Source organism: Stenotrophomonas sp. B1-1 (genome assembly GCF_010894375.1).
GTDB lineage: Bacteria > Pseudomonadota > Gammaproteobacteria > Xanthomonadales > Xanthomonadaceae > Stenotrophomonas.
Genome location: NZ_JAAIUZ010000001.1, coordinates 57,096 through 112,006, shown reverse-complemented (window position 1 = coordinate 112,006; position 54,911 = coordinate 57,096). Strand labels below are relative to the sequence as shown.

Genomic DNA, 54,911 nt, shown 5'->3' with positions numbered 1-54,911 from the left:
GCCGCGTGCTGCTGCAGCACGGTACCGAGGCGCCGTTCTGCGGCGTGTTCCTGGACAACAAGCGCGACGGCGTCTATTGCTGCCGCCTGTGCGCGCTGCCGCTGTTCCGTTCCAGCACCAAGTTCGATTCGGGCACCGGCTGGCCCAGCTTCTTCGCGCCCTACGACCCGGCCCATGTGCGCGAAATCCGCGACACCAGCCACGGCATGGTGCGTACCGAGATCACCTGCGCCCGCTGTGGCAGCCACCTGGGCCACGTCTTCCCGGACGGCCCGCCGCCCACCTTCGAGCGCCACTGCCTGAATTCGGTCTCACTTTCTTTCACCGGCCAGGGCGAGCCATGGCCCAATCCGCTGCAGCGCGGCGGCGCCGAGACCGGCACGGCGGACTGAACACCCCCGCCGACCGACTTCACACAATCCGCTCTTCAGAAATCCCGGTGCCGCGCCGACAAGGAGATATCCCCCCTCCTTGCGTCACGCCATGCTCATCATCGTTGGATTCCTGGTCGTCATCATCAGCGTGCTCGGCGGCTACCTCGGCGCCCACGGCCGCCTGGGTGCCCTCTGGCAGCCCTACGAACTGGTCATCATCGGCGGCGCTGCCCTGGGCGCCTTCCTGGTCGGCACGCCGGCCAAGACGGTCAAGCAGACCCTGCACGCCATGGTCGGCGTGTTCAAGGGCCCGCGCTACAAGCAGCAGGACTACATCGATGTCCTCAGCCTGCTCTATGAACTGCTGAACAAGGCCCGCCGCGAAGGCTTCATGGCGCTGGAAGACCACGTCGAACGCCCCGCCGAAAGCGCCCTGTTCGCCAACTACCCCAAGGTGCAGGCCGACCACCACCTGGTCGATTTCATCACCGATTGCCTGCGCCTGATGATCGGCAGCAACATCGAGCCGCACGAGCTGGAACCGCTGCTGGAACTGGAGCTGGAAAAGCACCACGCCGAAGCCATGGCGCCGTCGCAGGTGCTGACCAAGGTGGCCGACGGCCTGCCCGGCTTCGGCATCGTGGCGGCCGTGCTGGGCATCGTCATCACCATGGGCTCGATCGGTGGCGACATCGTTGAAGTGGGCGGCCACGTGGCCGGCGCGCTGGTCGGCACCTTCCTGGGCATCCTGCTGGGCTATGGCTTCGTCGGCCCGATGGCCTCGGCCATGGAAGCCCGCGCCGAACAGGACAGCCGCATCTACGAATCGGTGAAGACCGCGCTGCTGGCCTGCCTGCGTGGCTACAACCCGAAGATCGCGCTGGAATTCGCCCGCAAGACGCTGCCGTCGAACGTGCGCCCGGCGTTCTCCGATTTCGAGCAGCACCTGAAGACGGTCAAGTAAGCCATGGCCGAGACCAAGCCCACCGTCATCGTCCGCAAGGTCAAGAAGGCCGGCCATGGCGCCCACCATGGCGGCTCGTGGAAGGTGGCCTACGCGGACTTCGTGACCGCCATGATGGCCTTCTTCCTGGTGCTGTGGCTGATGGCCAGCACCAGCAAGCCCGAACGCGCGGCCATTTCCGAATACTTCCGCAACCCCAGCCCGCTGGCCGGGCAGAGCCCCACGCCGGCACCGGGCATGGCCGGCCCGGGCGGCGCCAGTACCTCGATGATCAAGCTGGGCGGCGCCACCGATCTGTCCCGCGGCAACAGCAACGACCCCTTCCAGAACCAGAAGCAGGCCCTGCAGCAGCCGGTGGACCAGCAGCAGCGCGACAAGCAGCAGCTGGAAGCGCTGATGAAGGAGCTGCAGGAAGCGATCAGCCGCAGCCAGGCGCTGGAACCGTTCAAGGACCAGCTGCTGCTGGACCTGACCCCGGAAGGCCTGCGCATCCAGATCGTGGACAAGCAGAACCGGCCGATGTTCGACCTGGGCAGCGCGTCGCTGAAGCCGTACACGCAGCAGATCCTGCACGAGCTGGCCGAGTACCTGAACCACGTGCCGAACCGGATCAGCCTGACCGGCCACACCGATATCACCGCCTATTCGGCCGCGCGCGGTTATGGCAACTGGGAACTGAGCGCCGACCGCGCCAACGCCGCGCGTCGTGCGCTGGTCGATGGTGGCCTGGAAGACAGCAAGATCACCCGCGTGGTGGGCCTGTCCTCGTCGGTGCTGTTCGACAAGGTGGACCCGCAGAACCCGATCAACCGCCGCATCAGCATCGTGGTGATGACCCACGCCGCCGAAGAGGCCGCGCTGGCCGGTGCCGGCCCGCAGGTGGGGCTGTCGGCCACCACGGTCGACCCGGACGTGCAGGCTGCACAGGGCGAGGCCAGCCCTCCGGCCGTGACGCCCTGACCGGAGGTTGGGACGGGGAATCGAGGGGTAGAGTCGACTGTCAGTCGACTGCTTCAGGGCTGGCATCCACCATCCCGCGCTTCGCGCGCCAGTCGACTGACAGTCGACTCTACCGGCCCCCGGCCCGGAACGCGTGCGGACCAAGGTCCGCACCTACCAAGGGCAGTACAATGGCGGTCTTTCCTTTTCCAGGTGACCCCACCCATGTCCCAGAACTCCAAGGCCAAGCGCGACAAGCGCAAGAAGCAGCAGGCCAAGCGTCCGTTCCTGCGCCTGAACGCCCAGCAGCAGGTGCAGAACCATGCCGTGCTGACCAACGAAGACGGCCAGCCGGTCGCCGCCATCGGCCTGCAGGGCCGCGAGTGGCTGCTGGCCATCGGCGGCCAGACCATGGGCAACGCGGACAACCCGGTGCCGATGCTGGCCATGCTCAAGCACCTGTCCAACGTGCAGGAAAAGGAAGGCCGCAAGGTCAACCTGGAATATTCCGAGCTGCTGCAGAAGCTGCTGGACACCCTGGCCGCTGAAGCCGGCCAGACCGCCGATGAGTACCTGGACAAGCTGGTGTCCGAGTTCGAAGGCGTGGAAGCCGAAGAAGGCGCAGATGCCAGCGCTGAACCGGTGGTGGCCGAAGAAGTCGCTGCCGACGCCGAGGCCCCGGTGGCCGCTGACGCCGACACCGACGGCAAGCCGCAGGCCTGAGCCGGCCGCGGCGGTGGCGGTCTACGTCGATGACGCGGTGCATGCCTGGCGCGGACAGCGCTGGGCGCACCTGATGGCCGACACCCTGGCCGAGCTGCACGCCATGGCGGCGCAGCTCGGCATTCCACCGCGGGCCTTCCAGAACAAGGCCAGCGGCGCGCACTACGACGTCAACGCCGAACTGCGCGCGCAGGCGATCGCCCTCGGCGCCCGCGCCATTTCCCGGCACAGCGACCGCGCCCTGGTGAAAGCGGTGATCGCCAACGCCCGCGCGCAATACCGGTAGAGTCGACCGTTGGTCGACTGCTCTCCGCCCCGGTCCCGATCAACCCCGCGCTGCGCGTGACAGTCGACCAACGGTCGACGCTACCCCGCCGGGGCGGGCCATCGCTCAGAACGGGTCGCTGCCCAGCCGCACTTCCACGTTCAGCAACGAACACAGCGCCAGCAGCGCATCGTCGTCGCGGGTCAGCGCCATCCAGCCGGTGAAGCTGCCGCTGCCGGCATCCACGCTCCACAGCGTGTAGTTGTGCTCGCGCAGGCGGTCGAAAGCGGTGGACATCAGCTGCACCCCGTCCAGGTCTTCGGCGAAATCCTCGTCGTCCAGGTCGCCGCCCCAGTCCAGCTGCAGGTTGAAGCGCGCCGACAGCTCGTTCACCGCCGACTGCAGCGATTCCAGATCATCGCGCTCCACCTCGAACCCGGACTGCCAGGCAATGGCGGTGAACAGCGCAGGCAGCCAGTCCGCGTCGGCCTCCAGCGGCTCGCCGGCCTCGGCCAGCATCTCGCGCCAGCGGTTGAACTGCTGCAGGGCCAGCTCATCATCGCCGGGGTTGATCAGTACCAGCAGGTTCCAGATGCGGGCCTCGAAGTCGTCCTCGTCGAAATCGTGGGCGTCTTCCTCGAAGTCGAAATAGTCGCTGTTGTCGGGCATGGCGGGCATTCCTGTGGGGCAGGCCGGCATTCTACGGTTTATCCTGTGCCGCTGAAGCCGGCCGTGGTGGCCGTCACTGTGAATGATGCGATGAGCGATACCCCTCCCGACCACCTGGCCATCAACCCGGCCAGCCCCTTCCACGATGCGCAGGCGCTGGAGCGCGGCGTGGGCGTGCGCTTCAACGATGTCGAACGTGACAACGTCGAGGAATACTCGGTCAGCGAAGGCTGGATCCGCGTGCAGGCCGGCAAGGCGCGCGACCGCCGCGGCAACCCGATGACCATCAAGGTCAAGGGCAAGGTCGAGGTGTACTTCCTGGAACAGAAGCCGGAATAACCGCCTTCTTGTAGAGTCGAGCCATGCTCGACTGCTCTCCTGCCGGCAAGAGCAGTCGAGCATGGCTCGACTCTACAACTCAGGGTCAGCCGCGCTGGCGCGATTCCAGCAGGTCCAGGTTGCGGATCAGGCGCCGCGAGATCTCATCGGAAATCACCCCGCGCCGGGTCAACCGGAACAGCTCCTCGCGTTCGGCATTCAGCCCCGCGCTGCGCAGCTGGCGGTAGCCCTGCTCCATCCGCTTGACCTTGTCCGGGTCCACGTCGGGGCCTTCGTTGTCCTTTTCCAGGTGCCGCTGGTACAGCAGGCTGACCCGCGATGCAGCGTCATTGAACAGCTGCACGTTGTCGGTGTTCTGGTTCATCACCAGCTGCTGGCGCATGCGCTCCACCCCGGCCAGTGCGGCCTTGGAAGACAGCTTGCGGGCCAGGTCCTCTTCCTTGCGCTCGCCCGAATCGGCCGGCAGCTGCAGGCCCTTCAGCAGCTGCGGCAGGGCCACGCTGGCGCCCACCAGCGAGAACAGGATGACCGCTGCGGCCAGGAAGATGACCAGGTCACGCGCGGGGAACGGGCTGCCATCGGGCAGGAACAGCGGCAGGGTCAGCACGCCGGCCAGGGTGATGGCACCGCGCACGCCGGCCACCGAGGTGGCCACCACGATGCGCCAGTTCGGTGCCTCGCCATGCTGCAGGCCACGGCGGCGCGCGCGCAGCAGGTTCCAGCGCAGCGACAGCCAGACCCAGAGCAGGCGCAGCGCGATCAACATCGCGTTGATCACCACCACGTACACCAGCAGCCACCAGGCGCTCTGGTGGCCGGTCTCGTTCATGGTGGTGGTCGCGCGCTCGACGATGCCCGGCAACTGCTCGCCCAGCAGCACGAACATGATGCCGTTGAAGCTGAACTGCAGCATGTTCCAGACCCCGGCGCGCTGCACGCGCATGCTGCCGGACACGCGGCCGGTCAGCTCCACGTAGCTCATCGCAATACCGGCGGCCACGGCCGCAAGGATGCCCGAAGCATGGATCTCTTCGGCCAGCAGATAGGCCGCGAACGGAATCAGCAGGTTCACCAGCATGGCCGCGCCGGGCTCTTCACCGAAGCGGCGCCACAGCCAGCGCTGGAAGGTGGACACGCCCAGGGTGACCGCCACGCCCACCGCCAGGCCGGCAACGGCCACCCACAGGAAGGTGAGCGAGGCGGTGGCCAGCGAGAACGATCCGGTCATCACCGCGGCCACCGCGAAGCGGAAGCAGACCAGGCCGGAGGCATCGTTCAACAGCGATTCGCCTTCCAGAATGTGCATCAGCCGCTTGGGAATGGGCGCCTTCGAAGCGATCGCGCCCACCGCCACCGGATCGGTGGGCGAGACGATGGCCGCCAGCGCGAAGCACACCGCCAGCGGCATCACCGGAATCATCCAGTGGATCAGCAGGCCGGCGCCAATGACGGTGAACACCACCAGGCCGAAGGCCAGTTCCAGGATCGCGCCCTTGTCGCGGAACAGGCCTTGTTTGGGAATACGCCAGCCATCGAGGAACAGCAGCGGCGGCAGGAACAGCAGGAAGAACACTTCCGGTTCCAGCGCATGGCCGCGGTTGAACACCCCGGCGATGACCGCGCCCAGGCCGATCTGCACCAGCGGCAGCGGCAGTGAAAAGGGCAGGACGCGAACCAGGTAACCGCTGGCGACAACGGCCACCAGCATCGCCAGGACGACTTCGATGGTGTGCATGCTTCTTCCGGGAAGCGGCGCGTGGGGCCGGAAAAACCGGTGTGCGCCGGAGACAGGAAAAAAACTTAGCACAGCTGGCGGCCGCTGCGGCCGCCCGTATGAATGCGCGTCAGGGCGGCGACAGCAAACGCGCCGCGATCCAGTCCCGGGTGACCTGCTGCATGTCCGCGGACAAGGTATGCCCCACCGGGTAATCACGCAGCCGGTGGGCCACGCCCAGCCCCTGCAGGCGCTGCGAGGCAGCTTCGGCCAGCGCAAACGGCAGCTTGTCATCCTGCCGCCCGTGCACCACCAGGCCGTCCAGCCCGGCGCCGGCCACATCGGCCGGAATCAGCGGCGCGATCTCCGGCAGGATGCGGCCGCACAGGATCGCGAAGGACTTCACCCGCTCCGGCGCGGTCAGCGCCACGCTGGCGCTCATGATGCCGCCCTGGCTGAAGCCGGCCAGCACGGTCTGCCGCGCATCCAGCCCCAGCCGCTGCTGCTGCACGGCCAACCAGTCGCGCAGCAGCACCCGCGACGCTTCGGCCTGGGCTGGATCGATCACCGGCCCCTGCGCGCCGAAGCACACGGTGAACCAGCCGAACGCCTGCGGCCCGAACACCAGCGGTGCGCGCGGCAGCAGCACGTGCAGGCGCGGATCGAGCGTGCTGGCCAGCGCGGCCAGCGACTGCTCGTTGCTGCCCACGCCGTGCAGCAGCACCACCAGGCCCTGCGCCCTGCCCTGCGCCGGCCGCTCCAGCACCGGCGTCAGCACGGCGCTCATGCGGCCTCCCGCACGGGCGCGGCGCCATCGAAGCGGTACAGGTCCATCGCCAGCATGCCCGCATCGATACCCGCATCGATGCGGGTGGCACCGAAATCATCGCCGCCGGCCGCGCCCATGGCGAAGTACAACGGCAGCAGATGCTCGTCGGTGGGATGCGCGCGCTCGGCAAACGGCGCCTGGCGGCGGTAGTCGAACAGCGCATCGCGATCGTTGGCGGCCAGGCGCTGTTCCACCCATTCAATGAACGGGCGCACGTAGGGCGCCTCCTTGCCGTCCTGGTAGTCGCGCCAGTCATGCAGGTTGTGGGTGATGCTGCCCGAGCCGACCAGCAGCACGCCCTGTTCGCGCAGCGGCGCCAACGCACGGCCCAGCGCGAACTGGTGCTGCGGCCCCAGCATCGGCTGGATCGACAGCGGCACCACCGGAATATCGGCCTGCGGGCGCAGCAGCCGCAGCGGCACCCAGGCGCCATGGTCCAGCCCGCGCTGCGCATCCAGCGCCACCGGCAGGCCGGCCGCGGCGATGCGCCCGGCCACTTCTTCGGCCAGCGCGGGGTCGCCCGGCGCCGGGTACTGCAGTTCGAACAGCGCGCGCGGGAAGCCGCCGAAATCGTGGATGGTGGGCGGCTGCGGATGCGCGCCGACCAACGGCTGGCGCGCCAGCCAGTGCGCCGATGCCATCACGATGGCACGCGGAGTGGGCAGGTCGCGGGCCAGTTCGGCCAGCCGCACGCCCACCTGCCCCGGGTGCAGGGCGGTCATCGGCGAGCCGTGGGAGATGTACAGCGAAGGCAGGCGGGACATGAGGTTCTCCAGATACGGGGGGAAGCGGCGATCAGCGCGAACGCAGGGTCCAGCGGCCATCGCCCAGCAGGAACAGCACCACCAGCGCCAGCGCCCAGAACGCCGGGTATTCCCAGCCACCGCCGGCGTTGGCGAAGCCGAAACCGTTGGCGCCGTGCACAGTCACGATCGTGCCCAGCAGCAGCGGCACGCCCAGCAGGCCCACCCAGCGCGCGTACACGCCCAGCAGCAGGGCCGCCGCGATGGCCAGCTCGACCACGATGGTCAGGTAGCCCAGCGCGCCTGGCAGGCCCAGCGATGCAAAGAACGCGGCGGTACCGGCGGGGGTGAACACCAGCAGCTTGGTCAGCGCGTGCACCAGGAACAGGCCGCCCAGGGCCAGGCGCAGCACAGTGGCGGCATACGGGGCCAGCGGCGAAACGGCAGCAGCGGAGGTTTTCATGGGGGCGTACCTCAGGGAGAGTGCGTACAGGTTATTGCGCAGCCGCCAGCCGATAAATACGATGAAACGACCGTATTTATTTCAGAAGGCGCAACAATGGACACTCTGGACGCCATGCGCGTGTTCGTGGCCGTGGTCGAGCGCAACGGGTTCAGTGCCGCCGCCGAGGCGCTGGGGGTATCCACGGCCGGGGTCACCCGGCAGGTGGCCGCGCTGGAAAAGCGCCTGTCCACCCGCCTGCTCCACCGCACCACCCGCCGGGTCAGCCCCACCAGCGCCGGCGCCGCCTACTACGCCCAATGCGTGCGCCTGCTGGCCGAATTCGACGCGCTGGAAGCCAGCGTAGGAGCGCAGGCGCTGGAACCGTCGGGCACGCTGCGCATCAACGCGCCGGTCAGCTGGGGCATCGCCCGGCTGGGGCCGCTGCTGGCCGGCTACCGGCAACGCTACCCGCAGGTGGAACTGGACCTGGCGCTGTCCGACCGTCTGGTGGACATGGTGGAAGAAGGCTACGACGTGGCTCTGCGCATTACCCGCGAACCCAGCCCGACGTTGATCGCCCGGCGCCTGGGCCAGGCCCGCATCACCCTGTGCGCGGCACCGGCGTACCTGGCCGCGCGCGGCACGCCAGCCACGCCGCAGGACCTGGCGGCGCACGACTGCCTGGGTTACAGCTACTGGGCCTCGGGCAACCAGTGGCCGCTGCAGGGGCCCGGCGGCGAAGTACGCGTGGCGGTGAACAGCATCCTGCAGGCCAACAACGGCGACGTGCTGCGCGAAGCCGCCATCGCCGGACTGGGCGTGATCCTGCAGCCCGATTTCCTGCTGGAACAGGCGCTGGCCGATGGCCGCCTGGTGCGCGTGCTGCCCGATTGGGAAGTGCCGCCGATCGGCATCTTCGCGGTGTACACCAGCCGCAGCCATCTGGCACCGAAGGTGCGCAGTTTCATTGATTACCTGGTGGACGCCGGAGTGTGAGCGCATCCGCCGGGCATGGCCCGGCGGGTTTGCACGATCAGGCAACCACTTCGTCCAGCGCCTGGATGATCTTTTCCAGCGGTGCCGGCCGCCCCAGCAGGTAGCCCTGCACCTGGTCACAGCCGTGCGCGGCCAGCCAGTCCAGCTGGCCCGGGGTTTCCACGCCTTCGGCAATGATGGTCAGGCCCATGCTGTGGCCCAGCGACAGCAGCGCGCGGCAGATCGAGGCGTTGCGCGGGTTGGTTTCCACGTCGGCCACGAAGCTGCGGTCGATCTTCAGGATGTCCAGCGGCAGGTGCTGCAGGTAGGACATGCTGGAATAGCCGGTACCGAAATCATCCAGCGACACGCAGATACCCTGCTCGTGCAGGCGGCGCATGGTCTGCATGGCCTGCGCCGGTTTGCGCATCAGGCTGCTTTCGGTCAGCTCCACGTGCAGCGCGCCGCGGGCCAGGCCGAAATCTTCCTGTGCGCGGGCGAACTCGGCCACCAGGTCGCTGTTGAAGAACTGCACCGCCGACACATTCACCGCGATCGGCAGCTCGCCCCAGCCCGCAGCCACCAGTTGGCGCTGGGCCTGTGCGGCGGCGCGGATCACCCAGCGGCCCAGCGCCAGGATCAGCCCGGTGTCTTCGCACAGCTGGATGAACTCGCTGGGCGGAATGAAGCTGCCGTCCGGTTGCGGCCAGCGCAGCAGCGCTTCCAGCGCCGCCGGGCTGCCATCGCTGGCGTGGCGGATGGGCTGGAAATACAGCTGGAACTCGTTGTCGATGGCCGCATGGATGCGCCCGGCCAGGCGCAGGCGGTCGGCCAGGCGGGTCGACACGGCCGCATCGAACCAGGCCACCACGTTGCCTTCCACGCGGCCGGCATGTGCCGCCTGCGCGGCCATGCCCACCACCTGTTCGGCGCGCAGCGCATCGCCTTCCTCGCGCACGGCCACACCGATGCGCGGCTCGAACTGGTGCAGCGAATCCTTGCCGCGCATCGGCGCCGACACGATCTGCAGCAGATCGTCCAGCACCGACTGGGTGTTGTGCTGCGGGGCGATGGCCAGCACGAAGTCTTCGGCCGGCTGGAAGGCCAGCGTGCCGAAGCGCGCGCCCAACCCACCCAGGCGCGCGGCCATCGACTGCAGGATGGCATCGCCGATGTCACGGCCCAGCGTATCGGCCACCAGCTGCAGGCCGCGCAGCTGCACATAGGCGATGGTGTAGCCGCGGTCCTGGCTGTCCAGCTGTTCGCTCAGGGCGCGCACGTTCAACAGGCCGGTGGCCGGGTTGTGCCGCGCGCGGTAGGCCAGGTCACGCTCGTAGGCCAAGCGCTCGCTCACATCTTCGGCCAGCACCAGGCAGGCGGGCTGGCCGTCGAAATCCAGCTTGGACAGGTGCGCACGCACTTCGAACACCGAGCCATCCTTGCGCCGGTGCATGCGCACGGCCGCATCCTGCAGTTCGCCCACGCGGGCGCGGGCAATGGCGCCCTTCACTTCCTCCCAGCCTTCGCGCGGGCGGATGTCCAGGATGCTCATGCCGAGGAATTCCTCGCGCGTGTAGCCGTACTGCAGCACCGCCGCTTCGTTCACTTCCAGGAAGCGCAGCGTATCGGGATCGAACACCCAGAACGGCGCCGGGTTGCGGTCGAACAGCAGGCGGAACCGGCGCTCGACCTGGTTCATCTGTTCGCGCGCCAGATGGCGCTCGCTGACGTCGGTCAGCGCACCGATCATGCGCCGCTGGCTGTCGGCCAGTTCCACCCGCTGCCCGCGCGCGGACACCCAGCGCACATCGCCGCCGGGCAGCACCAGGCGGAACATTTCATCCAGCACCGCGCCGCGCGCGAACGCTTCATGGAACGCGTGCTGCAGCCGTTCGGCATCTTCGCGGTGCACGCGCCCGAAGAACTCGGCCACCGGCAGGGCATCGGTCTGCACGCCGAAGATCTCGCGCGCCAGCGGCGACCAGTGCAGCAGCGCGGCGTCTTCGTCCACGTACCAGGTGCAGACCCGGCCCACCTGGTGGGCCATGCGCAGTTCGGTGTGGCCGGTGCGCAGTTCGGCCGCCATCCACTGCTGGCTGCGGGTGCTGCGGCGCATCGCGAACAGCAGGCCCAGCAGCACCAGCACGTAGGTCAGTAGGATCGCCACCGCCGCATGCAGGTACGGCCACCACGCGGCCAGCACATCGGCATCGGCCAGCCCCACCTGCACCGCCAGCGGGCTGTGCTCCAGCGTGCTGATGGTGGACATGCGCGGAATCTGGTCGACCACGCCGGGGAAGCTGCCCAGCTCCACCACCGCCGGTCCGCCCACCAGGTTGCGGTACGGCAGGGTGTAGCGGCGGCCCACCGTGCCATACGGATCGGGCACGCGCGCCAGCATGAAGCCGTCGGCATCGGTGATCGACACCATGCCATTGGGGCCCACGTCCAACCCGCCGATGATGCGCTGCAGCTCGCCACAGCGCAGCCGCGCCAGCAGCCAGCGGTCGTCGGCCATGGGCAGGGCCAGCGGCACCACCCAAGTGCCATCGTCGGCGCGTTGCGGCGGCCCCAGGTACAGCGCGCTGCCCTGCCCGCGCCGCTGCGGGTCGGCCCACAGCGGCAGTTTCAGTTCGTCGGCACCGCCGGTCAGCGCGCGCCCGTAGGCATCGACCACCACGATGCTGTGCAGTTCGGCGTGCCGCTGCAGCACCCCGGCAATGGCCGCATCCAGCAGCTTCGGCGCCTGCGCCGGCACGTTGCTGAACAGCTCGGCGGCATCGCCGGCAATCCCAGCCAGCGCCCGTTCCAGGTTGCGCAGCTCCAGCGCCAGCAGGCGTTCACTGCCCACCGCCAGCGCGCGGCTCTGCCGCTGCGCAGCCTCCAGCCGGCGCTGGTGGTCGTTGGCCAGCATGGCCGCCATGCCCACGGCCAGCAGCACGCCCAGCGCCACGCCGCCCCAGGTGATGGCACGCAACGGCCGGGCCAACGCCCGTTTCAGCGCGGGCATCGGTCGGTATTCCCTGTGCAGACAGCTGGCTTCATGCGCGAACGATTCCTCCACATCCCCGACCAGAGCGGCCGCAGCGCGGCATTCTTGACGCCTGCACCTGCTCCGCGGGCCATTCCCTGTGTGGGTCCCTACCCCGCAGCATGCACCAGCGCGATGACTGCGTGAAGCGCGGCGGCGCGTGTTCAGCCAGATCGCGCACACCCGAACCCGTGCTGGCGCGCGTCCCGCGCTGCCGCAGAGGATTAGACTTGGGGTTTTCCGTCGCAAGAGAAGTCCATGTCCAAGCTGCGCCGTCCCACCCTGGCGCTGGCCATTCTCGCCAGCCTGTCCCTGGCCGCCTGCGATCGCCCGGCCGAGCCGGCGGCAGGTACGGCCGCCCCCGCCGAAGCCGCGCCGGCTGCCGCCAAGCCGATGCTGGGCAGCTTCGGCTTCGATGCCAGCGGCATGGACCGCAGCATCGCCGCCGGCGATGACTTCTTCGGTTTCGCCAACGGCAGCTGGGTGAAGAACACCGAGATCCCGGCCGACCGTTCGCGCTTCGGCAGCTTCAACGTGATTGCCGAAAAGACCCAGGCCGATACCCGCGCCATCCTGGAAGGTGCGGCCGGCAACGCGCAGGCCAGCGGCGATGACAAGCTGATCGGCGATTACTACGCCGCCTACATGGATGAAGCCGGCATTGAGAAGCGCGGCCTGGCCCCGGTGCAGCCGCAGCTGCAGGCCATCGGTGCGATCACCGACAAGGCCGGCCTGGCCCGTGCACTGGGCGATGACATGCGCGCCGACGTGGACCTGCTGAACGCCACCAATTTCTACACCGACCGCCTGTTCGGCCTGTGGGTGTCGGTGGATCTGCTGCAGCCCGACCGCACCGCGCCCTATCTGGTACAGGGTGGCCTGGGCATGCCCGACCGTGACTTCTACCTGGGCGATGGCCGCATGGCCGAGCTGCGCAAGCAGTACCAGGCCTACATCGCCAAGGTGCTGCAGCTGGCCGGCGTGGCCGACCCGGCCGGCAAGGCGCAGCGCATCCTGGCGCTGGAAACCAAGATCGCCCAGGCGCATGCCACCCAGGAAGAAACCAACGACGTAACCAAGGGCGCCAACCCCTGGACCCAGGCCGATTTCAGCGCCAAGGCGCCGGGCATGGACTGGGCCGCGTTCCTGGAAGCGGCCAAGCTGGGCCAGCAGCAGGACTTCATCGTCTGGCAGCCCAAGGCCGTGGCCGGCCTGTCCAAGCTGGTGGCCACCGAGCCGCTGGATGCCTGGAAGGACTACATGACCTTCCACGCGCTGGACCGTGCCGCCAGCTACCTGCCCAAGACCTTCGCCGACGCCCGCTTCGCCTTCCACGGCACCGCGCTCAGCGGCACCCCGCAGCAGAGCGATCGCTGGAAGCGCGCGGTGGACGATGCCAACCACGCCGTCGGCGAAGCCATCGGCAAGCGCTACGTGGAAAAGCACTTCGACGCGAAGACCAAGGAACGCGCCGACGAGATGGCAAAGAACATCATTGCCGCCTTCGCCAAGCGCATCGACGCGCTGGCCTGGATGTCACCGCAGACCAAGGCCAGCGCCAAGGCCAAGGTGGCCGGCCTGACCGTGGGCATGGGCTACCCGGACAAGTGGCGTGACTACACCGGCCTGGAGATCCGCCGCGACGATCCGCTGGGCAATGCGCAGCGTGCCGAACGCTTCGAGTACGAGCGCAACATCGCCAAGCTGGGCAAGCCGGTGGACCACAGCGAGTGGGCCATGCTGCCGCAGACCATCAATGCGATGAACGTGCCGCTGGAAAACCGCCTGGTGTTCCCGGCCGCGATCCTGCAGCCGCCGTTCTTCGACGGTGCCGCCGACGATGCGGTGAACTACGGTGCGATCGGCGCGGTGATCGGCCACGAGATCAGCCACGGCTTCGACAACGCCGGCGCGCTGTTCGATGCCACCGGCAAGCTGCATAACTGGTGGACGGCCGAAGACCTGAAGCAGTTCAACGCCGCCGGTGATGCGCTGGCCGCGCAGTTCAGCAGCTACGAACCGTTCCCGGGCGTGCACGTGAACGGCAAGCTGACCCTGGGCGAGAACATCGCCGACGTGGCCGGCCTGGGTACCGCCTACGATGCCTACCAGCTGTCGCTGCAGGGCAAGCCGGGCCAGACCCTGGAAGGCTTCACTCCGGACCAGCGCTTCTTCCTGGGCTTCGCCCAGGCCTGGCGCAGCAAGAGCCGCGAGCAGGCACTGCGCAATTCGCTGCTGACCGACGTACACGCACCGGGCCAGTTCCGTGCGCTGACCGTGCGCAACATCGATGCGTGGTACCCGGCGTTTGAAGTGAAGGACGGCCAGAAGCTGTACCTGGCCCCGGAAAAGCGGGTCAAGGTGTGGTGATTTGATGCGAACGGGCGCCGCGAGGCGCCCGTTTCGTTTGCGGGGGGGCGGGATGCTCTGGTGGATGCCAACCCCATGCTCTGGTGGGTGCCAACCTTGGTTGGCACGATTCTTCCGGCACCCCATCCACGCATGGCGTGGATCTACGCTGTGCCAACCCAGGTTGGCACCTACCAGAGACAATTTGCCGCGCATGACCCGCTGTCGGTGGGTGCCAACCTTGGTTGGCACGATCCTTCCGGCACCCATCCACGCATGGCGTGGATCTACGCTGTGCCAACCCAGGTTGGCACCTACCCAAGACGGGGCGCCGGGTGCCGTCCACGCGTAGCGTGGATCATCGCGCGGCCGGCCACTCCCGCAACACCTCCACCGGCACGCCCATGCGTGCGCACGCCCGGGTGGCCAGGCCATCGGGCAATGCGCGGCGGAACAGCGGCGCCATGCCCTGCATCAGCTTCGCCGAAGCCGCCGCCTGTGCACGCTGGGCAGTCGTGCGTTCCAGCATCGCCTCGGCCCAGTCCGGCAACAGCGCTGCACCGGCGCCCAGGAACACCGCGCGTGACAGCCCCGGAATCGGCACCGGCAGGTTCACCGCGGACAGCACCTCCAGCACTTCGCGCGAACGCGCATCGGCCATCAACTCGGGCTGGCGCGCACAGAAGTACGCGGCCACTTCCGCCTCGCTGCGCGGCACGTCCACTGCGCCAAGCGCTTCGGCTACGCAGCGGTACTCGTCGTAGTAGCGGTCAGCAATCGCTTCGGGAACCTCGCGCCCATAGCGGCGGTAGCCCTGCAGGAAGCCGTAGGCCTCGGTCACGTGCACCCACGTCAGCAGGTGCGGATCGTCCGCCGCATACGCCTGGCCCTGTGCGGTGCGGCCGCGGATCTGCGCATGGATGCGGCGCACCTTGGCCACCAGCGTTTCCACTTCGCCACTGGGCGCGTAGCTGGTGCCGGCCACGAAGGCCGTGGTGCGGCGCAAGCGCCCCACCAGGTCCTGGCGGAAATTGGAGTGGTCATATACGCCGGCCAGCGCGCGCGGGTGCAGGGTCTGCAGCATCAGCGCGCACAGCCCGCCGGCCAGCATGGACGGCAGTTCCGCATGCACGCGCCAGGTGATGCTGTCCGGTCCGAACCAGCCGGGATCGCCCTGCGGGTGGTCGTAATCAATACCGCTCTGGCCACGCGGGAAGGCGTCGAGCACCCAGCGGCGGATGGGCGCGGTAACCGGGCGGGTCAAGCGGTGCAGCAACGGCGGCATACGGGGTCCAGTGGGTGGCGGAATCGACCGGGTTCTGCGCGGTCCGGCTTGATTCTGGGCGATCCGGCGCCCTGCGGCGAGCCCGACGGCCACGCCGCGGCAGCATGTGCGCACGCAGCACGATTCACCCTGCGACATCTTGTCGCAGCCTGTGAATGCGATGCTGCGCTGCATCAATCTTCACGCATTCAGGCAAAACCCTTGCGCCCCTTCGCTTTGCGCCCATTGCACCGGACGCTGGAAGTGCTAGAACTGAATCCGCCACATCGTCCAATGCTGATCGACGCACGTTCCAGAAAGGAGCCAGCCATGATTGCTTTGTTCAAGGGTTTGGGAATGCTGCTGCGGGACAACGAGCTGTACAGCAGCCCGTTCGAAAAACAGGTCGCGCACTGGCGCAACCTGAGCGAGCAGCAGATCCGCGACGAGGTGGCCGTGCTGGCCAAGGCCAAGTGCCAGTGGCTGATGGCCTCCATCGTGGGTTGGCAGGCAGCGTCGCTGCTGATCCTGGGCCTGATCGCCAACTACCTGTGGCGCGACGACTTCCATATCACCTTCACCCGCGTGGTGATCGTGTTCGGTTCGTGGGTGTCGATCCTGTTCGTCATCTGGTTCATGGCCAACATGTTCGACCATACCGCCGGCTTCGAACGCTGGATGAAGGCCTTCAACAGCCGCGCGCGCATCAGCTCCAGTGCCGACAGCGTGGAATGCGTGGCCGAAGCGCTGGACCTGGCCGAGCACTATCCGGAAGTGCTGGACTACAAGCAGGCGGTCACCGCCAGGCGCGAACTGCGCCACGAAGACATCCGCATCATGACCGAGATCGGGCGCATGAAGCAGCACTCGGAACTGGTGGGCCGCCTGAACCATGTGGGCGAGACCGAACACCACCACGACATGACGCTGCAGCCGGCGTTCTGATCACCCGGAAAGCGGGGGGAGCCACAATGCCACCGTGCACTGCCACGGTGGCATTGTTCTTTCTGGCGCCTGCTACATGCCGCGGAACAGGCTCATGAACGGCTGGCTGACCACCAGCGTTTCCCGGCGCTGGCGCAGGCGCAGCACGCCCCTGCCGGTATCGTCGCGGCTGACCGCCGCCACCGCCTTCATGTGCACGATGGTGGAACGGTGGATCTGCCGGAACTGCTGCGGGTCCAGCGCCTCCAGCAGTTCGCGCAGCGGCGTGCGCAGCAGGCTCTCGCCCTCGGCGGTCACCACCGTGGTGTACTTGTTGTCGGCGCGGAAATAGACCACGTCATCCAGCATGATCAGCTGCGTTTCGCGGCCATTGCTGGCGGTGATCCAGGCCAGCGGCGGACGCTCGGGCTGCGCCTGCGACGGGCCCAGGCGCTGCAGCAACCGCTCCAGCACGGCATCGTCCTGGCGCGTGGATGGCAGGCGCGACAGGATGCGTTCGCGGGTGGCCAGCAGGCGCTCATCGCTGACCGGCTTCAACAGGTAATCCATCGCGCCCTGTTCGAACGCATCGATGGCGTACTGGTCGTAGGCGGTCACGAACACCACCTGCGTGCGCGGGCTCAGTTCGGACAGCGAACGGGCCACTTCGATGCCGCTGATGCCCGGCATGCGGATATCCAGGAAGGCGATGTCCGGCTGTTTTTCGGCCAGTTGTTCCAACGCACTGGCTCCATCCTCGCACGCGGCCACCAGCTTCAGTTCCGGCCACAGCCGCGCCAGTTGTTCCACCAGTGCCTGGCGCAGCAGTTCTTCGTCTTCGGCAATCAGGGCTTCAAGCGGCATGGGTGCGCTCCTTGGCCGGCTGCGGCAGGGTCATGGTAGCGGCCACGCCCGAGGGGAAGTTGGCCACGATCGCCACGCCGGCCTGCTCGCCGCAGGTCAGGCGCAGGCGCTCGCGCAGGTTCTTCAGGCCGATACCGGTGCCGCTGGTGCCCTGGCCGAAGCCCAGCCCATCGTCGGCCACCGTTACGGTCACATGGTCATCGAAGCCACGCGCCAGGATCCAGATCGTGCCGCCACCCGGCTTGGGCTCCAGGCCGTGCTTGATCGCGTTTTCCACCAGCGTCTGCAGGGCCATGGCCGGCAGGTGCACGCCCTGCAGTTCGTTGGGCACCTGCACTTCCACCGCCAACCGCGCGCCCATGCGGATGCGCAGGATTTCCAGATAGGCGCGCGTGCGTTCCAGCTCCACGCCCAGGGTCGACACCGATTCATCCACCTGCGGCAGAGAACTGCGCAGGTACTGGATCAGGTGCCCCAGCATCTGCTCGGCGCGGCCTGGATCGGTGCGGGTCAGCACCTGCGCATTGGCCAGCGTGTTGTACAGGAAGTGCGGTTCCACCTGTGCGTGCAGCAGGTTCAGCCGCGCCACCGACAGTTCCTTTTCCACCTGGGTCTGCTCGGCGGCGGCCTGTTCGTCGCGGCGCTGGTCGGCCACCCGGCGGCTGATCGCGCGGGTCACCGCTTCGGCGTTCTCGTAGTTGCTGCCTTCATCCAGCGCCAGCAGATCGGCCCACCAGCCGGCATCGGGTTCGAACAGCAGGGTGACCGTGCTGGTGCCCTGCCCCGGAGTGACCGTGGCCTGCACGCTGTTGCGCTTGATCGCCAGCCGCGCCGGCAGGTTCCAGCGCGAGGGTTGGCGGCCATTCCAGAGGTCCACGCGGCGCACGTAGGCGCGCACCTGCAGGCTGCCGGCCGAACTTTCCACGTCTTCCACGCGCGGCAGCTCGGCCACCGCCGCCTCGACCACCGCGTAGGCCTGGCCGGCGTCCATGGGCAGTTCCACCTGGCGCCGCTGGCGGCCAGACAGGGTGCTGCCGTCCAGCTTGCCGGCCACCATCCACACCCGGCGCACATGGGTAATGGCGCTGCCCAGCGCGGTAATCATCAGGAACATCGCCAGCAGGCCGAAGATCCAGCCAGGGCCATCGTTCATGCCGCTGAAGATGCCGCTCCAGACCATGCCTGCCACCAGCAGTGCCACGGCCCAAGCCAACAGATGACGGACAATGAGAGTAAGGCTGGCGAACACGGCAGTGCCTTGTTGGGAAGGGGTGAGCCGAGCATAGGCCGGCGCACCGGGCAGACAAGCGGCCTGCGACGAAGCCCCGGAAAGCGGGGATGGAAGCTGTTACAGCAACGCCGGGCATGGCCCGGCGCTACCGGTAGGTGGCGGGGCAGTGCCCCGCCTTGCCTTACTTGCGCTGGTCGGCGCTGGCGTCACGCACGGCGCGGAACGACTCGTCGGTGCTCCAGTTCGGCCAGCTGCGCGAGTTGGCCAGCTGGCTGCCCAGCGTGTAGAGCACTTCCAGGTCGCGTGCCGCACCCGCGAACACCCAGTCCGGCTGCCACTCGTCGCCCTGCTGGTGGTAGCGCTTGGCGGTGTAATCGTCGGACGCCTTCTTGCCCGCCGCCACGCCACCGTCCACCCAGTCCTGGCCGGCCGACCAGGACAGCGCCGGTACGCCGCGCTTGGCGAACGAGAAGTGGTCGGAACGGAAGAACAGGCCCGCTTCCGGCTTCGGATCGGGGGTGTAGCGGATGTCCCACCCCTTGGCCACGTCCTTCAGCTGGTCCAGCAGCTCGAAGCGCGCGGTGCCGTAGATGCCGAAATCACGCGACGGACCGAACGGCGCCATGCCGTCCATGTTGATCATCGCCACGGTCTTTTCCAGCGGGTACAGCGGATGGGTGGCGTAGTACTCCGAACCCAGCAGGCCCTTTTCCTCGGCGGTGACCGCCAGGAACAGCACCGAACGTTCCGGGCGCTTGCCCTTGGCGAAGCCACGGGCCAGTTCCAGCAGCGAGGCGGTGCCGCTGGCGTTGTCCAGCGCGCCGTTGAAGATGCGGTCGCCACGGGCATCGGGCTCACCCACGCCAATGTGGTCCCAGTGCGCGCTGTAGACGATGGTCTCGTCCGGGTGGCGGCTGCCTTCCAGGCGCGCGGCCACGTTGTGCGAGGTGATCACCTCGGTCTTCACCGTGTACTTCGCATCCAGGCTGGCGCCGGTCAGCGGCACCGGGGTGAAGTCGCGCTGCTGCGCTTTCTTCTTCAGCGCCTCGAAATCCAGGCCGGCCGAGCGGAACAGGTCCACCGCCAGATCGCGCTGGATCCAGCCTTCCAGCGTCGGATGGGTGTCGGCGGGGTTGTCACGCACCACGTCGAACATGGTGTTGGTGTTGGAACCAGCCACGGTGGCCCAGCCGTAGGATGCCGGCGCGGTCTCATGCACGATCAGCACGCCCAGCGCGCCCTGGCGGGCACCCTCTTCGTACTTGTACGGCCAGCGCCCGTACCAGGTCATGCCCTTGCCGTCGAAGTCGCCCTTGCCGGTCTCGAAATCGGGGTCGTTGATCAGCACCACGGCGATCTTGCCCTTCAGGTCCACGCCCTTGAAGTCGTCCCAGTTGCGCTCCGGCGCCTTCACGCCATAGCCCAGGAACACCAGCGGTGCCTTGCTGATATCCACTGCGCTGGCACCGTTCATGGCCGCGCGCACGGCAATCTGCTTGCCCTGCTGCAGCGCCACGGTCTTGCCGCCCTGGTGCAGCGCCAGCTGCGGCGCGCCGACGATATCGCCCTTCAGCAGCGGCACGGCCTGGGTCCACAGGCGCTTGCCATCCTTCAGGTCGCCGCCCGGCTGCAGGCCGGCGTCGGCGAACTGCTTGCTGAGGTAGGCGATGGTCTTCTCTTCGCCGGCGGTGGCCGGCGAACGGCCTTCATACGCGTCGGAGGCCAGCTCCTTCACATCGGCGGAAATACGCGCGCCATCGAACTTCGGCGTGGCCGCCATCAATGCGCTGCTTACCGAAAGGGCCAGCAGGCCCAGTGCCACTCGTTTCATTGCTCTCTCCAGCAGGACAAACCTACCGGAGTGTAAGGGGTTCGGCAGGGCTGCGCCCCGCCCCCCTGTAGAGTCGAGCCATGCTCGACTGACGTCTCGCTCTGGTAACACGAAGGGGTCAGAGCCCTTTCCCGATGGGAAAGGGATCTGACCCCGCGCGATGTCTTACCAGTTCGGGTCTTCTGCCGGTGCGGCAGCGGCAGCGGCCTTGGGCTTGGGCTTGGCCGCCGGGCGCGCGCTGGCGGCCGGTGCCGCCGATGCGCTTGCCGTGGCAGCCGCGGTGGCCGACTTGCTGCCCAGCTTCTGCCGCAGCTCGATCTGGCCCGGGCGGAAGCCACCACGGGTGGCGTCCACACCGTCTTCGATGGTGCCGTATGAGGTCTGCGCGGCCACGCGATCCACGCGGATGGTGCAGCACGGGTGCTCGCTGCGGCCCAGTGAACGACCGGTCTGCGGGTCCTTCAGTTCTTCGCCCAGGCGCACGGCCTGCCAGCGCTGGCCGGCCTGCAGCGTTTCACCGCCCTGGCTCAGCACCACCTGGTCACCGTCCACCGACACCACCGACACCGGGAACAGCGTGGTGACGATGGTCGTGCCGATCTGCCCGGACAACGACTCCATCATCGAAGCGGCCATGTTGCGGCCGTTGACCACGCGCGGCAGCGTGCTGGGGCCGGTCGAGGCCAGCTGGTGGTCGAAGCTGTCGGACATCACCACCTGGCCGGTGGTGGCGTTGACCAGGCGCAGGGTGATGCGGCCGCCCCCGGAGTACGAGGTGACCTGGCGATCGGACATGCGCAGGTTGCGCACGCTGCGCGGGTACTCGAACCGTTCGATGGTGGGAATCAGGATCAGATCGGTCGCCAACTGCTGGCCGATGCGTGCGGTGTCCTGCAGGCGCACATTGCCGCTGTTGATGTGGTCGATCTCGGCCTGCAGTTCATCGCCGAATTCGCGGTCCAGCACGATGAAGCGCTGGGTCTGGGTCAGCGTATCGGACAGGCGTGCGCGAATGGCATCGGCTACTTCGCCGGCATCCACGCGACCATCGCCCACGGCATAGCTGCCGGACTTGGTGCGCGGCAGGGCCACCACGATCTTCGGCTTGCCCTGCTCGTCCGGCGCGCGGTACTGGGCAATCTGCGCACGCACGCGCACCTTCCAGTAGCTGCGCATGCTGCGGTGGGTCACGTCCGAATCGAACGAACTGGCGCCGCGCTTGGCGTCCACCTGCACGTTCTCTTCGTAGTTTTCCTTGTAGCTGGCTTCGGCCGAACCACCGCCGCCGGAGGCCTTCGCCGAGGCCTGGCCCGACGCGCTGGCCGAGGCCGAGCCCTTGAAGCTCCAGCCTTCATCGCTGGCGCGCACGCGGGCAATGGTCTCTTCATCCAGCTGCCGCACTTCGTCCTGCGACAGGATTTCATAGCCCAGCACCGCGCCCTGCGAGCCGGCAATCATCTGCTGGGTGAACGCATCGGCGCGGATATCGCCGACGTGTTCCCCATCCACGTCCACATGCAGGCCTGCGCGCAGGCCCTGCATCTGGCTGGCCACGCGCACGCCATTGACCTGCGCCACCGCCGACTGCAGGGCGGCCAGCACCGCCAGTTCCGGCGTGCTGCCGATACCGTCGGCCTCGCGCGCAACCTGGGTGGTGCCGCCGAAATCCGGCGTGCCGCGCAACGGCGCATCATCGGCCGGTGCGTTGCTGGCCAGCGCGCTGGCCGCCTTTTCCTTGGCGGGGGCCGGCGCGGTGTCTGCCGCCGGGGCTTCCTTGTCGCCACAGGCCGCCAGCAAGGCAGCGGCCAGGCCCAGGCCGATCAGTCGGGTGGTGGTGCGCATGGACATGGACCTGCGATCAGAGGCTGTCGAGCAGCGAATCGGCGTTGGACGGCACCTTCACCTTGCTCTTCTTGGCGAAGGTCACGGCCGACTTGGACGAGCTGTACAGGCCCTTGATGAAGCCCGGCGATTCCTTGGCCACCCACGCACCGGCAGCCAGCTTGCGGCCCACGGTGGCCAGCTGGGTGGCGCCCAGGTTCTTCATGCCCGCGGTGAAGTTGCCGGCTTCGCCGCCCAGCTTCTGTGCTTCGGCAGCCGAGGCCAGCATCGACACCAGGCCTTCGGCGTAGTGCTGCTTCGATTCGGCGCTCAGTTCCGGCTGCGCGGCCACGCGCTCATCGATGGCGGCCTGGGCCGACTCGCTCACCGAGACGGACTTCTTCATGGCATCCACGCTCACCGAACCGGACGACAGCGCCTGGCGCTCGGCTTCCAGCAGCTGCACCTGCTCGGCCAGGCCGAAGGCGCGGGCGAACGAGGTCTGTGCCTGCAGCGAATGCGACTGCGAGCTGACGAAACGGCGCACCAGCGCTTCCTGTGCAGCTTCATCCGGTGCGGCGGCGCTGGAGGCGCTGGCGGAGGTGCCGGTGGCGGCACCAGCCAGATCCTTCAGCTTGCCCAGGCCAGCGTGGGCCGGCATCGACAGGGTGGCGGCGGCAATGGCCACGGCAAGAGCGGTAGTGCGGATCATGGAATTTCCTTTATGAGAGAGACGGCCGCGGTGCGGCACGTGGGGAATCGGTGACCCCGGGGCGATGCCGAGCAAGCTCGGCACCCACCGGGGTGGTGGATCAGCGAACCGCCTTGACGTTCAGTTCGTTGATCATCTGCTGCGCGGCCTTTTCAGCAGCCAGCTGCAGCGCGTTGGTACGGGCCACGGTTTCGTTCGGGCCGGTACCGGAGTACTGCACCGGGCCGACCGACGACACGGTGCGCGGGAAGCGACCGGTCACGTCCAGCACCTTGCCGGTAACAGTGACGAACACGCGGGTGTTGCCGCTGGCCGGATCGCGATCGCGCATGCCCACGTCCAGCGTGCCCACAGCGATGTACGGAATGTTGGCCGCGCGGATGCCGTTGGCGGTATCGCGCAGGGTGGCCGGGGCCAGATCGTTGCCGGTGCTGAAATCCTTGCGGATGCGTTCGATGTTCAGCAGGCCGCGCGACTCACCTTCCACGTACTCCGCTTCCACCACTTCATAGCCGGCGGCGCTGAAGGCACCGGTCATGGCGGTGTTCACTTCAGCCGCATTGGCCACCTTCCAGCTGATGTTGTCGCTGCGCGCGGTGGTGCTGCCGCCGGTGGTGACCGACATCGAGCCGTTCTGGTTGATGCTGCCGTTGGTGCTGACCGAGTTGCCACGGAACGAATCACCTTCGCGGGTGTTCTCGCTGTAGCTGGTGCTCACGTCGGCACGGCGGTATTCCTTGTCCTGGAACGACTGTACGGTGTCCTGCGAGCGCGCCATGAACAGGAAGGTCAGCAGCGAACGCTGTGCCGCAGTGGCGCCGGCCACGGCCGAGCCGGCATCCAGCTTGGTCTGCAGCAGCGTGGTGTTGATTTCCGCACGCACGGTCACGCTGTAGGTCTTGGCCTTCTTGTCTTCGTTGTCCGACAGCTGTACGGCGCTGAGCACGTAGCGATCGATTTCACCGATGAACTCGGCGCGGCGCGCTTCGAACAGGCGCAGCTTGGCCGCACCGGTTTCGGCGATGTACGCCTCCAGTGCATTCACCTTGGCCTTTTCCAGGGCTTCGGCACGGGTGCCGGCGCTCAGGCGCAGGCTGTAGCTGGCCGAACCGGTGCCGCGCGAGCTGGCGGACTGCGCCGCCACCGGCGAAGCCACCGCCAGGGCGATGAGGACGAGCAGGATGGTACGCATCAACGACATGACTTGATCAACTCCTGGAGGGCTTGGGTCTGCTGCTGCAACGGGCGGCCGCCCGGCTTCTGTTCGTCCAGCCAGGTGCGCGCATCGGCACGCTTGGCGGCGGCGCCGGCGAAGGCATCAAAGCCCGCCAGCAGGGTTTCGTAGCTGGCCGACCACTGGTCAACCTGCCACTGCGTGACCGGCACCACCTTGGTGGCGCCCTTGCGCAGCGGCTGTTCGAAATAGACTTTGCCCGAGAACGGCTCGGTCACCTTCGCGGTGAAGAACGCGCCGAACAGCATCGTCTTCATCGCCGGGGTTTCTTCGATCACGCCGTTCTTCAGCGCATCCACCTGCACGCTGATCAGGTAATCGGCCTCGGGAATCTTCAGCTGGTAGACCTTGCCGTCGGCAAAGCGCGCGGCCATGGCACCGCCGATCGCCTGGCCGGAGGCTGGCGGCAGCAGGCCGACGCCGGTGTTGGACGACAGCGTCTTGGACAGCTCGTGGGCCAGGGTGGCGCGCAGCGTGTCGGCCCACTTCGGGTCCGGCAGCTTGGCCAGCGTGGCATCGGACAGGGTGACCGCGCCCACCTGCAGGCGGCGCGTGGCCGCTTCCGGCAACCTGGCCTGGGCCAGGGCCTGGGCCAGCACCTGCGACAGGCTGGTATCGGCGCTGCCGTACAGCAGGTCGGCCACGATCGCGTCGATATCGTCGCGGTCCGGGCGGTAATCCTGCACGTCAATGCGCTGCAGGGTAAGCGGATAGGACGCGATCACCTGGCGCTCGCGGAAGTCGAAGAACAGCGCCTGCAGGGCCACTTCCACCAGCACTTTGTACTGGTTGCCGATCGGCTCGACCGACACCAGTTCGCGGTCCAGTGCGGCGGCCAGCACGGTAGCGCTGGTGGTGCCGTCCAGCATGGCCACCGGCTGGTCGATCAGCTCCAGCTGCGCAGGCTTGCGGCGTTGCAGTGCCTGCCACAGGGTCTGGTTCAACGGCAGCAGGCCGCGCGATTCCAGCACCGCCTGCGCGTGCGGCGTGGTCGCCTTTACGGCAGCGGCATCGGCGGTATAGGCGAAACCGGCCCAATAGGCCTGCTGTGATTTCTCTGCGGCCTGGGTTGCCAGCGGCCAGACGGCCAGGCACAACGCATAGGCAAGCAGGCGCGCAAAAGCGCGCGGCGCGCTCTTCGTCCTTGAAAACATCCAACCGCTCCTGGGTCTAGACACGGAATGCGAACGCGTTCACGTTCGCTGGGCGCGAAACATAGCCGCTCAGGCGCCCGCCCACAAGTGCTGCCTTGGTCGGCTTCAGTTTTCCGGGGCTTGGCCGGCCCTTTCCCGCAACACCGCGCGCTCGGCGGCATTGGGGGTCTGTGCCGCCGCCATGGCAAATGCGTCACGCGCATCTGCCTCCCTGCCCAACTGCAGCAACAGCTCGCCGCGCACCACCTGCAGCGGCGCATAGCACTGCAGGCGTGCATCCACCAACAGCGGCTGCAGCAGCGCCCACGCCGCGAACGCGCCATCGCTGCGCGATACCGCCACCACGCGGTTCAGTGCCACCACCGGCGACGGCATCACCTGCAGCAGCTGTGCGTACAGCGCCGCGATGCGTGCCCAGTCGGTGTCCACCGCCTGCCGCGCGGCGGCATGGCAGGCGGCAATCTGCGCCTGCAGCACGTAGGTATCGTGCTGGCCGCCGGCGGCCAAGGCCTGCGCCAGCGCCTGCTGCCCACGCGCGATCTGCAGCCAGTCCCAGCGCGCGCGGTTCTGCTGGTCCAACAGCACCGGCATGCCCTGCGCGTCCACCCGAGATGCCGCGCGCGAGGCCTGCAGTTCCATCAGCGCCAACAGGCCCAGCACCGGCGGTGCTGGCATGCGATGGGCCAGGATGCGGGCCAGTCGCAGGGCTTCCTCGCACAGCGCCGGGCGCATCCAGTCATCACCGGCGCTGGCCGCGTAGCCCTCGTTGAAGATCAGGTAGATCGCTTCCAGTACCGAACCAAGCCGCTCCGGCAGCGCGTCGGCGCGCGGTACCTCATACGGCACCTGCTTCTGCGCCAACGTGCGCTTGGCGCGCACGATGCGCTGGGCGATGGTGGGCTCCGGCTGCAGGAACGCGCGGGCGATCTCCACCGTGGTCAGGCCACCCAGCAGGCGCAGGGTCAGCGCCACCCGGGCATCGGCCGGCAGCAGCGGGTGGCAGGCCACGAACATCAACCGCAGCAGATCGTCGCCCAGGTCGTCTTCCAGCATGTGGTTGTCATCGGGCGCGGGCAGCGCGGCCGGGTGCAGCAGCTCGCCCCACTGCGCGTGCTGCTGGGCCACCCGCTGGTGCTGGCGCAGCACATCGATGGCACGGTTGCGTGCGGTGGTCATCAACCAGGCCCCCGGGTTGTCCGGCATGCCCTGCGCCGGCCAGCGCTCCAGCGCGGCCAGCCAGGTGTCCTGGGCCAGCTCTTCGGCACGGCCCACGTCACCGCCCAGCAGCCGTGCCAGGCGCGCGATCAGCACGGGCGATTCCATTCGCCACAGGGTGTCCATGCGCTGGGTCAGGGTGGGCTCGGTCATGTGCCGATCACAGCATCAACGGCCGGGCCCTACAAGCGTGCCGCTCACCCCGGTTCACCGTCCATGTGCGCGATCTCCCACAGATGGCCATCCAGGTCCTGGAAGCCACGCTGGTACATGAAGCCGTAATCGCGCGCCGGCTGCGGTTCGCGGGCACCGGCCGCCAGCGCCTTGTCCACCAGCGCATCCACCGCCTTGCGGCTGTCCGCCGACAGGCAGGTGATCACCTCGGTGCTGGCCTGTGCATCGGCAATGGCCTTGGTGGTGAACTGCTGGAAGAACGGCTTCACCAGCAGCATCACGAAGATGCTTTCGCTGATGACCATGCAGGCCGCGTTCTCGTCGGTGAACGCGGGATTGAACTGGTAGCCCAGGGCGCTGAAGAACGCTTTGGACGCCTCCAGATCCTGCACGGGCAGGTTGACGAAGATCATCTGCGGTTGCGCTGCACTCATGGTCTGCTTTCCTTGGGTTTAAGGGAGGGCCGGTTACGGTTGCTTCATGCAGTTGACCATCCACGGCTTGCCGAAGCGGTCGATCAACATGCCCCAGCGGTGTGCCCAGAAGGTTTCGGCAATCGGCATCTGCACCTGGCCACCTTCGGCCAGCGCGGCGAACACGCGTTCGGCCTCCTCGATGCTGTCCACGTCCACGTTGATGGTGGTGGCGCTGCCACCTTCGCCGCCGGGACCATCGGCGGCCATCAGGATCGCCGCACCGATCTCCAGCTGGCTGTGCGCCACGTGGTCCAACGTTTCCGGCGGCATCTCGCTGCAGCCGGGCTCATCGGACGGCGGCATGTCGCGGTACTTCATTTCCGACGTGACCTGGCCGCCCAGCGCCTTGGCGTAGAACGCCATGGCATCGTGGGTCTGGCCGCTGAAGCCAAGGAAGGGAATCAGTTTCATGGCATTGCTCCATTGGGAAGGCGGGGGCGTGGGTGCCGGGGCGTACCCGGCGATGGCACTACGGCGGGCTCAAGCGTCGATCTGGTTCCGCAGACGCTGTTCCTGTTGCTGTAATTCGGGGGTGAAAGCCTCGCCGAAGTCCTCGGCGGTGATCAGCGGGCGCAGTTCCAGGGCATCACCGTGCTTGAACGGCGCGCGCCGCGCCCACTCGATGGCTTCGTCCAGCGACCGTACTTCCCACAGCCAGAAGCCGGCGATCTGCTGCTCGGCCGGGCCGAACGGGCCGGGCTGCACGGCCGGGGCACCGTCACCGAACTGAATGCGATGGCCGCGGGCGGTGGCGTGCAGGCCTTCGCCAGCGAGCATGATGCCGGCGGCGACCAGTTGTTCGTTGTAGGCGCCCATGGCGGTCAGTTCCGCTGCGCTGGGCATGCGCCCGGCTTCGGAATCGGCGCTGGCTTTGACGATCACCATCACTTTCATGTCGGTCTCCGGTGGGCGGCAGTGGCGCGCCCTTCACTCTTACAACGAACGAGGAGGACGGGGATCGACAGGTTCCTGGAAATTATTTTTCCCGCGGAGAGCGCGCCTTCGGCGGGGGTCGGCGAACGGCGGAGCCCCTCCGTGGTGGGGTGCGGTTGGTCGCTGAAAGCTGGGGCTTCTGGGTTGGGCCGGTGGGGGTGGGGCCACGGGACACGCCGTAAATCCATCCATGGAGGCTCGTAGGCGCCATCCATGGCGCCTGCGGTCCCGCGGCCCCACCCCCACCGGCCTCGGACAGGTTCACGCGGCTGACCCACCACGGTAGATCAAGAGAAAAAGGCGAAAGCAAAAGCACAGCGGGGAATCGACACGTTCCTGGCAGATTCTTTTCCTCGCGTAGAGCGCGCCTTCGGCGGGGATCGGCGAACGGCGGAGCCCCTCCGTGGTGGGGTGGGGTTGGTCGCTGAAAGCTGGGGGTTCTGGGTTGGACCGGTGGGGGTGGGGCCACGGGACACGCCGTGAATCCATCCATGGAGCAACTGTGTTGTGGGATGGGATTTTGGCCGTCTGGCAGACAGGCACGGCAAAGCCGGCTGCCCGGCCCAAACCAGTAAGCCCAGCTTTCCGCGATCAACCTAACCCAACCCACCCCACCACGGAGGGGCTCCGCCGTTCGCCGTTCCCCGCCGAAGGCGCGCTTCTCGCGCTGCAGCATGATTCCGCGCAGACCTGCGCCATCATGGTCACCCCGCCCGCCACGCCAGGACCATCCCATGCAGCAGTACCTGCTCCTGATCTACATCGAGCCCGCCCTGCTGCAGGCCCTGCCCAGCGAAGAGTTCAACGCGCTGATGCGCGACTGCCTGGCCCACGCCGACCAGCTGCAGGCCGAAGGCACCCTGCTGGCCGCACAGAAACTGCAGCCGGTGGACACCGCACAGACCCTGCGCGTGCGCGACGGCCACAGCCGCGTGCTCGATGGCCCCTTCGCCGAAACCCGCGAACTGCTGGCCGGCTTCAACCTGATCGTCGCGCGCAACCGCGACGAGGCCATGGCCATCGCCCGCGACTTCCCCTGGGCACGCTTCGGCAGCATCGAAGTGCGGCCGCTGGAAGACATGAACGCCGAACGCGAACGCTGCGGCGCGCCCGCCGCTACGGCAGCAGCCGCACCCTGACCTCGCGCCGGCCAACGCCTTCGTTGCCACTGTAGTCACGCGCACTGGCACGCACGATGTACTCGCCCGGCGGCAGCGCCGCCGGCTGCCAGCGCCCGGTTTCCATCAGGCCATCGCGCACGGTGTTGGTCACCAGGTAGCGGAAGCGGGTAACCGCGCTGCCGTGCACGGTAATGCCGCTGTCCGGTGCATAGGCCACCTTCGCCGCCAGATTCTGTGGCGGCATGCGGTTGAACACGATGTTCCAGCGCGGCTGCTCGTAGCCCTGCAACGCCTGGCCGTTGCCATCCAGGATCTGGTAACCCACCTGGTACGGCCCCAGTCGGCGGCGTGGCAGGTTGTTGTCCACCTGGTCCCACGCTTCCACCACGATCTGCACCCCACGCCCCTGCCGCGCCACCATCACCACGCCGTCGCTGCCCGGCGCCATGGGTTGGTCGTTGTCGTCCAGCAACGCCACGTCGGTGATACGCGGGGCGAAGTGGTCGGCGTAGTTGTGGAAGCCCAGTGCCACCGCGTTGGTCTCAAAACCACCGGTGCCCAGTGCCAGGTGCACGTGCGCCTGGCTGTTGATGCTGCCCAGCCGATCCCCCACGTGGATGCGCGTACCACGACGCACGCGGATGCGCTCCAGCGTTCCATCGTCGGCGTACAGCGGCTGCCAGCGTGCATCGAAGGGCTCACCGCGCGGCGTGCGGCCCACGCGCATGTGGATGTACTTCAGGCGATCCACCGCCAGGCCTTCGCCCTGCCCGCCCAGGCTCCAGGCGGCGATCGGGCTGCTGATCTTGCCCTCGGCAATGGCCAGCACGGTCTGCCCCACATCGCCGCGCACATCGAAACCGCCGTGCAGGTGGTGGCGGCTCTCACCCTTGAAGTTGCCACGTACCTCGCCCAGCGTGCCCACCACTTCGTGCCAGCCGTCCTGCGGTGCCAGCGGCCAGCGTCCGCCCGTATCGGGCAACCCGGCATCGGCGGCCGGACCCACCAGGGCCGGTGCAGGAAGCTCGCCCACTGGCAGCGGGCGCAGGCGATGCAGGCGGTAGGCAGTCGAATCAGCCACCAGCACGCTGCCATCGGCATCCACGGCCAGACCGCTGGGCCGCGCCAGGCGGGGCAGGCGGTCGTTGCCCAGCAGCGCAATCTGGTGGCCCTGCGGGGTGATCTGCAGCACGCGCCCATCCAGGTCGCCTACGTACAGCACGCCATCGTGGGTCGTGGCCAACGACAGCGGGGCGTTCATCACCCCACCACTGCTCACCAGCGTACTGACCGCGCCGTCGGCGCCCACGCGGCGCACCGCGTTGTTGAACAGATCGGCCACCAGCAGCGCGCCATGCGCATCGAAGGCCAGCGCCACCGGGGTATCGAACCGCGCTTCGCCACCGATCGCATCGGTGAACCCCGGGCGGTCGCCACCGGCCAGGGTCCGCACCTGGCCATCGGTGCCGATCACGCGGATGCGGTCGTTCCAGGTATCGGCCACGAACACCTGGCCCTGCGCATCCACGGCGATGCCCATCGGCCCATCGAAGCGTGCCTGTGCGGCGGGTCCATCGGCATACCCCTGCTCGCCGCCGGCCAGCGTGGTCACCTGCCCGTCGACAGAAATGCGCCGGATCGCGTGGTTGCCGGTGTCGGCCACGTACAGGTTGCCCTGCGCATCGGCGGCAATGCCCGAAGGCGTGTGGAAGCTGGCCTGCAGCGCCGGGCCGTCCACGCGCCCCTCGCCCTGCCCGGCCACGGTCTGCACGCGGCCATCGGGCCACCAGCGGCGGATACGGTTGTTGTCGCCGGCGTCGGTGAAGTACACCGCGCCCTGCGCCGTGCGCACCACCGCGTAGGGGTCGGCGAAGCGCGCCTGCGCGGCCGCGCCATCACGATTGCCGGGATGGCCATCGCCGGCCAGCGTTTCGATCTGCGCCGTCCAGGCCAGGGGCGTGGGTTGCGGCCCAGCGGGTGCGGATGCCTCGGGGTCCCGGTCAGGCCACCAGGTGGCGGCCAACGCCGCTGCCGTCACCACCACCACGCCCACCATCCACCACTGCCGCTGTGCCATCGCTACGCATCATCCCTGCCGATTTCAGCCCACGACCATAGTCGCTGCACTGTCGTTGTGCCACCACCTGCAGCGCCGGCTACCCGGCCCTTGCTTGCCGCCAGCCGCGCGGCGGGTTTCAATCAGCGCTCACGCCAAGGATGGAACCGCCATGTCCCCTGCCCGCCTGCTGCCACTTGCGCTGTCCGCCATCCTGCTGGCTGCGCCTTTTGCTGCGGGGGCTGCCGACAGCACCGCCGCCACCACGTTCCAGCAGCGCTGGGAGAACGCGCAGAGCACCGCCACCAGCGGCAATACGCTGGGCGCGATGGTCGAATTCGAGAAACTGATCGACGATCCGCAGTTGGGCATACTCGCACCCGAAGCCCGTGCCGAAGGTGCGCGCGTCGGCGGCATGACCGCGTACCTGCAGCATGACAACCCTCTGGCCCGCCGCTACCTGCAGATGGCACTGGCGGTCGATCCGGGCGACGTAGAGGCCTTGATGCCGCTGGTGTGGGTCGATCTGAGCGAAGACCAGAACGACCTGGCCGTCACCCATCTTCTGCAGGCCACGGCGCATGCGCGCGAGCCGCTCGAATTCGATACCCAGATGGTCAGCTTCCTGCAGTACACGCTGCGCGACCAGCCTGCGCGCCGGCGCGAGGTGCTCAAGGCCCTGTTCGACAACGGCTGGAAGAGTGATGGACTGGAGCCAGGCGCCTTCTGGGTGCTGCTGGCCAGCCTGCAGGTCGACACCGATTCGGGCCGCGATGTAGCGGCCACGCTTGAACGCGTCCGTACACCGCTGGAACTGATCACCCTGCGCAGCGACAAGCGCTTCGACCGCTACGTGGATCGCGATGACCCACGCTATGACCCGGAGCGCGCAGCGCGCCAGTACCTGGACGAGCTGCGTGTTTCCAGCCTGCTCGATCGCAGCCTGGACGCCGCGCTGGTCGATTTCAGTTCCACCCAGTTGATGTTGGGCGAGAACGAGCAGGTCGTGCAGTTCAGCGACGGCATCGCCGGATTCGTGGCCGAAGGCAACCTGCCCAATGGCCCCGAGGCGCAATGGCTGGCCTGGCTGCTGAGCAACCGGATGATCGCGCTGCGTCGGCTGGATCGCCTGGACGATTCCGTGGCCACGGCTCGGCTGGCCGAGAAAGTGGGTGCATGCGGGCCGGACCATGTCGACCACATCATCAACCTGGCCTTCATGCTGGCTGCCACCGACCAGCTGGACGAGGCCGTGTCGGTGCTGGCGCGGCTGGACGACCTGAGCCCCTATGGCGAATCGGCGCAGGCGCTGGTGGGCTTCCTGGCCGCACGCAAGCGTGGCGACGCCGCCGCCGAAGCCAGCGCGCGGGCCACCCTGGTGCGCAACCGCGACACGGCACGCACCTTCCACCGGGAAATGCTGCTGGAAGAAGGCGACCTGGACGGTGCAGCCGCTGCGCTGATCGGCCTGCTGCAATCACCCGATGACCGCAACGAAGCCCTGCTGGACCTGCAGGACATGCGCGTCTACCCGTCGCTGCCCACCGAAGTGCAGATCGATGCACGCTGGCGGCAGCTGAAGCAGCGTGCCGATGTGCGCGCGGCCATTGCCAAGGTAGGCCGGGTGGAGCGCTACGCGCTGTATGGAAACGCGTCTTCGCGCTGAACCACTCTACTTCGCCGGCACTTCGCTGCGGATGCCCATGGCCTGCCGGTAGCGCGCGTACAGCGCCATCACCTTCTCCACGTAGGCCAGGGTTTCTGCATACGGCGGCACGCCGTTGTAGCGGGCCACCGCACCGATGCCGGCGTTGTAGGCCGCCGCCGCCAATGGGCGGTCGCCGTTGTAGCGGCGCAGCAGGCTGCGCATGTAGCGCGCGCCGCCGTCGATCGATTGCTGTGCCGAGAATGGATCACGCACGCCGTACTCCACCGCGGTTTCAGGCATCAGCTGCATCACGCCCTGCGCGCCCTTGCACGAAACGGCAAGCGCGTCGAAGTTGCTTTCGGCATGGGCAATCGCGCGCAGCCAGGCATCGTCCACGCCGGTGGCCTTGGCCGCTGCCTTGAACTGCGTTGCATGTGGTGCGAGCTGCGGCGCGCCGACCTTGCCGAGGCCTTCATGGGCCGGCTCGCCCGGCGGCGTGGCCACGGTGAACTTCAGGTACACCCGCGATCCGGGCAGGTTGCGGGTGGAATAGACCAGGGTGCCGTCCTGCTCGCGCTCGTACAGCACGCCGCTGAACACCCCCATGTTGCCCCACAGGTTGGGCGCCTGCACCGCGTTGTCGTCAATCTGTTTTGCCGTACAGCGCGAACCCGGCTCGGGCGCGGTGGCCAGGCTGACCGTGTTGCCCTGCACGCAGCGGTACACCGTGCGCGCCGCCGCCAGGCCAGGCCACAGGCCCAGCAGCAGCGACAGCGCAACGGCGGCACGGCGGGGGAACATGGCGGCCGGATGATCCGGCCGCGCCCGCTAAATCCGGGTGAATGGGGTCGGGTGAATGGGGTCAGAGCCCGTTGCCACGCAACGGGATCCGACCCCGCAAATCACGTCACCGCTCTGCGGCGCAGCCAGTACCCCACGCCCAGCAGCACGAACCACGCCGGGCTGGCCAGCAGCGCCTGGCGGGTGTCGGCCTGCAGGCTCAGCAGCACCAGCACGGCGGCGAAGAAGACCAGACAGGCCCAGCACATGGCCACGCCGCCGGGCATCTTGAAGATCGATGCCGCATGCCGTTCCGGGTAGCGGCGGCGGTAGACCATGTAGGCCACCAGGATCAGCGACCAGACGAAGATGAACAGCACGGTGGCCAGCGTGGTCACCAGGGTAAAGGCGGTCACCAGGTTGGGAATCAGGTAGATCAGCAGCGTGCCGCCCAGCAGGCACAGGCACGAGAACAGCAACCCACGGGCCGGCACCGCCGCGCGCGACAGCTTGGAAAGCCCACGCGGCGCGTGCCCTTCTTCAGCAAGGCCGTACAGCATGCGGCTGGTGGAGAAGATGCCGCTGTTGGCCGACGAGGTGGCCGAGGTCAGCACCACGAAGTTGATCAGGCTGGCGGCGGCGGGAATGCCGGCCAGCACGAACAGCTGCACGAACGGGCTCTTGTCCGGCACCACCTGGCGCCACGGCGTCACCGCCATGATCGCGATCAGCGCCAGCACGTAGAAGATGATGATGCGCACCGGAATGGAATTGATCGCCTTGGGCAGGTTGCGCTCGGGGTTGGCGGTTTCCGCGGCGGTGGTGCCCACCAGTTCGATGCCAACGAAGGCGAACACCGCGATCTGGAAGCCGGCGAAGAAGCCGACCAGCCCCATCGGGAACATGCCGCCGTCATTCCACAGGTTCGACAGCGAGGCGGTGTGGCCGCTGGGCGAGGTGAAGCCCCAGGCCACCAGGCCGGCGCCGGTGATGATCAGCGCGCAGATGGCCACGATCTTGATCAGCGCGAACCAGAATTCCATTTCGCCAAACAGCTTCACCGTCACCAGGTTCAGCCCCAGCAACAGCAGCACGCACAGCAGCGCCGGTATCCAGGCGGCCAGTTCGGGGAACCAGAACTGCGCATAGGCGGCGATCGCGATCACATCGGCGATGGCGGTCACGATCCAGCAGAACCAGTACGTCCAGCCGCAGAAGAAACCGGCCCAAGGGCCCAGCAGGTCGGTGGAAAAATCGATGAAGGACTTGTAGTTCAGATTGGACAGCAGCAGCTCGCCCATCGCCCGCATCACGAAGAACAGCATCGCGCCGATGATCAGGTAGACGAAGATGATGGACGGGCCCGCCAGGCTGATGGTCTTGCCCGAGCCCATGAACAGGCCGGTGCCGATGGCACCGCCGATGGCGATCAGTTGCAGGTGGCGGTTGGACAGGCTGCGGCGCAGGTGCTCCGGGGGTGCGGCGGGTTCGGTCATGGAAGGGGGCGCTGGAAGGGGCGGGTGAAGCCCCCGACGGTAGACCTGTGCGGCCCGGAGCGCCAGTCTCAGCCGGATCGCTGCCGTCATCGGTTGTCGCAATTGCCACAATGTGACGGATTATCGGTCCTGCCCCATTCCGCACAGGCGGCCAACATGCTCAGATAGGGCATCCGTCCAAGGATCGGCCGCCATGCCCGCAGCCCTGCCCGCCCGCCCGGAGTACCGGCCATGAACCGCCTGCGGGTCATCATCCTCGGCGTCTTTGCGGCCCTGCTGGCCGCCATCGTGCCCATTGCCGCCATGGTCTATGCCACCTGGCACAGCGCCGTGGACGTGGAGCAGGAGCGCCTGCATGGCATCGCCGAACGCACCCTGCGGCGGGCCGACCTGTCCTACCAGGAAGCGCTGGCCGCGCTGAAATCCGCCGAAGCCAGTGCGATGGCCCCGTGCAGCAGCGAGCACATCCGGCGCATGCAGACCCTGGTGATGACCACCCCGTCCATCGACCAGATGGGCTATTTCGAAGGCGGCCGGCTGCGCTGCACCTCGTGGGGCGCCTTCGAAGGCACTGTGGAACATCCGCGCGCCGACCATGTGACCAGCGATGGCGCCGGCATCGCCGTGGACATCCGCCCGGCCGCCACAGGGGGGCGTAAGGTGCTGGCCGTGCTGTACGGTTCCTACGATGTGCTGGTGGACCCGCGGCACTTCGTCGGCATCATCGCCGACCCGGATGTGCGCCTGGCCCTGGCCAGCCCGGATGGGCGCCTGCTGAGCCGCCAGAGCGGCATTGACCAGACCCTGCTGCTGAAACTGCTGCGCGACCCGGGCGAAGGCCTGGACGACGACACCCTGTATGCCAGCGCGCGCAGCGAACAATGGCTGGCCATCGCCACCGCCCCGCGCACCGCCCTGGCGGCCACCTTCCGCCAGCAGGCCTGGCTGTTCGTGCCGGTGGGCCTGCTGCTGGCCGCCCTGGGCGTGGGCCTGGTGGTATGGCTGTCACAGCGGCGCCTGTCCATGCGCGGCGAACTGGCCACCGCCATCCGCCGCCGCGAACTGTACCTGCACTACCAGCCCATCATCGAACTGGATACCGGCATCTGCGTGGGCGCCGAAGCACTGGTGCGCTGGCAGCACCCCGACGGCACCCAGGTGCGCCCGGACATCTTCATTCCGCTGGCCGAGGAACACGGCCTGATCCAGGCGCTGACCGATGTGGTGATCGAAAACGTGGTGAAGGACATGCGCGAGTTGCTGGTGTCCGACCGCAGCGCGCACATCGCCATCAACCTGGCACCGGATGACATCAGCAGTGGCCGTGCACTGAAGGTAGTGTCCGCACGCATGGCCGGCAGCGGCATCCTGCCGCAGCAGATCTGGCTGGAAGCCACCGAACGCGGCTTCCTGGATATCGACCGTGCCCGCACCATGATGGCCGCCGCACGCCGGGCTGGCCACAGCATCGCCATCGATGATTTCGGCGTGGGCTATTCCAGCCTGCAGTACCTGGAGCAGCTGCCCCTGGATGCGCTGAAGATCGACAAGTCCTTCATCGATGCGATCGGCACCGAAAGCGCCACCACGCCGGTCACCCCGCACATCATCGAAATGGCCCGCGAACTGGGCCTGTGGGTGGTGGCCGAAGGCGTGGAAACCGAGGCACAGCTGGCCTACCTGCACAGCCAGCACGTGCAGTTCGGCCAAGGTTGGCTGTTCTCGCGGCCGTTGCCACGCGATGAATTCGTGGCCTTCCACCATCGGCGCCAGCAGCAGTACGGTGCCGCGCGCGAGCACATGCAGAACCCGCGCAGCGTGCCGATCGAGCGCGAATTCTCCGATACCTGACCGTCAGCCCCAGGCCCGCGGCCTGGCCAGCAGCCAGGCCCCGCACACCAGCAGCAGGCCCAGCGGCAGCCACGCCAGCTGCTGCGCACCGCCGGTCTGCAGCAGCAAGCCGCCGGCCACGCCACCGGCGGCAATGGCCAGGTTCCAGCCGGTCACCAGCATCGACTGGGCAAGATCGGCGGCGGCACCGGCGCGGCGCGCCAGCGCGGTCTGGAACAACGCCGGTACCGCGCCGAACGCCAGCCCCCACAACGCCGTTGCCAGCAGCAGCACCTGCGGCCTGCCCGGCCACAGCAGCAGGGCCAACGCGGCGGCGGCAAAGCCCAGCACCGCCGCCCAGACCAGGGCGCGCAGATGCTGGTCCACGCCCCACGCAGCCACCGCAATGCCGGCTATGGCCGATACGCCGAACACCAGCAGCAGGCGGTCCAGCCAGGCGCCGGCGTGGGCCAGCAGGGCCAGCGGCTCGATGTAGGTGTACAGCACGTTGTGCGCCAGCACGTACAGCGCCATCACCAGCAGGGTGCTGCGCACGCCGGGCAGGCGCCAGACCGTCGCCAACGGCGTGCGTTTGCCGCTGCCTGCGGCCGGCAGGTCCGGCAGCGCCCAGCGCGCATAGCCCAGCAGGGCCACGGCCAGCACACTCATCAGCGCGAACACCCAGCGCCAGCCGATCTGCTGCCCCAGCAACGTGCCCGCGGGCACGCCCAGCGACAGCGCCAGCGGCGAGCCCACCATGGCCACGGCGATGGCCCGGCCCTGCAGCGACGGCACCACCATGCGCGCGGCATAGCCGGCCACCAGCGACCACAGCAGGCCCGCGCACACACCGGCCAGGAAGCGCGCGACCAGAATCAGCGGGTAGCTGCTGCTGAGCGCGGTCAGTGTGTTCACCAGCACGAACCCGGCAATGGCCGCCAGCAGCAGCGGGCGCCGCGGCAGCCGCTGGGTCAGCGCGGTCATCGGCAGGGCCGCCAGCAGCGACCCCAGCGCGTACACGCTTACCAACTGGCCGGCCGCCGCATCGCTCACGCCCAGGCTGGTTCCAATCGGGCGCAGCACACCGGCCGGCAGGGTTTCGGTCAACAGGGTGATGAAGCCGCCGCCGGCCAGGGCCAGCAGGGGCGGCCACGGCAGGCGTGTGGCCGCGCCTGCGGGCAAGGCGTCTGCCGCTGCATGGCCGCTCATCGCGCACCGTCCAGGTCGGCGTAGATCGCATCGCGCAGCGCATCCACGAACGGCCCGTGCATGCCGGCATACAGCGTGTTGGTCAGCGCCACCACGCTCAGGCCCCGCTGCGGATCGACAAACCAACTGTGGCCGTAAGCACCGCCCCAGCGCCAGGTGCCCATGGCCTGCGGCGTAGCGGCGGCAGCGGGGTCAAACAACACCGCCGCGCCCAGACCGAAGCCCCACCCCGCCGGATCGGGAGGGCCGGCACGGCCGACCTGCAGGCCGACCATCTGCGCGGCCAGCTCCTGCGCCAGCAGTTGCGAGTGATCGACATCGCGCAGCGCTTCCAGCACCGCCATCAGATCGTCGGCGCTGCCCACCAGGCCCGCCCCGGCCGAAGGAAAACGCGCGGCATCGGTGGCGCGCGCCGGGCTGTAGGCAATGCCCACCGTATCGGCGTAGACCGGCACCGTCTCGCCCTCACCCAGCCGGTGCGGCTGCGGCAGGTCGTCCACATAGGGCACCGCCAGGCGTTGCCCTTCAGCGGTGGAAAAGCCGGTATCGCGCAGCCCCAGCGGCCGCGCCAGATGCTGCTCGAACAGGGCTTGCAGGCGCTGCCCGGTGGCGGCCTCGGCCACGGCACCGGCCACGTCCACGCCCAGCGAATACAGCCAGTGCGTACCGGGGGCGAACTGCAGCGGCACCTGGCCAATGCGCCGCACGTTCTCGGCCAGGGTGATCGGGCTGGTATCCATGCCATCGCTCACCCCCGCCCGCGCATAAGGCCCCTGCGCGTCGGCTTCCAGGAAGCGGTAGCCCAGTCCGCTGCTGTGGCTAAGCAGCTGGCGCAGGCTGATGTCCGGCGTTTCACCGCTCGCCAATGCCGGGCGGAACTGCGGCAGCCAGCGCTGCACCGGCACATCCAGATCCAGCACGCCCTGCTGCACCAGGCGCAGCACCACCACGGTCAGCAGCAGCTTGCTCACCGACGCCAAGCGAAACAGCTGGTCGCGCTGCATGGGCAGGCCCTGTTCCCGGTCGGCCAACCCGCTGGCGCTGGCGTGGCGCCACGCACCGTGCTGGCGCACCAGCACCACCGCCCCCACGATCTGGCCGGGGTGGGCCTGCTGCAGCACGCGCTGCACGGAAGGAAGCACCGGGTCCGGCGCCAACGTGGGGAGTGCATTCATCACGGCGATCCTTGGGAGGGAGGGCCGCCACGTTAGAGCCCGCCACCCGCGGGAAAAACCCACGTCGCGCTCCCTACATCGTGGACTGCCCGGTCCGCAATCGGCACCATGGGCGGACCCACACTACCGCCATACCCCCGGAACGCCCGCCATGTCCGTGCTCGACAACCTGGCCAACCTGCAGACCTTCATCCATGCCGCTGAAACCCGCAGCTTCGTGGAAACCGGCCGCCTGCAGGGCATTTCGGCATCGGCCGCAGGCAAATGCGTGGCCCGGCTGGAACACGCACTGGGCGTGCGCCTGTTCCATCGCAGCACGCGCAGCATCACCCTCACCGCCGAAGGCCAGTTGTTCCTGGCACGCTGCCGGCGGATCCTGCACGAACGCGATGCCGCCCGTACCGAACTGGCCCAGCAGAGCGCCTCGCCCAGCGGCACCCTGCGCATCAGCCTGCCGCTGGTCGGCGACCTGACTCTGCCGCTGCTGGCCGACTTCATGGCCGCCTACCCGGATATCCGCCTGGAACTGGATTTCAGCGACCGCCTGGTGGATGTGATCGAAGAAGGCTTCGATGCGGTGCTGCGCGTGGGCGAGCCCAGCGATTCACGCATGAACGCACGGCGCCTGGGCATATTCCCGCGCCGCGTGGTGGCCTCGCCGGCGTATCTGCAGCGCCACGGTGTACCGCGTACGCCCGCGGACATGCTGCAGCACCGCCTGCTGCACTATCGCTTTCCCAGCACCGGCAAGCTGGAAGCGTGGCCGGTGCAGTGGCCTGACGGCGAAGTCGCGCAGGAACTGCCGGTCAACATGGTGGCCAACACCATTGAAGCGCGCGTGGCCATGGCACTGCGCGATGGCGGGCTGGCCTTCGTGCCCGTGCACTCCGTGCGGCATGCGCTGGCCGACGGTCGCCTGGTCACCGTGCTCGACGAGCACGTGCATTCCTGCGGCATCTTCCACCTGCTGTGGCCGTCCGGCCGCCACGTACTGCCCAAGCTGCGCGCCTTCATCGACTTCGTCAGCGCCCGCCTGGAAACCGTACCGTAACCCCCTTCCTGTAGAGTCGAGCCATGCTCGACTGCTCCGCTCGACTGCTCTGCGCAAAGCAGTCGAGCATGGCTCGACTCTACAACCCGCGCGCCCTGCGGGCGCTATAATCTCCAATCATTCCCCCCAGAGGCTCGCGACCAATGCGCCAGTAATGCCGCCGTCTGCAAACCGGACGGCCTGACTCTTCCCGCCCCTGCGCGCAGGGGAGACATGGCATTGCTTGGAGGTCGCATGACTTCGCATTCCCTCACGCTTGATCGCGTGTCGTATCGGTTGGCCGATGGCCGTCCGTTGTTTTCCGATCTGTCCTTTTCCTTCGAACCGCTGGCCACCGGGCTGGTGGGCGGCAATGGCGTGGGCAAGAGCGTGCTGGCGCGCCTGCTCGCCGGCCAGCTGCCGCCCGACAGCGGCCAGATACGCAGCAGTGGGCGGGTGTTCCTGCTGCCCACGCCCGGCTACCCGCCACGTGGCACCGTGGGCGAACTGGCAGGCGTCGGAGAAGTGCTGGCCGCCCTGGCCCGTATCGAGGCCGGCAGCATCGATGAGCAGGACTTCGCCTGCGTAGGCGACCGCTGGGACCTGCGCGAACGCCTGCAGCAGCAGTGGCAGTCCATGGGCCTGCCCGATGATCTGCACGTCGGCCAGCCGGCCGCGCGGCTCAGTGGCGGCCAGACCATGCGCGTCGCACTGTCCGGTGCGTGGGCCAGCGGCGCCGACTGGCTGATCCTGGACGAGCCCAGCAACCATCTGGACGCCCAGCATCGCCGCCAGCTGCAGGCGCAGCTGCAGCAGTGGCGTGGCGGCCTGCTGGTCATCAGCCATGACCGCGATCTGCTGGGCCACATGCAGCAGATCGTGGAACTGGATGCGCAGGGTCTGCACCGCTACAGCGGACCGTGGCAGCACTATGCCCAGGCGCGTGCCGCCGAGCGCGAAGCGGCGGCCGCGGCGCTGGACCATGCCCGCGCGCAGCATCGCCAGCAACAGCGCAGCGCACGCGAACAGCACGAACGCCAACAGCAGCGCCAGGCCCGCGGCGCACGCGATGCCAGGCAGGCCAACCAGGCCCCCATCCTGCTGGGCGGGCAGAAGCAACGTGCCGAAGCCAGCCTGGGCCGCGCGCGGCAGATCCAGGAGGCGCGCCTGCAGGCCAGCGCCGACCAGCTGCGCACGGCAGCGGCAGGCGTGCAGGCGACGCCCGAACTGGCCCTGTTTGCCGGTGCCGGCGAACGTGGCAGCGCGCGTCTGCTGCAGACGCAGGATCTCGTACTACCGCACGGCTGCACGGCGCCGCTGCAGCTGTCGCTGCGTCGCGGCGAGCGCATCGCCGTGGTGGGCGACAACGGCACCGGTAAATCCACCTTGCTACGGGTGCTGGCAGGACAGCTGCCAGCGCGCAGCGGCCAGGTGCAGCGCCACGCGCCGCTCGCGCTGCTGGACCAGCAGCTGCTGGGGCTGGCCGGTGATCGCAGCATCCTGCAGACCGTGCAGGCCGCCAACGCCGGTGCGGACCCGGCAGAGCTGCGCACGCGTCTGGCCCTGCTGGGCCTGGATGCACAGCGCATCCAGCGCCCGGCCAGCAGCCTGAGCGATGGCGAGCGGGTGAAGGGTGCCCTGGCCAGCGTGCTGTACGCCGATCCCGCACCGCAGGTCCTGCTGCTGGACGAACCCGGCAACGCACTGGACCTGGCCGCGCTGGACGCATTGGAATCGCTGCTTGCCGCATGGCCAGGCGCGTTGATGATGGTCAGCCACGACGCACATCTGCTGCAGGCACTGCGGCCCACGCAGATACTGCAGGTAAGCGCCGATAGTTGGCAGTGGCACGACCCACAGACGGGGTCGTAGATGGGGTCAGATCCCTTTTGCAGCGCAAAAGGGCTCTGACCCCACCGACGCCACCGTCATCCACGCATGGCGTGGATCTACTCCCGCGTGGATGCTGTTGCTTCAACGCTTCCACACCGGAAACGCCTGCGGCAACTGCTGCCACAGCAACGGCCCGGCGCGCAGTTCCTGGTCGTTCAACAGGCAGGCATCCAAGGTGGCGCGCACGGCGCGTTCGTCCATGTGCACGCCAATCACCACCAGCTCCTGCCGCCGGTCACCCCAGAGCGGATGCCACAACCGCGCCATGGCCGCATGCTCAGCATCATCCGCAAACGCCTCCACGCCCGGCAGCGGCGCGCTCCAGCAATCGGCCTGCTGCCGCGCCCAGCCCAGGTCGCTGTACGGCAGCGGCGTGGGCGGCAGCAGCGGCGTGGTGTCTTCGTCACCGGCACGCACACGTTCGCGTGCCGCATACCAGAACCCGGCCGCCTGGGTACGGGTAGCCGCGCCCACGCTGCTCAGTTCGCCCACCCAGTCCATGCGGTTGGCCAGCCAGAACCAGCCCTTGCTGCGGATCACCCCCGGCATGCCCTGCTGCAGCGCGCGTGCGAAGCGGCCCGGGTGGAACGGCCGGCGCGAGCGGTAGACGAAGCTGCCGATGCCGTATTCCTCGGTTTCCGGCGTGTGCTCGCCACGCAGCTCCTTCACCCAGCCGGGTGCCTGCTGCGCACGCTCGAAATCGAAGCGGCCGGTATCCAGCAGCTCGGTCAACGGCACATCGCCGAAGCGCGACAGCAGCAGCTTCGCCTCGCGATTCAATCCACGCAGCACGGCCAGCGTGTCCTGCAGCACGTCATCGTCGGTCTGGTCCACCTTGCTGACCACGATCACATCGGCAAATTCCACCTGCTCGCACAGCAGGTCCACCACGCCGCGGTCATCGTCCGGCCCGGCCTGCTGGCCTCGCTCGGCCAGGCGCAGGGTGGAACCGAAGTCGGCCAGGAAGGCGCTGCCATCCACCACGGTCACCATCGTGTCCAGGCGCGCGATGTCGCCCAGGCTGAAGCCGTGTTCATCGCGCACGGCGAAGGTGGCCGCCACCGGCATGGGCTCACCGATGCCGGTCGATTCGATCAACAGGTAGTCATAGCGACCACTGTCGGCCAGGCGCCGCACTTCCTGCAGCAGGTCGTCGCGCAGGGTGCAGCAGATGCAGCCGTTGCTGAATTCCACCAGCGTTTCTTCAGTACGGCGCAGCGCGGCGCCACCGTCGCGCACCAGCTGCGCATCGATGTTGACCTCGCTCATGTCGTTCACGATCACCGCCACCCGCAGGCCTTCGCGGTTGCGCAGGATCTGGTTGAGCAAGGTGGTCTTGCCAGCGCCCAGGAAGCCGGACAGGACGGTGACCGGCAAGCGGCGGTCGGCGCGGGAAACAGGGTTCATGCGGGGCGGGAGGCTGCGGATGGAAATGTTACTGTATAACATTTCTAGAGCCATCCACAGTGCCGCCTCCGGGCATGGCCCGGCGCTACTTGCCGTAGCGGCGCAGCAGTTCCACCAGCACCTCGGCCTCGGCGGCGCGCTGCTGCGGGTCTTCAGCGGCCACCACGTGTTCCTGCAGGTGCTCGTGCAGCAGTTCCATCAGCAGGCCGTGGGCGGCGCCGCGCACGGCGGCCACCTGCACCAGCACGCCGGCGCAATCGCCGGGCTCTCCCTCGGGTCGATCCAGGGCCTGTTCCAACGCCGCCACCTGGCCGCCAATACGGCGCACGCGGGCCAGCAACTGTTTTCGATGTTTGTGTACATGTGCCATGCGCGAATCATATACCCTACGGGGGTATCCATGAAGACCCCACCGCCATGCAACTGGACGCCCTCGCCGCCGCACGCCGCCACGACCATCGCTTCGACGACGGCAACCCACTGGCTGAACGCAACACCCGCCGCGCCCTGTGGCTGACCGTCGGCATGATGCTGGTGGAAATCGTCGGCGGCTGGTGGCTCAACTCCATGGCCGTGCTGGCCGATGGCTGGCATATGAGTTCACATGCGCTGGCGTTGGGCCTGTCGGTGTTCGCGTACCGCTGTGCGCGCCGCTATGCCCATGACCCGCGCTTCGCCTTCGGCACCTGGAAGATCGAGATCCTGGCCGGCTACACCAGTGCCATCGCCCTGCTGGGTGTAGCCGCCCTGATGGCGGTGCAATCGCTGCAGCGCCTGTGGGTACCGGCGCCCATTCACTACGACGAAGCCATTGCCATCGCCGCCGTGGGGCTGGGCGTGAACCTGCTGTGCGCGTGGTGGCTGCATGACAGCCCGGGCCATGCCCACCATCACCATGGTCACGGCCACGAACATGCGCACCACCACGATCACGGTCACAGCCACGATCACGCTCATGGCCACGCGCACGGGCACGACCTGAACCTGCGCTCGGCCTACATCCACGTGCTGGCCGACGCGGCCACCTCGGTACTGGCCATCGTCGCCCTGCTGGGCGGCAAGCTGTGGGGCGTGGCGTGGCTGGACCCGGTGATGGGCCTGGTGGGCGCAGTGCTGGTGACCGTGTGGGCCATCGGCCTGCTGCGGGACAGTGGACGCATCCTGCTGGATGCGCAGATGGATGCACCGGTGGTGGCGGAAGTGCGCGAAGTCATCGAACAGGGGCCGTGGCAGGCGCGCTTGGCCGACCTGCATGTCTGGCAGGTGGGGCGAGGCAAGTACGCGGTGGCCGCCAGTGTGGTCACCCACCATGCAGCCCTGGACGCCGACACCCTGCGCGCGGCCTTGGGCGTGCACGAGGAGCTGGTACACATCACGCTGGAAATCCACCGCACCGCGTAACGCACTTCCCTGCCCTCGTAGAGTCGAGCTTGCTCGACTGCTTCCCTGCCTTCGTAGAGTCGAGCTTGCTCGACTGCTTCCCTGCCTTCGTAGAGTCGAGCTTGCTCGACTGCTTCCGTGCAAGGCAGTCGAGCAAGCTCGACTCTACGAAAAAGCTGAGGCGAGTGAGCCTAGAGCTTCAGCATCATCCGCAACAGATACACCGCCAGCGGCAACGCGCTCAGCGCTGCGCCGCCAATCCCCAGCCACGCATGGCGCTCACCGCGCACCCTCGCGGCCACGGCAAACCCGCCGCCCACCAGCACCGATGCCAGCACGGCCACCGCCAGCCCCGCCACCGGCGCGCTCGCGCCGAACGCCCATGCCGCCAGCCAACCCGCGCCCCAGCCGGCAACCAGCCCCAGCCAGCTCGCCAGCCCACACCACGGTGCCCTGCCCTGTGCCATCGCCGCTCCCTCGTTCTTGCCGATTATCTGCACGGGCCGCGCCCGGCTGCTGCCTACACTAGCCGCACCTGCCCTGTGGGGACATCCCATGCGCGCGCTCTGCCTGCTGCTGCCCGGTGCCCTGTTGCTCGCCGCCTGCAGTGGCGACACCCACCTGCCGTTCTCCAGCGATCCCCTGCTGGGCTGCTTCGCAACCAGCAGCCGCCGCGCCGCCGAGTTCCGCATCGACAAGGAGGGCGGCCAGTACTTCGTCTCCTTCGAGCGCAATGGCAGCTGGCAGCGTGAACCGAACGCACTGCACAAGGCCAGCCGCAGCGACATCGGCAAGTACTTCCCCGACGATGCCCAGCAGATCGACAGTGCCCTGATCCGCAGCGCCGGCGGTTTTGGCCTGTTCCACGCAAAGGACGGCGCCACGCTGAAAGCCAAGGCCCGCGACAGCGACTACATGGCCCTGCTGCTGATCGGCGCCGGGCCCGTGTATCCGGTGAAGTGTGAGTAATCTGCAAGGTTTCTGATGGCGCCGCTGCGCAACCCGCCCCAGGCTGAAGCTTTGCCGGGGGACCCCCATGCTGCTCAGTCCTCTGCTCGCCGCCACAACGCCTGCCACGCAGGGCGCCTTCGATCAGATACTCACCACTGCCGAAGGTGAAACGCTGGTACTGCGCACGATCGATTGGCCGATCGACGGGGACGCGAGCGAGCGCGTGACCGTGCACTGGGTGCTGGAGGAGGATGGCCGAATGCGCTACGAACTCGACCGCCAGCCAGACGCCACCCGCGCAGCGCACCAGCGCGCCTGTGCGAGAAACGGCATGGTGGTCGGCGACGGAACGTCCTGGTTGGGCGGTGAGGCGGCCACCCACGGCTTCTCCTGCACGTCGGTCCGTACGTGGCCCGCCACGCAACCACGCTAGCGCCAGCGTGGGCGGGTGCCCGCCCGCCACGCACTCACGGCCGGTCAGGTACCATGCCCTCCCCCACCTGCCCCCGGTACCGCCCGTGCCCCATTACTCCGGCCCCCTGCTCACCCGCGACAGCGCGCAGGCGCTGCAGCGCGCGCACGACAAGGGCGCAGGCGACTGGCAGGGCTCACTGGACCTGGGCCGCAGCGAGGAAACCGTCACTCTGGATGCAGAGGGCTTCCAGTTCCGCGGCCAGCACTACCCCTGGCCGGGCAAACTGAAGGACCGCACCCTGTACTACTGGGATGGCGAGGACTTCGCGCCCATTTCCCGCTACAGCGGTTCGCTCATCAAGCTGGTGCCCACCGAATGGGGCGCGCCGACCTTCGAGATCGACGGCATCAAGATGCTGCCGACCTCCAAGCTGTCGCCGTTCGAAGATGCGCGGCGCAAGGTGGAACTGGTGGCGCCGGCCGGCAAGGTCATCCTGGATACCTGCGGCGGGCTGGGCTACTTCGCCGCCTGTGCGCTGGAAGCCGGTGTCGGCCAGATCCGTTCGTTCGAAAAGAACGCCGACGTGATGTGGCTGCGCACGCTGAACCCGTGGTCGCCCGACCCGGAATCGGCCGCCGCAGGCGGGCGCCTGCAGTTCAGCCATGGCGACGTCTCGCAGCAGATCGAACAGGTGGCCAGCAACAGCGTCGATGCCATCCTGCACGATCCGCCGCGCTTCGGTATTGCCGGCGAACTGTATTCGCAGGTGTTCTACGACCACCTGGCCCGCGTCATCCGCAAGGGCGGCCGGCTGTTCCATTACACCGGCGCGCCGAACAAGCTCACCAGCGGCCGCGATGTGCCGCGTGAAGTGGCCAAGCGCCTGGAAAAGGCCGGCTTCAAGGCCGAGCTGGCGCTGGATGGCGTGCTGGCCGTGCGCCGCTGACGCTCACTCGTAATTCACCTTCGCCAACTGCTTCACCCACTGCGGCACCACCGGTTCACCGGCGAAGAAGTCCTTGGGCTTGTTCTCGGCCATGGCCCAGCGGTGCAGCCAGCTGGGGCCGTAGCGGCCGTTGTAGCCTTCGGCACCGCGCGCGTAGGCCGGGTCCTGCAGCGCCTCCTGCAGCGACACGAAGCGATAGCCCCGCCGCTGGGTGGCGGCCACCAGCTCGGCGAAGGTCGCCGCATTGAGTTCGTTGGCATGCATCAGCCATACCTGCGGCAACGCGTAGCCCAGCAGCGCCTGCGATTGCCGTTCGTAGTAATCCACCTTGTTCAACATGTACGGCACGTAGCCCCGTCGCAGGCGCTGCAGCAGCGCCTCGCGCGCCGGTGAATCGGCCTGCTCGTTCATCACGTTGGCATAGGCGAACGCCCAGACCCATTCGCCGTTGTCCACGGTCACCGGCGCCACGCGGTAGCCATGCTGCTGGAAAAATACGTCCATCTGCGCCCGCTCTTCAGCGGTTCGCCCTGCGCGCAGGTAGGGGTGGCGCATCCACTGCGGCACCTGGCCGCGCTCGGCCAGCAGCGGCCGCAGCGTCTGCTCGCCGCGCAGGAAGTCCTGCTGGAAGGCCGCCACGCCCTTGGCATTCAGATCCATGTGCGAATAGGTGTGGTTGCCCAGTTCGTAACCGGCATCGCGCCAGTCGCGCAGCATCTGCACGCGCTGCGGCTGCACCTGGCCAGCCACTTCCAGCTTGTTCTCATTCACGAAGCCCACCACCGGCACGTTGGCCTGGTGAAGCTGCGCCATTAATGCGGCATGCCGCTGCTGCAGATCGGCCGGCACGATCTCATCCACCCGCGCCCATGGCAGATCATCGATGGTGACCGCAATGCGGCGGTCCACCTCGGCGGCGTGGGCCACCAGCGAAAGCAGCAACAACGGTACGGCACGCAGCAACGAACGCATCCATCCATCCTTGTTCGGGCAGGAACCGCCACTCTACCTGCGCGCGCCCCGCCACAACCACAGCCCCAGCACCACGCCCACCAGCAGCACGGCGGCCAACACCATCGCCAACTGCCCCGGGTTGTGCAGCAGCGCGGCACTGCGCCCCAGGAACAGATCGAAGGCCAGCTGCGGGGTCTGTGCCACCGGCACCGACGGATCACTGGAATCCAGCGCGCAGACCACCGGCGCAAGCTGCTTCACGCTGGCCCACGCACGCTCCTGCCGGAACAGGGTCCACGCGGCCAGGCTCAGCGCGCCGGCCTGCAGCAGCACATAGGTGGTGGCCATTCGCCACACGTGGCTCGTGGCGCCGCGCAGCGCCGACAGCCCCACCCACAGCGCAGACAGCAGGGCCAGCAGCACCCCGGCGATCGGCAACCAGCGCAGCTCTTGCCAGAGCTGCAGCGCCTGCGCGCGTTCCAGCATCGCCATCATCACTGCCGTACGCGCGGCCAGATCGGGATGGGCACAGGCGCCGGCGGCAGGCTCCAGCACGTACTGCACGCGCAGATGCAGGCCGGCCTCGGCCAGGGCCAGCGCCAGCAGGGCCAGCACCGGCAGGACGAACAGCCCGGCGCCTCGCCCGGTTGTCAGTGCCGAGGGCTTCATCCGGCGATGTACTTCGGTGGTACGTGGTCGGTCAGCCACACGCCATTGGCCGAACGGTAGAAGCGATGACCCTCTGCATGCATGCGGCCGGCATCCACGCTGAGGATGACGGGCGCGCCACGGCGCGAACCCACCTGCTGCGCGGTCTGTCGGTCCAGCGACAGGTGTACGTGCTGGCGCTCGCCCGGCCGCAGCCCCTGCGTGGCGATGGCTTCCAGGAAGCGCGGCACGGTGCCGTGGTACAGCCACGGCGGCGGTTCCAGCGGCTGCAACCCCAGGTCCACCGCAATCGAATGCCCCTGACTGGCGCGGATGCGCAGGCCATCGTCACTGAGCGCGAAACGCTGTTTGTCGTTGGTCTGCACCAGCCGCTGCAGGTCCGCGCGATCGAGCGCATGCCCGTGCTCGGCAATCCGCTGCAGCAGATCGGCAATGTCGGCCCAGCCGTGCGCATCGAGCTGCAGGCCAATCTTCTGCGGCTCGTGCCGCAATACCAGGCTCAGGAACTTGCTGGCCCGGATCAGAGAAACGTCCTTGTCCATGTGCATAGCGTGCCGCAGCCGGCCACACGATGCCAACCCCGACCTTGGCAGGGCGTCATGTCACGAGCGACGCCGAAGGCTGCCGCCACAGCCAGATGCCCACAGCCAACGACGCCAGCAGCTGACCGATCAGCACGATGGCCATCACATCCGGAGCATGCGGTGGCATCACCCGCGCGGCGTCGAACACCTGGAAGGTCCAGCCCATCGATGCCGCAAGCGAGGCGTCCTCGCGCACCAATGCGTCGGTCATGCAGGCCGCGGGCAGCAGCGTGATATAGGCCTGCCAGACCCGGTCGAAGGCGTGCAGCATCGTACCGCCCAGGGCAAGCGCGCCAACCTGCAGCGCCACCAGGCGGCCGGCGCTGACGCGGCACGCCGGGCTGCTGCGCCGCCACTGTTCCACCGAAGCCGCCAATGCGCCCGCCAATGCCAGCAGCAGCGTGGTGGCCGGCACCCAGGCCAGCGGGTCCCAGTCATCCAGCGCGTTGGCCCGGGCCAGCAGATGTTCGGCCACGCGCATGCGCTCGTAGGCATCGTCGCCCCCGCAGGCCGGTGACAGCGGCTCCAGCAGCAATGAAACGCGAAGATGGAAGTAGCCCACCTCCAGCCCCACCGCCAGAACCGAAACGCACTGGAAAACCAACAGCATCAAACCGGGCCCGAAAACACGGCCGAAGAAAGCGGTCATCGGCCACCTGCGTGGTTGCTTCGAAGAAGGCGAATCCTAGCCAAGCCCATCGCCTCTGTCGGCTGGCAAATGCGACATCGGCGCGGATCTCCGCCATCATGTGCATCCTGCACAGGAGGGATGCCGATGCTGGGGTTGTATCTGTTCGTTCGCTTGGTGGGCCCGCTGCTGCTGGGTGGCCTGGTCGCGCTGCTTGCGTCGCGCTGGATCAACGCGCGCCTGGCCAAGCGCCCTGCGCAGCAGATTGCGCTGCCTGCCGAGAGTCTGCTGGACAGCCCAGCTGCAAAGCGCCGTTACCGCCGCATGCGTCGGCGCAGGCCGAACCTGACACACTTCCAGGTGCCGCCGCAGGCACCGCGACACTGGCTCTGGATCACCGTGGCCGTGGTGATTCTTGCGGCGTTTGGCGCGGCTGCGCTGACACCGGAGGGCGCACGCTTCCAAGTCATGGTGGAAAGTGCCGTGGGTTACCCGTCCACGGTGATCGACGTTGCCATCGACGAAGCGCAACAGGATGCGCTGCTGCAGGCCTGGACCCCTGTGCTGATGCAGGCGGTGCGACCGGTCAGCATGCGCTACCAGCGCGGCCGCTACGGACCACCGTTTGATTCCCATGCGGTGATTGCCGTGCAGGTACGCCGCCACGGCAACCGCCTGCAGATTGCCACGGGCCAGCCGGTACAGGCCGAGCGCCTGCGTGCAGCGCTGGCCACCCTTACCCCCGCTGCCGCGCCGACCGTGCAGATTTCAGAGCGCACGGTGGCGCCATCGTGGGAAATCGGCTGGCGGGCCTGGGGGCCGCGCCTGGCGCAGTAGACGGACTCAGGCCACAGCTCGCTTCGGGGCAGCTCTGGCGTTCTTCAGCGCCTGCTCCGCATTGGCGGCACCACGCAGCATGAGGAAGATCCAGAAGCAGCCGCCGCCCACTGCCAGCAGTATCAGCGCAAGCACCCAGCCATCCGGACCACCCCAATAGAAGAACAAGACCCCGGCTGTGACCGCGGCCGGATAGGCCAGCAGCCAGGCGATGGCTTCGGCAATACGCCAGCCTCTGTGATTGCGGAAGCGCAGTTTCCACTGCAGATCGCCGATGGAATGGCCGGTAAAGAACTGCCAGTACAGCACAAGATCATTCAACCGCCGGGTGGAATCGGTCACTGCCAGACACTGGCGCACCAGATCGGCCGGCGGTGACCGCTCGCTGTAGCGAAGATTGACGTAGGACTCCAGCCAGTAATCATCGCCGGCCCGCTTTGGGTCCCACAGCTCAACGCAATCTTTCCGGTTCCGGCGGCCGTCCACCTTCAGGGCATAGATCGCTTTCGCGGCACCCGCAACCAGCACAAGAACAGCAATTACTTTCGCGGAAACTCCCGCGTTTGCCAGCACGCTTGCATCCATCGTCATCGTCCATAGGGCCAGGCCCATGATGATGACGCGGCATCCGCGCGCATGACAGCGTGCATTGCGTCATGCCATTTCGAAGAAGCCCCTCAACCGCGTGGAAGCTTGGCCGCCCACATGTTGTCCACCAGGTTCGGATAGCGGCGGCCGTTCTCTTCGGCCCGCTGCCGCGCGGCGTCTTTCTGCGCCTGCGACAGCGGTTGCGTCTTCTGCCCCTTCGGGTTGGGCTTCTTCCAGGGCGGGGTGCGGGGGCTGGCCATGGCGGCAGTATGCCTGTGGCGTCCTACTTCTTCAGGAAGTTCAGCAGGGCCAGGTTGAAGTCATCGGTATGGCTGGTGTTGCAGCCGTGCGGTGCATTCTTCAGCACAACCAGCTCGCTGCCCTCGATGGCCTTGTGCGCGCGCGCCCCTGAGCCTTCCAGCGGCACCGTCGCATCGCTGTCACCGTGCAGCACCAGGGTGGGCACACTCACCTTGTCCAGGTCCGCGCGGAAGTCGGTGGTGGCGAACGCCTGCATGCAGCCCAGCGCCGCCCGCGGGTCGGACTGGTGGCACAGGGCGATGGCCGCCTGGCGGGTCTCTTCGGTCACCATCAACTGCCCGTTGGCGCTGAAGAAATCGCGGGTGAAGCCCTCGAAGAACGTCTCCCGGTTGGCCTGCAGCCCTTCGCGCATCGCATCGGCGTTTTCCTGGCTGAGCGGACCGTTCGGGTTGTCGTCGGTCTTCAGCAGATAAGGCGGCACCGCCGCGGCGAATACCACGCTGTGCAGGCGATCCTGGCCATGGTTGGCAATGTAGCGCGCCACCTCGCCGCCCCCCATGGAAAACCCGACCAGGGTGACGTCCCGCAGATCACGCGCGTCGATGATCGACGCAAGGTCGGCGGCCAGCGTGTCGTAGTCGAAGCCTTCGGCGGGCTTCTCCGAGCGGCCAAAACCGCGCCGGTCGTAGCTGATCACCCGGTAGCCTGCATCGCGCAGCACCGGCACCTGCGCCTTCCAGGCTTCGGCTGACAGCGGCCAGCCATGGATCAGGATGACCGGGCGGCCGGTACCGCCGGTGTCTTCAACGTGCAGGCGAATGGAAGGGGCAGTCATGGCAGCTCCCGTGGGGAAGGAGGCACCTACCCTAGGCAGGCCCACCGATAGCCGCCGTGAGGGAATCGGCCGCGGCCGTGACACCGCGTGCACGGCCCAGCCCTGGCCATCATGCCTGCGGGCGCTTCATGCGGTCATAGACATCATCGGCCTGCACATCCACGTGGTCGACCCGGGTCACCTTGAAGTTCAGGTAAGTGCGCTGGTCCTTGCGCGAGGTATCCAGCGTGGGCGTACCGAAGATGAACACCACGCAGGCCTCGCCGCTGGCGGCAAAGCGCTGCAGACGCTTGATGTGCAGCGCGCCCATCTTCGAAGCATTCAGCGCGCTGTTCCAGACCATCGCCGTGGGCGCCTGCGGCGGGTCCAGCACCTGCTCACCCAGCGTATCGACGCGCGTCATGAAGCGGATGCGGTAGCCGTCGGGCGTCTGCGCGATCTTCGCCTTGCCCCAGTACACGCGCGCCTGTCCGGACAGACGGGCCCGGCGCGGCGAGAAATTCTCGAACATGTCGCGGTAGCTCAGCGCCGATGTCGCGCCCGCAGTCAGCGTCTGGGTATCGTCCGTACCGTCCCGGCGTGCCTTCAACCAGCGCGATACCAGCGAGGCCACCGAATAGAAATCGGTGCGACGGCTGCGCAGGCCCGCCGCATCACCGCCACCGCCGCGCGTGCTGCCACTGCCGCCCCCTGCGGCGGGCGCCGCATCACGCACGGTGAAGTAGTCGGCCGGCCGCTCGAACAGGAACCGATCCGGCGGCGGCGCGCCCGCTGCATGGGTCTGGCCCTCGCCTGCAGCGCTTGCCTGCTGCGCTTCGCGCTCGGACGCATACGGACAGCCTTCGGCGTGCGCCGGCCCTTTGTGGAGCACACGGTAATGCGGCTGCACCTGCAGGTTCAGCGCGTCGGTTTCCAGGTTGACGCAGGTATAGCGCGCCGGGCAGCCCTCCTGCGGGCAGGCGAAGGCCCGCCGGTCGTTGATCACCCCCGCCCAGTACAGCTCATAGGCGCGCTCGGCATTGATCACATCGTTGAATTGCTCGCTGTACGCCAGTTCCGTTGCCATCGCCTTCCTGTCCGCTCCGTCAGCGCTGGTGATAGCACTGCACCGCCACGCGCCCAGCGTACCGGGTTTGCATGAACTCGTCCGACAAGCCGGGCACCACTTCCACCGCACCCGGCTCAGCCCTGCGGGCGGGCCACCCGGGTCAGCATCCAGCAGCCATAGCGGCGCGCGAAGGTGTACTGCTCGGCCTGTCCATCGTCGCCCAGGCGTACCTGCTGCCCACCGTCGGCCAGCGGGATGATGGCCGGGGTGGCACGCAGCGTGGCGCCCCGCAGGCGACGCAGCCGCGCCGGCCCCGCTTCCCGGTGCACTTCGGTAGCCACCGGGCCGCCCTCGCTGGCCACGCCATAGGCGGGGGTCTCGTATTCCAGCGGATCGGTGGTGTAGCGCATGCGCACCCGGTCGTCGGCCGGATCGGTGAAGTGGCGCAGGAACTGCGCGAAGTCCTGTGCCGGACAACTGGGGTCATCGCCCTCGGCCGGCATCGACTGCGCATGCCCCGAACCGGCCAGTGCGAGCATCCCCATGCCCAGCAGCCAGCGCCTGAATGTGTGCACGTCCATCGTGCCGTTCTCCCCGAAGCATCCTGGTAAACCTGCGCGCGCCATCCCCTGCGCCGCAGGCACACAGGCTAGCAATAAATCGGTTACCCACGCAGCCACCGGCGTTCTACACTGCCCGTCCAGATCCAAATGCGGCCGCACGGAGCACCCCATGACCCCCGACCACCCCGATTACATCCTTCACCAGCAGATCCGTCAGGGCGTGGCCGCGCTGGACGAAAAGCATGGCCGCAGCTTCGACACCACCAGTGAAAACCTGACCGCCAGCCTGACCGTGAAGGCCCGCGAACAGGGCCTGGAGCGCGCCGACCACGTTGTGGTGAGCAATGCCACGGCCCAGCACCCGGCCGGACACAACATCTTCGTGGTGCAGGGCGACCCGGCCAACCCGGCCCAT

Annotated in this window: 55 protein-coding genes (2 of these 55 cut by a window edge); 20 read left to right on the top strand and 35 right to left on the bottom strand. The window is 67.9% G+C overall.

All coding sequences use genetic code 11. From position 1 onward, the window contains the following. The 5 genes from msrB to G4G00_RS00505 all read left to right on the top strand — a co-directional run. Positions 1 to 392: the 3' portion of a peptide-methionine (R)-S-oxide reductase MsrB gene (msrB, locus tag G4G00_RS00525; RefSeq protein ID WP_108748374.1), read on the top strand. Its footprint begins 76 nt before the window's first position; only the last 392 of its 468 coding nucleotides appear in the window; its start codon lies beyond the left edge, outside the window; its stop codon occupies positions 390 to 392. 91 nt (positions 393 to 483) lie between these two features. Continuing rightward, the gene (gene motA / locus G4G00_RS00520) at positions 484 to 1,338 is read left to right on the top strand and encodes a flagellar motor stator protein MotA (RefSeq protein WP_164270665.1); all 855 of its coding nucleotides are present in this window, start codon (positions 484 to 486) and stop codon (positions 1,336 to 1,338) included. A gap of 3 nt (positions 1,339 to 1,341) precedes the next feature. Beyond that, complete coding sequence (motB, locus tag G4G00_RS00515; RefSeq protein ID WP_164270663.1) at positions 1,342 to 2,298, top strand: flagellar motor protein MotB; 957 nt, start codon at positions 1,342 to 1,344, stop codon at positions 2,296 to 2,298. 204 nt (positions 2,299 to 2,502) lie between these two features. Further along, positions 2,503 to 3,000, top strand: coding sequence for a hypothetical protein (locus tag G4G00_RS00510; protein ID WP_108752049.1), 498 nt, complete (start codon positions 2,503 to 2,505; stop codon positions 2,998 to 3,000). Positions 3,001 to 3,013: 13 nt separating this feature from the next. Beyond that, the gene (locus G4G00_RS00505; RefSeq protein WP_108752048.1) at positions 3,014 to 3,286 is read left to right on the top strand and encodes a DUF4031 domain-containing protein; all 273 of its coding nucleotides are present in this window, start codon (positions 3,014 to 3,016) and stop codon (positions 3,284 to 3,286) included. A 105-nt stretch (positions 3,287 to 3,391) separates the two neighbouring features. Here the strand turns inward: G4G00_RS00505 and G4G00_RS00500 are convergent, their stop codons facing one another. Then, the gene (locus G4G00_RS00500; protein ID WP_164270661.1) at positions 3,392 to 3,934 is read right to left on the bottom strand and encodes a hypothetical protein; all 543 of its coding nucleotides are present in this window, start codon (positions 3,932 to 3,934) and stop codon (positions 3,392 to 3,394) included. 90 nt (positions 3,935 to 4,024) lie between these two features. On the opposite strand from G4G00_RS00500, the gene G4G00_RS00495 reads away from it, so the two are divergent. Beyond that, positions 4,025 to 4,273, top strand: a complete 249-nt coding sequence (locus tag G4G00_RS00495; protein WP_108751456.1) for a DUF3297 family protein — start codon at positions 4,025 to 4,027, stop codon at positions 4,271 to 4,273. Positions 4,274 to 4,358: 85 nt separating this feature from the next. On the opposite strand, the gene G4G00_RS00490 is transcribed toward G4G00_RS00495, so the two are convergent. The 4 genes from G4G00_RS00490 to G4G00_RS00475 all read right to left on the bottom strand — a co-directional run bounded on the left by G4G00_RS00490 (position 4,359) and on the right by G4G00_RS00475 (position 8,022). Next, positions 4,359 to 6,008 (bottom strand): Na+/H+ antiporter, encoded by a 1,650-nt coding sequence (locus G4G00_RS00490; protein WP_108752047.1) that lies wholly within the window; start codon positions 6,006 to 6,008, stop codon positions 4,359 to 4,361. Positions 6,009 to 6,117: 109 nt separating this feature from the next. Next, complete coding sequence (locus G4G00_RS00485) at positions 6,118 to 6,774, bottom strand: alpha/beta fold hydrolase (protein WP_164270659.1); 657 nt, start codon at positions 6,772 to 6,774, stop codon at positions 6,118 to 6,120. Next, positions 6,771 to 7,580, bottom strand: a complete 810-nt coding sequence (locus G4G00_RS00480) for a class III extradiol ring-cleavage dioxygenase (RefSeq protein WP_164270657.1) — start codon at positions 7,578 to 7,580, stop codon at positions 6,771 to 6,773. Before G4G00_RS00480 ends, G4G00_RS00485 begins: the two co-directional genes overlap by 4 nt. A gap of 31 nt (positions 7,581 to 7,611) precedes the next feature. Then, positions 7,612 to 8,022 carry a DoxX family protein gene (locus G4G00_RS00475; RefSeq protein WP_108752044.1) on the bottom strand — a complete coding sequence of 137 codons (411 nt, stop codon included), beginning with the start codon at positions 8,020 to 8,022 and terminating at the stop codon, positions 7,612 to 7,614. A 96-nt stretch (positions 8,023 to 8,118) separates the two neighbouring features. Between G4G00_RS00475 and G4G00_RS00470 the strand changes: the two genes are divergently transcribed. Beyond that, positions 8,119 to 9,000 (top strand): LysR family transcriptional regulator, encoded by an 882-nt coding sequence (locus tag G4G00_RS00470; protein ID WP_108752043.1) that lies wholly within the window; start codon positions 8,119 to 8,121, stop codon positions 8,998 to 9,000. 37 nt (positions 9,001 to 9,037) lie between these two features. Here the strand turns inward: G4G00_RS00470 and G4G00_RS00465 are convergent, their stop codons facing one another. Further along, positions 9,038 to 11,989 carry an EAL domain-containing protein gene (locus tag G4G00_RS00465; protein WP_233614817.1) on the bottom strand — a complete coding sequence of 984 codons (2,952 nt, stop codon included), beginning with the start codon at positions 11,987 to 11,989 and terminating at the stop codon, positions 9,038 to 9,040. Between the two features lie 279 nt (positions 11,990 to 12,268). On the opposite strand from G4G00_RS00465, the gene G4G00_RS00460 reads away from it, so the two are divergent. Next, on the top strand, positions 12,269 to 14,380 hold the full coding sequence (locus G4G00_RS00460; RefSeq protein ID WP_108752041.1) for a M13 family metallopeptidase: 2,112 nt from the start codon (positions 12,269 to 12,271) through the stop codon (positions 14,378 to 14,380). A gap of 337 nt (positions 14,381 to 14,717) precedes the next feature. Here G4G00_RS00460 and G4G00_RS00455 read toward each other — a convergent pair whose 3' ends face one another. Continuing rightward, positions 14,718 to 15,644, bottom strand: coding sequence for an oxygenase MpaB family protein (locus G4G00_RS00455; protein ID WP_164270655.1), 927 nt, complete (start codon positions 15,642 to 15,644; stop codon positions 14,718 to 14,720). Positions 15,645 to 15,953: 309 nt separating this feature from the next. Here G4G00_RS00455 and G4G00_RS00450 point away from each other — a divergent pair, with 309 nt between their 5' ends. Then, complete coding sequence (locus G4G00_RS00450; RefSeq protein ID WP_108748360.1) at positions 15,954 to 16,568, top strand: hypothetical protein; 615 nt, start codon at positions 15,954 to 15,956, stop codon at positions 16,566 to 16,568. A gap of 72 nt (positions 16,569 to 16,640) precedes the next feature. Here the strand turns inward: G4G00_RS00450 and G4G00_RS00445 are convergent, their stop codons facing one another. The 11 genes from G4G00_RS00445 to G4G00_RS00395 form a co-directional block, all read right to left on the bottom strand. After that, on the bottom strand, positions 16,641 to 17,411 hold the full coding sequence (locus G4G00_RS00445) for a LytTR family DNA-binding domain-containing protein (protein ID WP_164270653.1): 771 nt from the start codon (positions 17,409 to 17,411) through the stop codon (positions 16,641 to 16,643). Next, positions 17,401 to 18,660, bottom strand: a complete 1,260-nt coding sequence (locus G4G00_RS00440; RefSeq protein ID WP_164270651.1) for a histidine kinase — start codon at positions 18,658 to 18,660, stop codon at positions 17,401 to 17,403. The genes G4G00_RS00445 and G4G00_RS00440 overlap by 11 nt, the downstream gene beginning before the upstream one ends. 163 nt (positions 18,661 to 18,823) lie before the next feature. After that, positions 18,824 to 20,473: a M28 family metallopeptidase gene (locus tag G4G00_RS00435; protein WP_164270649.1), complete on the bottom strand. Its 1,650-nt coding sequence runs from the start codon at positions 20,471 to 20,473 to the stop codon at positions 18,824 to 18,826. Positions 20,474 to 20,638: 165 nt separating this feature from the next. Beyond that, a complete protein-coding gene (locus tag G4G00_RS00430) occupies positions 20,639 to 22,315 on the bottom strand; it encodes a CsgG/HfaB family protein (RefSeq protein ID WP_164270647.1) in 1,677 nt (558 codons plus the stop codon). Between the two features lie 16 nt (positions 22,316 to 22,331). Beyond that, the gene (locus G4G00_RS00425; RefSeq protein WP_108752036.1) at positions 22,332 to 23,006 is read right to left on the bottom strand and encodes a hypothetical protein; all 675 of its coding nucleotides are present in this window, start codon (positions 23,004 to 23,006) and stop codon (positions 22,332 to 22,334) included. Positions 23,007 to 23,106: 100 nt separating this feature from the next. Then, the gene (locus G4G00_RS00420; RefSeq protein WP_108755292.1) at positions 23,107 to 24,207 is read right to left on the bottom strand and encodes a hypothetical protein; all 1,101 of its coding nucleotides are present in this window, start codon (positions 24,205 to 24,207) and stop codon (positions 23,107 to 23,109) included. Next, a complete protein-coding gene (locus G4G00_RS00415; RefSeq protein ID WP_164270645.1) occupies positions 24,198 to 25,394 on the bottom strand; it encodes a hypothetical protein in 1,197 nt (398 codons plus the stop codon). The genes G4G00_RS00420 and G4G00_RS00415 overlap by 10 nt, the downstream gene beginning before the upstream one ends. A gap of 105 nt (positions 25,395 to 25,499) precedes the next feature. Next, positions 25,500 to 26,762: a sigma-70 family RNA polymerase sigma factor gene (locus G4G00_RS00410; protein ID WP_164270643.1), complete on the bottom strand. Its 1,263-nt coding sequence runs from the start codon at positions 26,760 to 26,762 to the stop codon at positions 25,500 to 25,502. Positions 26,763 to 26,806: 44 nt separating this feature from the next. After that, on the bottom strand, positions 26,807 to 27,217 hold the full coding sequence (locus G4G00_RS00405) for a VOC family protein (protein WP_108752032.1): 411 nt from the start codon (positions 27,215 to 27,217) through the stop codon (positions 26,807 to 26,809). Between the two features lie 33 nt (positions 27,218 to 27,250). Then, the gene (locus G4G00_RS00400) at positions 27,251 to 27,670 is read right to left on the bottom strand and encodes a VOC family protein (protein ID WP_108748350.1); all 420 of its coding nucleotides are present in this window, start codon (positions 27,668 to 27,670) and stop codon (positions 27,251 to 27,253) included. A 69-nt stretch (positions 27,671 to 27,739) separates the two neighbouring features. Then, on the bottom strand, positions 27,740 to 28,153 hold the full coding sequence (locus tag G4G00_RS00395; RefSeq protein ID WP_108752031.1) for a YciI family protein: 414 nt from the start codon (positions 28,151 to 28,153) through the stop codon (positions 27,740 to 27,742). Between the two features lie 773 nt (positions 28,154 to 28,926). Here G4G00_RS00395 and G4G00_RS00390 point away from each other — a divergent pair. After that, entirely contained in the window at positions 28,927 to 29,331 is a 405-nt protein-coding gene (locus G4G00_RS00390; protein WP_108752030.1) for a YciI family protein, read from the top strand. Here the strand turns inward: G4G00_RS00390 and G4G00_RS00385 are convergent. Further along, entirely contained in the window at positions 29,309 to 31,390 is a 2,082-nt protein-coding gene (locus G4G00_RS00385; protein ID WP_108752029.1) for an NHL repeat-containing protein, read from the bottom strand. The two genes, G4G00_RS00390 and G4G00_RS00385, sit on opposite strands and share 23 nt — an antisense overlap. A gap of 151 nt (positions 31,391 to 31,541) precedes the next feature. On the opposite strand from G4G00_RS00385, the gene G4G00_RS00380 reads away from it, so the two are divergent. Further along, positions 31,542 to 33,035 (top strand): hypothetical protein, encoded by a 1,494-nt coding sequence (locus G4G00_RS00380; protein ID WP_164270641.1) that lies wholly within the window; start codon positions 31,542 to 31,544, stop codon positions 33,033 to 33,035. Positions 33,036 to 33,041: 6 nt separating this feature from the next. Here the strand turns inward: G4G00_RS00380 and G4G00_RS00375 are convergent, their stop codons facing one another. Together G4G00_RS00375 and cycA are read right to left on the bottom strand one after the other, a co-directional pair. Beyond that, entirely contained in the window at positions 33,042 to 33,818 is a 777-nt protein-coding gene (locus tag G4G00_RS00375; RefSeq protein WP_164270639.1) for a lytic transglycosylase domain-containing protein, read from the bottom strand. A 101-nt stretch (positions 33,819 to 33,919) separates the two neighbouring features. Further along, the gene (gene cycA, locus G4G00_RS00370) at positions 33,920 to 35,293 is read right to left on the bottom strand and encodes a D-serine/D-alanine/glycine transporter (RefSeq protein ID WP_108752026.1); all 1,374 of its coding nucleotides are present in this window, start codon (positions 35,291 to 35,293) and stop codon (positions 33,920 to 33,922) included. A 231-nt stretch (positions 35,294 to 35,524) separates the two neighbouring features. Between cycA and G4G00_RS00365 the strand changes: the two genes are divergently transcribed. After that, a complete protein-coding gene (locus tag G4G00_RS00365; RefSeq protein ID WP_108752025.1) occupies positions 35,525 to 37,144 on the top strand; it encodes an EAL domain-containing protein in 1,620 nt (539 codons plus the stop codon). A gap of 3 nt (positions 37,145 to 37,147) precedes the next feature. Here G4G00_RS00365 and G4G00_RS00360 read toward each other — a convergent pair whose 3' ends face one another. Together G4G00_RS00360 and G4G00_RS00355 are read right to left on the bottom strand one after the other, a co-directional pair. Beyond that, complete coding sequence (locus G4G00_RS00360; protein ID WP_164270637.1) at positions 37,148 to 38,332, bottom strand: MFS transporter; 1,185 nt, start codon at positions 38,330 to 38,332, stop codon at positions 37,148 to 37,150. Further along, entirely contained in the window at positions 38,329 to 39,507 is a 1,179-nt protein-coding gene (locus G4G00_RS00355) for a serine hydrolase domain-containing protein (protein ID WP_164270635.1), read from the bottom strand. Before G4G00_RS00355 ends, G4G00_RS00360 begins: the two co-directional genes overlap by 4 nt. Positions 39,508 to 39,658: 151 nt before the next feature. Between G4G00_RS00355 and G4G00_RS00350 the strand changes: the two genes are divergently transcribed. Together G4G00_RS00350 and G4G00_RS00345 are read left to right on the top strand one after the other, a co-directional pair. Further along, on the top strand, positions 39,659 to 40,558 hold the full coding sequence (locus tag G4G00_RS00350; RefSeq protein WP_108752022.1) for a LysR family transcriptional regulator: 900 nt from the start codon (positions 39,659 to 39,661) through the stop codon (positions 40,556 to 40,558). Positions 40,559 to 40,792: 234 nt separating this feature from the next. Continuing rightward, a complete protein-coding gene (locus tag G4G00_RS00345) occupies positions 40,793 to 42,409 on the top strand; it encodes an ATP-binding cassette domain-containing protein (RefSeq protein ID WP_164270632.1) in 1,617 nt (538 codons plus the stop codon). A 102-nt stretch (positions 42,410 to 42,511) separates the two neighbouring features. On the opposite strand, the gene G4G00_RS00340 is transcribed toward G4G00_RS00345, so the two are convergent. Continuing rightward, complete coding sequence (locus tag G4G00_RS00340) at positions 42,512 to 43,837, bottom strand: GTP-binding protein (RefSeq protein ID WP_164270630.1); 1,326 nt, start codon at positions 43,835 to 43,837, stop codon at positions 42,512 to 42,514. 85 nt (positions 43,838 to 43,922) lie between these two features. Beyond that, positions 43,923 to 44,207 (bottom strand): metal/formaldehyde-sensitive transcriptional repressor, encoded by a 285-nt coding sequence (locus G4G00_RS00335; RefSeq protein WP_164270628.1) that lies wholly within the window; start codon positions 44,205 to 44,207, stop codon positions 43,923 to 43,925. Positions 44,208 to 44,254: 47 nt separating this feature from the next. On the opposite strand from G4G00_RS00335, the gene dmeF reads away from it, so the two are divergent. Then, on the top strand, positions 44,255 to 45,238 hold the full coding sequence (dmeF, locus tag G4G00_RS00330) for a CDF family Co(II)/Ni(II) efflux transporter DmeF (protein ID WP_164270626.1): 984 nt from the start codon (positions 44,255 to 44,257) through the stop codon (positions 45,236 to 45,238). A 170-nt stretch (positions 45,239 to 45,408) separates the two neighbouring features. On the opposite strand, the gene G4G00_RS00325 is transcribed toward dmeF, so the two are convergent. After that, positions 45,409 to 45,684, bottom strand: coding sequence for a hypothetical protein (locus G4G00_RS00325; RefSeq protein WP_108771000.1), 276 nt, complete (start codon positions 45,682 to 45,684; stop codon positions 45,409 to 45,411). A gap of 88 nt (positions 45,685 to 45,772) precedes the next feature. Between G4G00_RS00325 and G4G00_RS00320 the strand changes: the two genes are divergently transcribed. From G4G00_RS00320 to G4G00_RS00310, 3 genes are all read left to right on the top strand, one after another. Next, positions 45,773 to 46,186 (top strand): hypothetical protein, encoded by a 414-nt coding sequence (locus G4G00_RS00320; RefSeq protein ID WP_164270624.1) that lies wholly within the window; start codon positions 45,773 to 45,775, stop codon positions 46,184 to 46,186. A gap of 67 nt (positions 46,187 to 46,253) precedes the next feature. Next, entirely contained in the window at positions 46,254 to 46,601 is a 348-nt protein-coding gene (locus G4G00_RS00315; RefSeq protein WP_164270622.1) for a hypothetical protein, read from the top strand. Positions 46,602 to 46,686: 85 nt separating this feature from the next. After that, entirely contained in the window at positions 46,687 to 47,529 is an 843-nt protein-coding gene (locus G4G00_RS00310) for an MnmC family methyltransferase (protein ID WP_164270620.1), read from the top strand. Between the two features lie 3 nt (positions 47,530 to 47,532). On the opposite strand, the gene G4G00_RS00305 is transcribed toward G4G00_RS00310, so the two are convergent. The 4 genes from G4G00_RS00305 to G4G00_RS00290 are packed head-to-tail and all read right to left on the bottom strand — an operon-like array spanning position 47,533 to position 50,346. Continuing rightward, on the bottom strand, positions 47,533 to 48,501 hold the full coding sequence (locus G4G00_RS00305; protein ID WP_164270618.1) for a polysaccharide deacetylase family protein: 969 nt from the start codon (positions 48,499 to 48,501) through the stop codon (positions 47,533 to 47,535). A 33-nt stretch (positions 48,502 to 48,534) separates the two neighbouring features. After that, positions 48,535 to 49,152, bottom strand: a complete 618-nt coding sequence (locus G4G00_RS00300; protein WP_164270607.1) for a hypothetical protein — start codon at positions 49,150 to 49,152, stop codon at positions 48,535 to 48,537. Beyond that, positions 49,149 to 49,694, bottom strand: coding sequence for an RNA 2'-phosphotransferase (locus G4G00_RS00295; protein ID WP_108752012.1), 546 nt, complete (start codon positions 49,692 to 49,694; stop codon positions 49,149 to 49,151). The genes G4G00_RS00300 and G4G00_RS00295 overlap by 4 nt, the downstream gene beginning before the upstream one ends. Positions 49,695 to 49,749: 55 nt before the next feature. Next, positions 49,750 to 50,346 (bottom strand): hypothetical protein, encoded by a 597-nt coding sequence (locus tag G4G00_RS00290; RefSeq protein ID WP_164270605.1) that lies wholly within the window; start codon positions 50,344 to 50,346, stop codon positions 49,750 to 49,752. Positions 50,347 to 50,511: 165 nt separating this feature from the next. Between G4G00_RS00290 and G4G00_RS00285 the strand changes: the two genes are divergently transcribed. Continuing rightward, on the top strand, positions 50,512 to 51,201 hold the full coding sequence (locus G4G00_RS00285) for a hypothetical protein (protein WP_164270603.1): 690 nt from the start codon (positions 50,512 to 50,514) through the stop codon (positions 51,199 to 51,201). A gap of 6 nt (positions 51,202 to 51,207) precedes the next feature. On the opposite strand, the gene G4G00_RS00280 is transcribed toward G4G00_RS00285, so the two are convergent. From G4G00_RS00280 to G4G00_RS00265, 5 genes are all read right to left on the bottom strand, one after another. Next, on the bottom strand, positions 51,208 to 51,786 hold the full coding sequence (locus tag G4G00_RS00280) for a hypothetical protein (RefSeq protein ID WP_159093935.1): 579 nt from the start codon (positions 51,784 to 51,786) through the stop codon (positions 51,208 to 51,210). A 92-nt stretch (positions 51,787 to 51,878) separates the two neighbouring features. After that, positions 51,879 to 52,049, bottom strand: coding sequence for a hypothetical protein (locus G4G00_RS21790; protein ID WP_205515507.1), 171 nt, complete (start codon positions 52,047 to 52,049; stop codon positions 51,879 to 51,881). A 23-nt stretch (positions 52,050 to 52,072) separates the two neighbouring features. After that, positions 52,073 to 52,885: an alpha/beta hydrolase gene (locus G4G00_RS00275; RefSeq protein WP_164270601.1), complete on the bottom strand. Its 813-nt coding sequence runs from the start codon at positions 52,883 to 52,885 to the stop codon at positions 52,073 to 52,075. Between the two features lie 109 nt (positions 52,886 to 52,994). Then, positions 52,995 to 53,951, bottom strand: a complete 957-nt coding sequence (locus G4G00_RS00270) for a hypothetical protein (protein WP_164270599.1) — start codon at positions 53,949 to 53,951, stop codon at positions 52,995 to 52,997. A gap of 116 nt (positions 53,952 to 54,067) precedes the next feature. After that, a complete protein-coding gene (locus tag G4G00_RS00265) occupies positions 54,068 to 54,514 on the bottom strand; it encodes a hypothetical protein (protein WP_164270597.1) in 447 nt (148 codons plus the stop codon). A 151-nt stretch (positions 54,515 to 54,665) separates the two neighbouring features. On the opposite strand from G4G00_RS00265, the gene G4G00_RS00260 reads away from it, so the two are divergent. After that, a protein-coding gene (locus G4G00_RS00260) for an XVIPCD domain-containing protein (RefSeq protein ID WP_164270595.1) crosses the window boundary here: on the top strand, positions 54,666 to 54,911 show its 5' portion. The gene runs 162 nt beyond the window's last position; only the first 246 of its 408 coding nucleotides appear in the window; it begins with the start codon at positions 54,666 to 54,668; its stop codon lies off the right edge, out of view.

Coding starts and splice junctions, on each gene's coding strand:
- G4G00_RS00405 (WP_108752032.1), bottom strand. CDS start 27,217: ATGAGTGCAGCGCAACCGCAGATGATCTTCGTCAACCTGCCCGTGCAG.
- G4G00_RS00450 (WP_108748360.1), top strand. CDS start 15,954: ATGATTGCTTTGTTCAAGGGTTTGGGAATGCTGCTGCGGGACAACGAG.
- G4G00_RS00355 (WP_164270635.1), bottom strand. CDS start 39,507: ATGAATGCACTCCCCACGTTGGCGCCGGACCCGGTGCTTCCTTCCGTG.
- G4G00_RS00325 (WP_108771000.1), bottom strand. CDS start 45,684: ATGGCACAGGGCAGGGCACCGTGGTGTGGGCTGGCGAGCTGGCTGGGG.
- G4G00_RS00415 (WP_164270645.1), bottom strand. CDS start 25,394: ATGTTTTCAAGGACGAAGAGCGCGCCGCGCGCTTTTGCGCGCCTGCTT.
- G4G00_RS00500 (WP_164270661.1), bottom strand. CDS start 3,934: ATGCCCGACAACAGCGACTATTTCGACTTCGAGGAAGACGCCCACGAT.
- G4G00_RS21790 (WP_205515507.1), bottom strand. CDS start 52,049: ATGGCCAGCCCCCGCACCCCGCCCTGGAAGAAGCCCAACCCGAAGGGG.
- G4G00_RS00475 (WP_108752044.1), bottom strand. CDS start 8,022: ATGAAAACCTCCGCTGCTGCCGTTTCGCCGCTGGCCCCGTATGCCGCC.
- G4G00_RS00335 (WP_164270628.1), bottom strand. CDS start 44,207: ATGGCACATGTACACAAACATCGAAAACAGTTGCTGGCCCGCGTGCGC.
- G4G00_RS00460 (WP_108752041.1), top strand. CDS start 12,269: ATGTCCAAGCTGCGCCGTCCCACCCTGGCGCTGGCCATTCTCGCCAGC.
- G4G00_RS00270 (WP_164270599.1), bottom strand. CDS start 53,951: ATGGCAACGGAACTGGCGTACAGCGAGCAATTCAACGATGTGATCAAT.
- G4G00_RS00275 (WP_164270601.1), bottom strand. CDS start 52,885: ATGACTGCCCCTTCCATTCGCCTGCACGTTGAAGACACCGGCGGTACC.
- G4G00_RS00340 (WP_164270630.1), bottom strand. CDS start 43,837: ATGAACCCTGTTTCCCGCGCCGACCGCCGCTTGCCGGTCACCGTCCTG.
- G4G00_RS00400 (WP_108748350.1), bottom strand. CDS start 27,670: ATGAAACTGATTCCCTTCCTTGGCTTCAGCGGCCAGACCCACGATGCC.
- G4G00_RS00470 (WP_108752043.1), top strand. CDS start 8,119: ATGGACACTCTGGACGCCATGCGCGTGTTCGTGGCCGTGGTCGAGCGC.
- G4G00_RS00435 (WP_164270649.1), bottom strand. CDS start 20,473: ATGAAACGAGTGGCACTGGGCCTGCTGGCCCTTTCGGTAAGCAGCGCA.
- G4G00_RS00430 (WP_164270647.1), bottom strand. CDS start 22,315: ATGCGCACCACCACCCGACTGATCGGCCTGGGCCTGGCCGCTGCCTTG.
- dmeF (WP_164270626.1), top strand. CDS start 44,255: ATGCAACTGGACGCCCTCGCCGCCGCACGCCGCCACGACCATCGCTTC.
- G4G00_RS00390 (WP_108752030.1), top strand. CDS start 28,927: ATGCAGCAGTACCTGCTCCTGATCTACATCGAGCCCGCCCTGCTGCAG.
- G4G00_RS00320 (WP_164270624.1), top strand. CDS start 45,773: ATGCGCGCGCTCTGCCTGCTGCTGCCCGGTGCCCTGTTGCTCGCCGCC.
- G4G00_RS00380 (WP_164270641.1), top strand. CDS start 31,542: ATGTCCCCTGCCCGCCTGCTGCCACTTGCGCTGTCCGCCATCCTGCTG.
- G4G00_RS00420 (WP_108755292.1), bottom strand. CDS start 24,207: ATGTCGTTGATGCGTACCATCCTGCTCGTCCTCATCGCCCTGGCGGTG.
- G4G00_RS00485 (WP_164270659.1), bottom strand. CDS start 6,774: ATGAGCGCCGTGCTGACGCCGGTGCTGGAGCGGCCGGCGCAGGGCAGG.
- G4G00_RS00295 (WP_108752012.1), bottom strand. CDS start 49,694: ATGGACAAGGACGTTTCTCTGATCCGGGCCAGCAAGTTCCTGAGCCTG.
- G4G00_RS00410 (WP_164270643.1), bottom strand. CDS start 26,762: ATGACCGAGCCCACCCTGACCCAGCGCATGGACACCCTGTGGCGAATG.
- G4G00_RS00465 (WP_233614817.1), bottom strand. CDS start 11,989: ATGCCCGCGCTGAAACGGGCGTTGGCCCGGCCGTTGCGTGCCATCACC.
- G4G00_RS00305 (WP_164270618.1), bottom strand. CDS start 48,501: ATGCGTTCGTTGCTGCGTGCCGTACCGTTGTTGCTGCTTTCGCTGGTG.
- G4G00_RS00455 (WP_164270655.1), bottom strand. CDS start 15,644: ATGCCGCCGTTGCTGCACCGCTTGACCCGCCCGGTTACCGCGCCCATC.
- G4G00_RS00480 (WP_164270657.1), bottom strand. CDS start 7,580: ATGTCCCGCCTGCCTTCGCTGTACATCTCCCACGGCTCGCCGATGACC.
- cycA (WP_108752026.1), bottom strand. CDS start 35,293: ATGACCGAACCCGCCGCACCCCCGGAGCACCTGCGCCGCAGCCTGTCC.
- G4G00_RS00395 (WP_108752031.1), bottom strand. CDS start 28,153: ATGAAAGTGATGGTGATCGTCAAAGCCAGCGCCGATTCCGAAGCCGGG.
- motA (WP_164270665.1), top strand. CDS start 484: ATGCTCATCATCGTTGGATTCCTGGTCGTCATCATCAGCGTGCTCGGC.
- motB (WP_164270663.1), top strand. CDS start 1,342: ATGGCCGAGACCAAGCCCACCGTCATCGTCCGCAAGGTCAAGAAGGCC.
- G4G00_RS00360 (WP_164270637.1), bottom strand. CDS start 38,332: ATGAGCGGCCATGCAGCGGCAGACGCCTTGCCCGCAGGCGCGGCCACA.
- G4G00_RS00445 (WP_164270653.1), bottom strand. CDS start 17,411: ATGCCGCTTGAAGCCCTGATTGCCGAAGACGAAGAACTGCTGCGCCAG.
- G4G00_RS00365 (WP_108752025.1), top strand. CDS start 35,525: ATGAACCGCCTGCGGGTCATCATCCTCGGCGTCTTTGCGGCCCTGCTG.
- G4G00_RS00375 (WP_164270639.1), bottom strand. CDS start 33,818: ATGTTCCCCCGCCGTGCCGCCGTTGCGCTGTCGCTGCTGCTGGGCCTG.
- G4G00_RS00350 (WP_108752022.1), top strand. CDS start 39,659: ATGTCCGTGCTCGACAACCTGGCCAACCTGCAGACCTTCATCCATGCC.
- G4G00_RS00285 (WP_164270603.1), top strand. CDS start 50,512: ATGCTGGGGTTGTATCTGTTCGTTCGCTTGGTGGGCCCGCTGCTGCTG.
- G4G00_RS00300 (WP_164270607.1), bottom strand. CDS start 49,152: ATGAAGCCCTCGGCACTGACAACCGGGCGAGGCGCCGGGCTGTTCGTC.
- G4G00_RS00385 (WP_108752029.1), bottom strand. CDS start 31,390: ATGGCACAGCGGCAGTGGTGGATGGTGGGCGTGGTGGTGGTGACGGCA.
- G4G00_RS00490 (WP_108752047.1), bottom strand. CDS start 6,008: ATGCACACCATCGAAGTCGTCCTGGCGATGCTGGTGGCCGTTGTCGCC.
- G4G00_RS00315 (WP_164270622.1), top strand. CDS start 46,254: ATGCTGCTCAGTCCTCTGCTCGCCGCCACAACGCCTGCCACGCAGGGC.
- G4G00_RS00510 (WP_108752049.1), top strand. CDS start 2,503: ATGTCCCAGAACTCCAAGGCCAAGCGCGACAAGCGCAAGAAGCAGCAG.
- G4G00_RS00280 (WP_159093935.1), bottom strand. CDS start 51,786: ATGGATGCAAGCGTGCTGGCAAACGCGGGAGTTTCCGCGAAAGTAATT.
- G4G00_RS00425 (WP_108752036.1), bottom strand. CDS start 23,006: ATGATCCGCACTACCGCTCTTGCCGTGGCCATTGCCGCCGCCACCCTG.
- G4G00_RS00290 (WP_164270605.1), bottom strand. CDS start 50,346: ATGCTGTTGGTTTTCCAGTGCGTTTCGGTTCTGGCGGTGGGGCTGGAG.
- G4G00_RS00345 (WP_164270632.1), top strand. CDS start 40,793: ATGACTTCGCATTCCCTCACGCTTGATCGCGTGTCGTATCGGTTGGCC.
- G4G00_RS00265 (WP_164270597.1), bottom strand. CDS start 54,514: ATGGACGTGCACACATTCAGGCGCTGGCTGCTGGGCATGGGGATGCTC.
- G4G00_RS00495 (WP_108751456.1), top strand. CDS start 4,025: ATGAGCGATACCCCTCCCGACCACCTGGCCATCAACCCGGCCAGCCCC.